General features: G+C 34.7%; 48 protein-coding genes and 1 tRNA gene (2 of these 49 only partly in view). 21 read left to right on the top strand and 28 right to left on the bottom strand.

The features are described 5' to 3' along the window. Together MR054_RS06835 and MR054_RS06830 are read right to left on the bottom strand one after the other, a co-directional pair. Positions 1 to 9, bottom strand: partial view of a SusC/RagA family TonB-linked outer membrane protein gene (locus tag MR054_RS06835; RefSeq protein WP_242157114.1) — the 5' end (the start) only. The gene continues 3,105 nt to the left of window position 1, outside the view; the window shows 9 of its 3,114 coding nt (coding positions 1-9); the start codon lies at positions 7 to 9; the stop codon falls past the left edge of the window. Between the two features lie 43 nt (positions 10 to 52). After that, positions 53 to 1,915 (bottom strand): right-handed parallel beta-helix repeat-containing protein, encoded by a 1,863-nt coding sequence (locus tag MR054_RS06830; RefSeq protein WP_242157113.1) that lies wholly within the window; start codon positions 1,913 to 1,915, stop codon positions 53 to 55. A gap of 726 nt (positions 1,916 to 2,641) precedes the next feature. On the opposite strand from MR054_RS06830, the gene MR054_RS06825 reads away from it, so the two are divergent. Together MR054_RS06825 and MR054_RS06820 are read left to right on the top strand one after the other, a co-directional pair. Further along, positions 2,642 to 4,216, top strand: coding sequence for a hypothetical protein (locus MR054_RS06825; protein WP_242157112.1), 1,575 nt, complete (start codon positions 2,642 to 2,644; stop codon positions 4,214 to 4,216). Between the two features lie 25 nt (positions 4,217 to 4,241). Next, positions 4,242 to 4,727: a hypothetical protein gene (locus tag MR054_RS06820; protein ID WP_242157111.1), complete on the top strand. Its 486-nt coding sequence runs from the start codon at positions 4,242 to 4,244 to the stop codon at positions 4,725 to 4,727. Positions 4,728 to 5,121: 394 nt separating this feature from the next. On the opposite strand, the gene MR054_RS06815 is transcribed toward MR054_RS06820, so the two are convergent. After that, positions 5,122 to 5,391 (bottom strand): hypothetical protein, encoded by a 270-nt coding sequence (locus tag MR054_RS06815; protein WP_242157110.1) that lies wholly within the window; start codon positions 5,389 to 5,391, stop codon positions 5,122 to 5,124. A gap of 536 nt (positions 5,392 to 5,927) precedes the next feature. On the opposite strand from MR054_RS06815, the gene MR054_RS06810 reads away from it, so the two are divergent. Together MR054_RS06810 and MR054_RS06805 are read left to right on the top strand one after the other, a co-directional pair. Then, the gene (locus MR054_RS06810) at positions 5,928 to 9,107 is read left to right on the top strand and encodes a GH92 family glycosyl hydrolase (protein WP_242157109.1); all 3,180 of its coding nucleotides are present in this window, start codon (positions 5,928 to 5,930) and stop codon (positions 9,105 to 9,107) included. Between the two features lie 16 nt (positions 9,108 to 9,123). Further along, positions 9,124 to 9,966 carry an endonuclease/exonuclease/phosphatase family protein gene (locus tag MR054_RS06805; RefSeq protein ID WP_242157108.1) on the top strand — a complete coding sequence of 281 codons (843 nt, stop codon included), beginning with the start codon at positions 9,124 to 9,126 and terminating at the stop codon, positions 9,964 to 9,966. 94 nt (positions 9,967 to 10,060) lie between these two features. Here the strand turns inward: MR054_RS06805 and MR054_RS06800 are convergent, their stop codons facing one another. The 12 genes from MR054_RS06800 to MR054_RS06745 all read right to left on the bottom strand — a co-directional run bounded on the left by MR054_RS06800 (position 10,061) and on the right by MR054_RS06745 (position 25,814). Further along, entirely contained in the window at positions 10,061 to 11,926 is a 1,866-nt protein-coding gene (locus tag MR054_RS06800; protein WP_242157105.1) for a heparinase II/III domain-containing protein, read from the bottom strand. Positions 11,927 to 12,550: 624 nt separating this feature from the next. Beyond that, positions 12,551 to 13,126, bottom strand: a complete 576-nt coding sequence (locus MR054_RS06795) for a YybH family protein (protein ID WP_242083247.1) — start codon at positions 13,124 to 13,126, stop codon at positions 12,551 to 12,553. Between the two features lie 204 nt (positions 13,127 to 13,330). Continuing rightward, on the bottom strand, positions 13,331 to 16,207 hold the full coding sequence (locus MR054_RS06790) for a tetratricopeptide repeat protein (protein WP_242157104.1): 2,877 nt from the start codon (positions 16,205 to 16,207) through the stop codon (positions 13,331 to 13,333). A gap of 595 nt (positions 16,208 to 16,802) precedes the next feature. Next, a complete protein-coding gene (locus tag MR054_RS06785; RefSeq protein ID WP_242157102.1) occupies positions 16,803 to 17,888 on the bottom strand; it encodes an energy transducer TonB in 1,086 nt (361 codons plus the stop codon). Between the two features lie 162 nt (positions 17,889 to 18,050). Further along, on the bottom strand, positions 18,051 to 18,371 hold the full coding sequence (locus tag MR054_RS06780; RefSeq protein ID WP_242083241.1) for a hypothetical protein: 321 nt from the start codon (positions 18,369 to 18,371) through the stop codon (positions 18,051 to 18,053). A gap of 182 nt (positions 18,372 to 18,553) precedes the next feature. Next, the gene (locus MR054_RS06775; protein ID WP_242157100.1) at positions 18,554 to 19,546 is read right to left on the bottom strand and encodes a 3-oxoacyl-[acyl-carrier-protein] synthase III C-terminal domain-containing protein; all 993 of its coding nucleotides are present in this window, start codon (positions 19,544 to 19,546) and stop codon (positions 18,554 to 18,556) included. Further along, a complete protein-coding gene (locus MR054_RS06770; RefSeq protein WP_242157098.1) occupies positions 19,527 to 20,810 on the bottom strand; it encodes a F390 synthetase-related protein in 1,284 nt (427 codons plus the stop codon). The genes MR054_RS06775 and MR054_RS06770 overlap by 20 nt, the downstream gene beginning before the upstream one ends. Beyond that, a complete protein-coding gene (locus MR054_RS06765; RefSeq protein ID WP_242157096.1) occupies positions 20,800 to 21,645 on the bottom strand; it encodes an MBL fold metallo-hydrolase in 846 nt (281 codons plus the stop codon). Before MR054_RS06765 ends, MR054_RS06770 begins: the two co-directional genes overlap by 11 nt. Beyond that, positions 21,635 to 22,621, bottom strand: coding sequence for an NAD-dependent epimerase/dehydratase family protein (locus MR054_RS06760; protein ID WP_242157095.1), 987 nt, complete (start codon positions 22,619 to 22,621; stop codon positions 21,635 to 21,637). The genes MR054_RS06765 and MR054_RS06760 overlap by 11 nt, the downstream gene beginning before the upstream one ends. Before the next feature lies 1 nt (position 22,622). Beyond that, positions 22,623 to 23,597 (bottom strand): Rieske 2Fe-2S domain-containing protein, encoded by a 975-nt coding sequence (locus MR054_RS06755; RefSeq protein ID WP_276520157.1) that lies wholly within the window; start codon positions 23,595 to 23,597, stop codon positions 22,623 to 22,625. A gap of 26 nt (positions 23,598 to 23,623) precedes the next feature. Next, entirely contained in the window at positions 23,624 to 24,736 is a 1,113-nt protein-coding gene (locus MR054_RS06750) for a hypothetical protein (RefSeq protein WP_242157093.1), read from the bottom strand. Beyond that, positions 24,726 to 25,814, bottom strand: a complete 1,089-nt coding sequence (locus tag MR054_RS06745; RefSeq protein WP_242157092.1) for an ATP-grasp domain-containing protein — start codon at positions 25,812 to 25,814, stop codon at positions 24,726 to 24,728. The genes MR054_RS06750 and MR054_RS06745 overlap by 11 nt, the downstream gene beginning before the upstream one ends. A gap of 289 nt (positions 25,815 to 26,103) precedes the next feature. On the opposite strand from MR054_RS06745, the gene MR054_RS06740 reads away from it, so the two are divergent. After that, complete coding sequence (locus tag MR054_RS06740) at positions 26,104 to 26,613, top strand: hypothetical protein (protein ID WP_242157091.1); 510 nt, start codon at positions 26,104 to 26,106, stop codon at positions 26,611 to 26,613. 92 nt (positions 26,614 to 26,705) lie between these two features. Here MR054_RS06740 and MR054_RS06735 read toward each other — a convergent pair whose 3' ends face one another. Next, complete coding sequence (locus tag MR054_RS06735; protein WP_242157090.1) at positions 26,706 to 27,869, bottom strand: alpha/beta hydrolase family protein; 1,164 nt, start codon at positions 27,867 to 27,869, stop codon at positions 26,706 to 26,708. Positions 27,870 to 28,090: 221 nt separating this feature from the next. On the opposite strand from MR054_RS06735, the gene MR054_RS06730 reads away from it, so the two are divergent. Beyond that, the gene (locus MR054_RS06730; RefSeq protein ID WP_242157089.1) at positions 28,091 to 28,867 is read left to right on the top strand and encodes a DUF1295 domain-containing protein; all 777 of its coding nucleotides are present in this window, start codon (positions 28,091 to 28,093) and stop codon (positions 28,865 to 28,867) included. A gap of 460 nt (positions 28,868 to 29,327) precedes the next feature. On the opposite strand, the gene MR054_RS06725 is transcribed toward MR054_RS06730, so the two are convergent. Beyond that, entirely contained in the window at positions 29,328 to 30,308 is a 981-nt protein-coding gene (locus MR054_RS06725; protein WP_242157088.1) for a family 43 glycosylhydrolase, read from the bottom strand. A 302-nt stretch (positions 30,309 to 30,610) separates the two neighbouring features. On the opposite strand from MR054_RS06725, the gene MR054_RS06720 reads away from it, so the two are divergent. After that, positions 30,611 to 30,871: a hypothetical protein gene (locus MR054_RS06720; RefSeq protein WP_242157086.1), complete on the top strand. Its 261-nt coding sequence runs from the start codon at positions 30,611 to 30,613 to the stop codon at positions 30,869 to 30,871. A gap of 59 nt (positions 30,872 to 30,930) precedes the next feature. Here MR054_RS06720 and MR054_RS06715 read toward each other — a convergent pair whose 3' ends face one another. The 8 genes from MR054_RS06715 to MR054_RS06680 form a co-directional block, all read right to left on the bottom strand. Next, positions 30,931 to 32,415, bottom strand: coding sequence for a right-handed parallel beta-helix repeat-containing protein (locus MR054_RS06715; RefSeq protein WP_242157085.1), 1,485 nt, complete (start codon positions 32,413 to 32,415; stop codon positions 30,931 to 30,933). A 776-nt stretch (positions 32,416 to 33,191) separates the two neighbouring features. Then, a complete protein-coding gene (locus MR054_RS06710; protein ID WP_242157084.1) occupies positions 33,192 to 34,043 on the bottom strand; it encodes a BspA family leucine-rich repeat surface protein in 852 nt (283 codons plus the stop codon). Positions 34,044 to 34,114: 71 nt separating this feature from the next. Further along, positions 34,115 to 34,492, bottom strand: a complete 378-nt coding sequence (locus tag MR054_RS06705) for a hypothetical protein (RefSeq protein WP_242083206.1) — start codon at positions 34,490 to 34,492, stop codon at positions 34,115 to 34,117. 266 nt (positions 34,493 to 34,758) lie between these two features. After that, positions 34,759 to 35,511 carry a DUF6090 family protein gene (locus MR054_RS06700; RefSeq protein WP_242157082.1) on the bottom strand — a complete coding sequence of 251 codons (753 nt, stop codon included), beginning with the start codon at positions 35,509 to 35,511 and terminating at the stop codon, positions 34,759 to 34,761. An 8-nt stretch (positions 35,512 to 35,519) separates the two neighbouring features. Beyond that, complete coding sequence (locus MR054_RS06695; protein WP_242157081.1) at positions 35,520 to 36,443, bottom strand: acetylxylan esterase; 924 nt, start codon at positions 36,441 to 36,443, stop codon at positions 35,520 to 35,522. 346 nt (positions 36,444 to 36,789) lie between these two features. Continuing rightward, positions 36,790 to 37,782 carry a hypothetical protein gene (locus MR054_RS06690; protein ID WP_242157080.1) on the bottom strand — a complete coding sequence of 331 codons (993 nt, stop codon included), beginning with the start codon at positions 37,780 to 37,782 and terminating at the stop codon, positions 36,790 to 36,792. Positions 37,783 to 38,109: 327 nt separating this feature from the next. Then, the gene (locus tag MR054_RS06685; RefSeq protein ID WP_242157079.1) at positions 38,110 to 38,856 is read right to left on the bottom strand and encodes a DUF6090 family protein; all 747 of its coding nucleotides are present in this window, start codon (positions 38,854 to 38,856) and stop codon (positions 38,110 to 38,112) included. A 457-nt stretch (positions 38,857 to 39,313) separates the two neighbouring features. Further along, positions 39,314 to 39,673 carry a hypothetical protein gene (locus tag MR054_RS06680; protein WP_242083192.1) on the bottom strand — a complete coding sequence of 120 codons (360 nt, stop codon included), beginning with the start codon at positions 39,671 to 39,673 and terminating at the stop codon, positions 39,314 to 39,316. Between the two features lie 547 nt (positions 39,674 to 40,220). On the opposite strand from MR054_RS06680, the gene MR054_RS06675 reads away from it, so the two are divergent. Further along, positions 40,221 to 40,721, top strand: coding sequence for a DUF6252 domain-containing protein (locus tag MR054_RS06675; RefSeq protein WP_242157078.1), 501 nt, complete (start codon positions 40,221 to 40,223; stop codon positions 40,719 to 40,721). Positions 40,722 to 40,966: 245 nt separating this feature from the next. Here MR054_RS06675 and MR054_RS06670 read toward each other — a convergent pair whose 3' ends face one another. Together MR054_RS06670 and MR054_RS06665 are read right to left on the bottom strand one after the other, a co-directional pair. Next, positions 40,967 to 41,698, bottom strand: a complete 732-nt coding sequence (locus tag MR054_RS06670) for a LytR/AlgR family response regulator transcription factor (protein WP_242083188.1) — start codon at positions 41,696 to 41,698, stop codon at positions 40,967 to 40,969. Positions 41,699 to 41,705: 7 nt separating this feature from the next. Further along, a complete protein-coding gene (locus tag MR054_RS06665; RefSeq protein ID WP_242083185.1) occupies positions 41,706 to 42,737 on the bottom strand; it encodes a sensor histidine kinase in 1,032 nt (343 codons plus the stop codon). Positions 42,738 to 42,961: 224 nt separating this feature from the next. Between MR054_RS06665 and MR054_RS06660 the strand changes: the two genes are divergently transcribed. Together MR054_RS06660 and MR054_RS06655 are read left to right on the top strand one after the other, a co-directional pair. Further along, the gene (locus MR054_RS06660; RefSeq protein WP_242157077.1) at positions 42,962 to 44,776 is read left to right on the top strand and encodes a serine hydrolase; all 1,815 of its coding nucleotides are present in this window, start codon (positions 42,962 to 42,964) and stop codon (positions 44,774 to 44,776) included. A gap of 183 nt (positions 44,777 to 44,959) precedes the next feature. After that, positions 44,960 to 45,490, top strand: a complete 531-nt coding sequence (locus tag MR054_RS06655; RefSeq protein ID WP_242157076.1) for a hypothetical protein — start codon at positions 44,960 to 44,962, stop codon at positions 45,488 to 45,490. 666 nt (positions 45,491 to 46,156) lie between these two features. On the opposite strand, the gene MR054_RS06650 is transcribed toward MR054_RS06655, so the two are convergent. Continuing rightward, positions 46,157 to 46,240 (bottom strand) — tRNA-Leu (locus tag MR054_RS06650). A 146-nt stretch (positions 46,241 to 46,386) separates the two neighbouring features. On the opposite strand from MR054_RS06650, the gene MR054_RS06645 reads away from it, so the two are divergent. The 11 genes from MR054_RS06645 to mgtE form a co-directional block, all read left to right on the top strand. Next, on the top strand, positions 46,387 to 47,328 hold the full coding sequence (locus MR054_RS06645) for a ribose-phosphate pyrophosphokinase (RefSeq protein ID WP_242083123.1): 942 nt from the start codon (positions 46,387 to 46,389) through the stop codon (positions 47,326 to 47,328). A gap of 75 nt (positions 47,329 to 47,403) precedes the next feature. Then, entirely contained in the window at positions 47,404 to 48,051 is a 648-nt protein-coding gene (locus MR054_RS06640) for a 50S ribosomal protein L25/general stress protein Ctc (protein WP_242157075.1), read from the top strand. A gap of 149 nt (positions 48,052 to 48,200) precedes the next feature. After that, positions 48,201 to 48,767 carry an aminoacyl-tRNA hydrolase gene (gene pth / locus MR054_RS06635; protein WP_242157073.1) on the top strand — a complete coding sequence of 189 codons (567 nt, stop codon included), beginning with the start codon at positions 48,201 to 48,203 and terminating at the stop codon, positions 48,765 to 48,767. Between the two features lie 74 nt (positions 48,768 to 48,841). Next, positions 48,842 to 50,815, top strand: a complete 1,974-nt coding sequence (locus tag MR054_RS06630; RefSeq protein ID WP_242157071.1) for a M43 family zinc metalloprotease — start codon at positions 48,842 to 48,844, stop codon at positions 50,813 to 50,815. A gap of 80 nt (positions 50,816 to 50,895) precedes the next feature. Continuing rightward, positions 50,896 to 51,825 (top strand): bifunctional riboflavin kinase/FAD synthetase, encoded by a 930-nt coding sequence (locus tag MR054_RS06625; protein WP_242083116.1) that lies wholly within the window; start codon positions 50,896 to 50,898, stop codon positions 51,823 to 51,825. A gap of 56 nt (positions 51,826 to 51,881) precedes the next feature. Further along, positions 51,882 to 53,150, top strand: a complete 1,269-nt coding sequence (gene serS, locus MR054_RS06620; protein WP_242157070.1) for a serine--tRNA ligase — start codon at positions 51,882 to 51,884, stop codon at positions 53,148 to 53,150. Positions 53,151 to 53,601: 451 nt separating this feature from the next. Then, positions 53,602 to 55,377, top strand: coding sequence for a tetratricopeptide repeat protein (locus tag MR054_RS06615; RefSeq protein ID WP_242157069.1), 1,776 nt, complete (start codon positions 53,602 to 53,604; stop codon positions 55,375 to 55,377). 3 nt (positions 55,378 to 55,380) lie between these two features. Continuing rightward, positions 55,381 to 55,893 carry a GNAT family N-acetyltransferase gene (locus MR054_RS06610; RefSeq protein ID WP_242157068.1) on the top strand — a complete coding sequence of 171 codons (513 nt, stop codon included), beginning with the start codon at positions 55,381 to 55,383 and terminating at the stop codon, positions 55,891 to 55,893. Positions 55,894 to 55,983: 90 nt separating this feature from the next. Further along, positions 55,984 to 56,307 carry a DUF4286 family protein gene (locus MR054_RS06605; RefSeq protein ID WP_242157389.1) on the top strand — a complete coding sequence of 108 codons (324 nt, stop codon included), beginning with the start codon at positions 55,984 to 55,986 and terminating at the stop codon, positions 56,305 to 56,307. A 57-nt stretch (positions 56,308 to 56,364) separates the two neighbouring features. Next, the gene (gene rsmA / locus MR054_RS06600) at positions 56,365 to 57,153 is read left to right on the top strand and encodes a 16S rRNA (adenine(1518)-N(6)/adenine(1519)-N(6))-dimethyltransferase RsmA (RefSeq protein WP_242157067.1); all 789 of its coding nucleotides are present in this window, start codon (positions 56,365 to 56,367) and stop codon (positions 57,151 to 57,153) included. Positions 57,154 to 57,225: 72 nt separating this feature from the next. Next, on the top strand, positions 57,226 to 57,671 hold the start of the coding sequence (gene mgtE, locus MR054_RS06595) for a magnesium transporter (protein WP_242157066.1). The gene runs 925 nt beyond the window's last position; the window shows 446 of its 1,371 coding nt (coding positions 1-446); the start codon lies at positions 57,226 to 57,228; its stop codon lies off the right edge, out of view.

The raw sequence follows: 57,671 nt of genomic DNA, 5'->3' as shown, positions 1-57,671 counted from the left end.
AATTCTCATAATTGTAGTTTAATTTAAGTTATTTAGTATAGTTATATTATTCCTAATCTGTATCAACCGAAAGATCGGTATACTCTCCCGTTAATAATTTATAGGTATTGTCTTTAATGGTCACGTTCTTACAATGGGTGATTTTAAGGTTGGGCTCATCCGGGAATATGGGTTCGTAGGCATCGGTTTGTATGACTCTGTTTGACTCGAAAACTAATCCATCAACAGAATGAGCCTTCAAAACAGGCGAATCGAAAGCGTAAAAATCATTGTTTCTAATTATGATATCCTTGTGATAATACCCCTTACTTTCGGATTCATGTAATTCCTGTTCCGGATCTATAAGCAGTATGGCCTGTTTATTCCCTCCATGCAAATTATTTACAAACTGATTGTTCTCGATAAGGAGGCTGTCGCATGGACCGGATTCATTCCACAACTCAAGATCTCCCGACATGCGCATGGCTGCCATCTGAGAGGAGATATAATTATTGCGTACCGTTACTTTTCGTGTCGTTGAAATGAGAAAGCCTCTCGCCCGGTTATTTCTTACCGTATTGTTTTCAATTTTTGCAGAAGCGTGCCAGGAGACATTATCGATGCCATCGAACTCCTGTGCAATGTCATTTATGGGCTTGTTAAGGCTTAGAATAGATACCTTTTCATTTATGCGTTTGACGTCCTCAATGATCAAAATTTCGGATTTAGGAAGCAAGGTATGCCGATCTACAATGCGTATGCTGTCACCTTTTGCCCCGAAGAAATAATCTTTTTGATGCGGATGATACGTTTCATAGGCCACTTGATGATTACTTATGATTTTTTTTACTCTGGCATAAGTACCATGTACATTGGTAGCATCGTCCAACATGTTTTCGAAGGTGCAATTTGTAATGGTTATGAGGCCTTTACAATTACAAAAATGTGTGGCATCTGCGATTGTGGTGATCAGGCGGTTACTTCCTTCCCGTAAAACAACATTGAAACCATCAAGCGTGATATCGGTAGATCGTTCCGCTATTAAGCCCATCGCTCCAGCATGATATACATTGATGTTTTGAAACAGGAGGTCTTTTGATTTGAATACTCGAATCCCCGGATTTTCTCTGTTGTTGAGATACTCTCCTTTTGAGATGAAAACAGAACCTATGGGAGGGACCTTCCTGTATTTGGAGGTAAGCCTGACTGTGCTGTCAGTCAAAGCTTTTGCTTCGAAAAAATAGCTGTTATCAAAACCACTGTATAGCCCATGTTTATAGATGGGCGCTTTGGTGGATCGGTCCCATATGATATTCTGACCCAGCCTTTGATGATACTTCTCCTGTTTGGCGTACCTATGGCCAAATTTTTGTTCGTATGGCGAATCTTCTCTCTCGATGGTTAAGTAAATCCGGTTATCCTCCACTATATAGGGGGTTTCCATCTGCACATCAAAAGTATTAGCGTTGGGATTGTTTCCAATAACGGTACCCTGAGCAAAAAAAGGAACTTCCCAGTCAATACTAAAATCCGAGACCTTAATGTTATTACTTTCTTCAATAATAAATGGGACCATTTTACCGTGAAATATGAACTCCGAACCACCGCCGTCAATATGAAAATCCTTGAAATTGAAAATGGGGAAAGGCGTTCGCTTAAGGCCATTATCGTTGTTTGTTATAGCCGCATAAAAGTCGGGGGCATAAGTGGGATAGAAGTGATAGGTTCCTTTGGGAAAACGGATACCTTCATAACCCTCTTCTTTGCATTTTTCCAGGGCTTCAACAACTATAGGTGTGACGTCGTCTGTCTCAGTTATACCGGAGTTGCTCAGATCGTAGTATGTCGTGGATCTATTTTGTTCCGTTTTCTTAGAAGTGGATTCACATCCTAGAAGAATGATACCAATTATAGCAATAAGAAATATTTGCTTCATAAATGAAATTTTTACATGGCATTTTCAATGCTTTTTCAATTTATGATTTTGATAGATTTCAATCTTAAACGGCTGTAACATTGCTCTACACATTTGTAACAATTTTGAAACCTTGAATCAAAATGTTACAAAATTGCCCTAATATGTTACGAAATGGATAATCCTATTCGGGGAGCCCATGAGTGCGACTATGGGGTTTTGACAAACCTTAAGACATGAGGGCATTTGGGAATTCAATAAAGAAAAGCGAGATAACGTGCTTTACAAAACGGATTTAGCTAATAGTAAACCTTGTCAGGATTTGCATATTAAGAGCCCCTTTTTTATTAAAATTATGGAGTGCTTTGATGTATTTGGTTTTAAGGCTTAAAATTTTTAACAGGTTTTTACAGAGGGTTTAAAAAGAACTAGAAGGTAATTTATAAACAGTTCCAAACTGATATCCATCATTTTCGCTTCAAGCAGATACCTCTATATTAGTTGGTAGTGGAAAATTGCTTTAAGAGGTATAAAAAAGGTCCGGATTTATTCTTCTGCAATTATTCTGGACATCAAACTAGTTCAACTGGTTTAATTTTAATTAAAATTTAAAAACGTACCGTTATGAAAAATATAATATACATGGTAACCCTATCCCTTTTAATCTTTAATAAGGCATAGGTTCCGGGTATAAGATTAATAAAAACCAAAAACAACTCTATGACAAGAGCTACTAAATATCTTATTTTGACAATAACAATTCTATTATTCATAGGATTTATTATTTACTCGTGCGGGAAATTGTATATCAAACAAGATTTCAGACAAGCCTATAGAGGCTTTAACGACTCCATTCACCAAAATTTGTATGATCAAGCGTTTTTTAAAGTTCATCTCAAGAATGGTGAGGTTAGCCTATTAAGGGATTGGAAGCTAAACGCGTCGAAAGATTCCATATTGGGTAATGGAAAATTGTTTGATTTTAACAGAACTGAAATAAGAGAGGGTTCAATGGCTCATAATATTGATGACATTGCCATCATAGAGACCAATCAGCTTGATGCCATAACATCTACAGACAAGGATAAAATTTCAACACTTGCTATTCTAACAGGAGCAAATCTTATCATTGATATCGCATGCATTACCAACCCCAAAGCTTGCTTTGGTTCATGTCCCACATTTTATACCGAAAGAAGCCATTCTGTTCATGATGCAAAAGCTGAAGGGTTTTCAAGTGCCATTTCTCCTGCTTTAGAAAAGTTGGATATGGATGCCCTAAATACACAAACCTCGAGGGAGGATTTTTATCTAACCATGAAAAATGAAGCCTTTGAAACCCATTTAATTAATGAAATATGTCTAACGGCAGTACCTAAAAAAAGATCCGAGTTTGTATTTCAGGATCGCATGAATACGTTTTACAAGGCGCGTCATATGGTAACACCAAAAAGAGCAACCATAAATGGGACAAGCATTTTAAGTCAAGTATCTAAAATAGATGATTTGGAATTCTTCTCATTTACAGATAAACAGGATCTCACAAAAAAAGAAGACATTTATTTAGATTTTGAAGGTGTTTACGGCAACAAACAAGGGCTGGTTATTAATTTTAGACAAACCTTACTAACAACATTTTTACTCTATAATGGGATTTCCTACATGGGTGATGAAGTAGGAGATTACTTTGCTAAAATTGAAACCAACTCTGCAGTCAAAAAGCGATTAGGTAATCCCTTTAAATTACTGGGTAAAATTAAATTATACGTTTGGAATAATGAAAATGAAAGTTGGGAGTTTTTTGATGAATTGTATGAAACAGGCCCAATTTCAAAAAACTTAATAATAGCACCCTTACCAAAAATGTTGTCTAACAAAGGGAAACTAAAAATTAAAATAGAATTAACCAAAGGGTTATGGCGTATAGACTATTTAGGCCTTTCTGCTATTACTGAGGCCCCTTTTGCAACTAAAATATACCCTTCAGAAGTAACCGCAATAAAAGGGGAGTCAGATGGATTGGCGAAGGTCATTAAAGATGATGATAAATACTTGGTTTCTTTTCCGGGAAATGAATTTAATTTCAAGTTTAATATTCCGAAATTAAAGAATCAGGATGAATATGAATTATTCCTATCCAGTAAAGGGTATTATTTAGAATGGATTCGGGCGAGTTGGCTCAGGGATAAGAATATTTCTAAATTAGAAAAAATGCTGTCCAATGATGATCATACCTGGAAGGAGTTGGCCATCGAATATAAAGCTGTGGAACAACAAATGGAACAAGTGTTTTGGAATTCTAAATACTCAGATATTCAATAATATGAAAGGGTCAATCAAAATATTAATGGTGTCAATAGTCTTCATCCAAGGATGTAGTTCACCTAAATATTTGTCTACTCCAAAGGATTTTCAGAATAATGTGAAGGGACTATATTTTAAATGCCAATATGAAAATAAGTATTCAAAAATCACAGGAGAAATCATAGAGGTCAGTGATAATCATATAAAATTATTACCTATTCAAAATGCCACGCATATGATTACAATTGATAAAAATGCTATAGATAAAGCTGAAATTATGGTTTCATTATCTGTCGACAATCCGGATAAGATAAACACCTGGGCGAGTTTAATGAACCTTACTTCAATAGGACATGGTTTTTGGGGGGTATTTACACTGCCTGTAAATGTTTCAGTAACAGCAGGGATCAACTCAAAGAATGTTTATTGGATGAAATACCCTGAGCATGTGACCTGGGACCAACTTCATAAGTTTGCACGATTCCCTCAGGGCATCCCTAAAACTATAGATGAAACCCGTATTAAATAACGGTTATAATTTATGATTATGTATAAAATTTCCACAAACTATTTAATGAGAACCCTTTTGTCTTTAAAGAGAGGAATCATTTTTTAAACCGTAATTAGTAACCCTGTAAGGAAACAAAATAGAATAGCAATTGGTATTGAAAAAAACGATTGAGAGCTTACATTAAAAGGCATGGGGAAGCTACAAATTGAACCCTTTTTGAATTCCCTTAGGATATCAATGCCAATACAATTAACCACGACGTATAGATTCAATTATTAATAGAATATCGAGCAATTCGAAGGGGTTGATTCAGGATCATAAAGCGTTCTCAAATAGCAATGGCGCTGTTGATTCGATTGGGCCTGTTTTAATGGTTGGATAACCACTTTTAATATTGGATAGCTCAAATTACTTAATTTCCCCATTCAATTGTAAACCAGTCATCAACCGTAGCTACTAATATACCAATATAAATAACTGGAATTCCAAGAAAGACTATCCATGACCATGTTTTGTCTTTCACCTGTATTTTTTTAATTTTTTCTCTGTTAATAAGGGTTTTTACAATTCTACCGTTCACTTTTTTGACACCATATAGGTCATCATCAATGATCTCTATTCTATTGAATCTAAGTGCAAATTGATCTGGATACTTTACTCGAACCCGGGCATTATGTTTCATAGCCTCTTCATATGGAGCAGATACGGATTTATATATTGAGCACCCCTGAATCAATATCAAAAAGGTTAAAAAACAAGCGACAGTTTTTAAATGTCTTTTCATTTTTGTCATCATTACAGTTATTTGTACAGTAATGTAATTAGAACATTTAAAGCGTGAAATGATGTGCATCAGGTTAAATAAATCTTAATAAAATCTAAAATCGTTTTTTGTATGCGTGTTTTCTTGGTTTCCGATTTTAAGTTAAACCGTTAATTATTTAATAACGCTACAGCTAAGTAGGTATTCAAAATTGCAATACGTATAACATTCTTATTTATTATGGCATAAAATTGCTTTAATTTGCTATAAAATGGATAATTGTATTCTGGGACAATATCAGAATTAATAAGGGTTTCCTTTTAAAATCAAGCTTGTGATGTCCGGCAGATGATCTCAAAAGAGAATGAGGTGTTGCTGACAATTGATGTATAGAGGAGTAATGTTTTAGAACATGATAATGATTTAATTTAATGAAAACTAAATTTCTTTCTTTCATGATTATCTTCTGGTCTCTTGTGGCCCGGACACAAAACCCCGTTGATTATGTAAATCCCTTTATTGGAACAGAAAATTCAATACGCCCATCAATTTGGGAAGCAAATGGAGGCACTTATCCCGGGGCGATTCTTCCCTTTGGAATGGTACAGGTGACCCCGGAGGATTACCATTATAACACAAATTTCATTAGGTCTTTCAGTCTCCTGAATCATATTAGTGGCTACCCTCATGGTTCTAAAGGTCATTTTCAGATTATGCCTATCACAGGTAATTTAAACCGCAAAGCATCTGTGGGATCGGCATTTGAACATGACAATGAAATAGCAACACCAGGGTACTATTCTGTGTTTTTAGAGGATTACGCAGTTAAGGCAGAAATGACGGCCACAGTATATGCAGCCTTTTTTAGATTCACTTTTGAAATAGGAAAATCAAATGCCATTTTAATTCATGATATTGAAGAAGCCCAACAAGATTCTCAGGGTAAAATTACGGGGAAAAGTCATGGTTACCATTTTGTTTTGATGTTTGATGAGAACATAGAAACCATTAATTGCAACTCGAACAACGTTCTCTTAAGGCTCAAGGAAAATGCGTCTGAAGTTTTAGTTAAAATTGGATTTTCATTATCATCAAAGGACAAAGCAGCAAAAAATCTTATTGCTGAAATTCCGAATTGGAATTTTAATGTAATAAAAGATGATGCGCGCCAAGTATGGCATGAACAGCTAAAACGTATCATGGTTGAAGGGAATAATGAAACGGACAAAGAATTGTTTTACACTGCCCTTTATCACACGTATCTGGCTCCTCAGATTATTTCAGATTTCAAAGAACCAAAACGGTACGCTAATCTATCGCCCTGGGATACCTATAAGTGCAAACAGCCGCTATTAACATTGCTCGATTCCGAGATTCAAAGGGATATGGTTCAATCCGTACTTGAACAATATGATAAGGCGGGCCTTATGGATCCTGGACCCATGACCGGAGTGCATAATGTTCCTATTCTGGTGGATAGTTATTTTAAGGGAATTGATTTTGATTTTGATAAAGCCTATGAGGCCATGCAGGCGAGCCTGATGATTCCACCGTATGGCAGAAGGGATATAGAAAGTTTTTACGCGCTTAATTATGTGCCTGCCGAAAAGAGTTACTCGGTGACTAAAACCATGGAATACACTTATAATTTTTGGGCAATGGCACAAATAGCCAAGGCACTGGGAAAAGAGTCAGATTATAAGCTACTTATTGAAAAGAGCAGGTATTATAAAAACATTTATAATCCTGAAACGAAGTTTATGACGGCAAAAACAGTGTCAGGTGACTGGGCAAAAGGAGGCTATAGTGAAGGCGATAAATGGTCTTACAATTGGTCAAGTATCCACGATATTCAGGGTTTAATAAATCTGGCTGGGGGTAATGAAGAATTTGTAAAGCAATTGGATACTTGTTTTCATACCGGGCAATATGTTCATGACAATGAACCACAATTACATAATGCCTATTTGTATTCCTATGCAGGGAAACCATGGAAAACGCAGGAAGTTGTAAGACATATTCTTGAATTAGACTACAGCAGTCATCCTGGTGGAATTTCCGGAAATGACGATTTGGGAGCACTTTCAGCATGGTATGTTTTTAGCGCGATGGGCTTTTATCCTGTTTGCCCGGGAACCCCGGAATATATTATGGGAGCGCCTATCTTTGAAAAAGTTACCATTTCACCTTCGGGAGGTAAACCCTTTGTTGTCTATGCTCAACAAGTTTCTAAGAAAAATAAATATATACAATCTGTAAGCCTGAATGCTAATGAATACCATAAGCTATGGCTGAGTCATCAGGATATTATATCAGGGGGTACCTTAACATTTGAAATGGGTGAACACCCAACAATGAGAACCATAAAACAAACGGCTTTACCGTTTTCAGAAACCAAAACAAAACCGGATTTTAAAATAAAAAAATGGGAACTTTCAAAAGATAAACGGGGAGCAGGAGAACCCGTGGAAATTTCTATTTCAATTCAGAATAAACGCGACTGTGCAGGCTCCGTGCCTATAGATATTTTTATCAACGACAGTTTGAAAGAGACCAAATGGTTTCTTATTGATGGTCTGGGGAGCACCTCAAAAACAACTTCTCTAAAATTCTATAAACCAGGCATATACAACATTAGGATTAACGAGGAGCCCACTCAAACTATTGAGATAAAAGCAGATAAAAAGGCTGAATTTAGCTATGAAAGTTTAATGCTGCCATTACCATCTATAGCAAAGTTGAATGCTGATGTTGACATAAAAACAAGGGTGAAAAATATCGGGAGTTTTCCCGGAACTGAACATGTTGAATTATTTATAAACGGAAAAATAAAAGACCATTTTACCCTTCATTTGGAACCAGGAGAGGTTAGAAATATAAAGTTCGTAACAAGTTTTACTAAGGAAGGGCACTATCAGATAAGCGTAGGAAAAACAAAGGCTAAAACCATGTTAGTATACGGGCCTGATTTTTCGGAAGAAGTGGTTTACAATAAATGTATTAAACCTATAATGGCTTTTGATTTTAATACCACTAGCGTAGCCTATATAGAAGATTTCTCGTATTTAAATAACCCTGCAATCGTTCATGGAGGGGTAGAATGGGTAGACGGTATTTTTGGAAAGGCAATTAAAACGAACGCTTTCAAGGAGGCGTTCGTTGAAATCCCCAATCATGCTAAATATGATAAAATCGCAAATGGAAAAGTCATGACGATCATGCTTTGGGTTTATCCGATGGATGAAAAAAATTTTTCTGACATTATTAGTAAAGGGGATTTGAACGTTATTCAGGTACGGGCAAGTAATACGGAAGTAAATTATTATTCTGGCGGATATCAACGGGGCGAAGCTTACACGCTGTTACCAACAGACTGGAATAGAAACTGGCATCATCTGGCCGGTGTTAGTGACGGCCAGTCCTTAAAGCTGTATATTGATGGACAACTCATGGTGACAAAGCCTTTGGAAGAGGGGATCAATTTTACCGGAACTACGGATCATTCATGGAATATTGGACGAAATGCAAGCCATCCTGACCGCGTATTTGATGGCTACATTGATCAGCTGATGATCTTTGAAAAGGCACTTTCGGCAAAGGAAATTAATGAATTTATGCTTTTTATGAAAGATTGAATATTTAAACACAATTATGAACTCAAAAAAATTTATGGAAATGAGACCAACACTTTTTTTACTACTGGCCGTCTTACTTTTCTCTTGCGGGAAAAAAACAGGCAGAAAAGCAGTAGAGTCAGAACATGCCAGCCGAATTAAATTAGCCGCATACAATGTAGAGTACAGCAAAAATGCCTCGGCAGCGGAAATTGGGAAGGCGCTCAAAGGCTACAATTTTGATGTGGTTTGTTTTTCTGAGGCTCCTGGTGGAGATTGGACAAAAGAGGTAGGTTCGGTGATGGGATTAAATCACATTGTGGTAGGGAAATACTCAACGGCAGGGCACGAAGATAAGTATAAAACTATTGCCAGCCGTACCTCCTTATTCAATCCGGAAGAGGTTTTAATGGCCGATACCCTACATACCGCTACCCGTGTAAAAACAAAAATTAACGATATCGAATTTACTATTTATGCTGTACATTTTCCATTTGGATGGCGAGACCAGGCCCATATTGATGAAACCACGAATAAAGTCCAAACTTTTGTTGATTATCTAAAGGAACGTCAAAATAAAGAATTGGCGGTGGTGGCTGGAGACTTTAATTTCATTCCAATAAATAAAGATAGCATAAACGCCTATCATAAAATGTTTATGGATATCAATTTGGATGTTCACTGGAAAGAATTGGGAATAGATTGTACAAAGCGCAATACCTACAATGCCCTCGCGCCGGAAGACGAAGGTAATGGAGAGGTAATCGATCACATTATGTATAATCCCTTAAAAATGAAAGTTTTAGATGGGGATATTATTGAAATGGAAAAACCATTATCGGATCACAAACCGGTTTGGGCACTATTGGAAGTGAAATAGAGGTCCAGTTGAAGGGGACGCTACTATTTCATGGATCGAGAGACAAATCCGAATCCTGTCATATTGACGTGAAAATCTTTTGGAAGCTTAAAAATTACCATTCTTGCAAGGGTTTTACCAGGGGAGTACTAACCTGGGTATCATCCATCCACACTGGAGCAAAAAGAACAGAAATGGTGGTCTCTGTATTAATTTCATCCCATGTTATTTCTAGCCTACTCACCCCTTCATTCCTTTTTTGAGGGGGAAACTGTACTGCAGATTGTTGGGTAAACCGAGCATGACCCGGTGATAAGAGCCTTACTTTCAGTTTCTTCCCTTTGATTTCGAGCATTGCCAATGTTCCGTTTTCAGAAATATTAATTTGAGCATCGGTAGTGATCCCCCATTTCAATCGAGTAGGATGCTTTGGCTTTATTTCATCCTGAATAAGAATCCCCCTGTGCCCTTTTAACATTAATACGCCACGCTTAACTTGCCACGCTTCTGTAGGATAAGCCGTGCTCAAATCAATAATTCCATATGGGGTTTCCGATGCTGTTGCAACTTTTATAAATTTGGCATTACCCAATACGTCCTGACTTTGATCTCCCAGCATGGGGACATTATGACTGTCTGAAAGCATTCTGAAGTATTGCCAGCGCTCACCCCGTTTTCTTTTATCAAAATATCCTGGTAAATTGTAATAATCACTACCTAAGTCACGAACCCAACGCTCACCCAAGGCGTCCAATTCAAAATTACCAAGATCCAAATGCCCATGATTTACAGCATTATATCCAGCTTTTATGGCAAGAAATAACGCATTCGGATTATCCCATTCGCTGCGAAACATCATCACTTCCACATCGCCATCAAAATATTTAACCAACTCCTTGGGCTTCCGTAACGCAGTAGGCGGATAATACCAAATGACATGTTCGGGTGTTGCTGGAATCGATTTCAAAACAGCATGTTCATGATTAGCGTAGGACTCATTACCATATCTATTTGCTAACCAAAGCATGCAGGGGGATGACCCCATACTATTCCTTTCTGCGCTATCAGCAAAGTTGAACATATAGCCGGTCGGACCTTCACAATACATCATAAAATCCCCTGTTTCTGCCATCCCCTCAATTTCAGAAAGACCAAAATCTGTACCCAATGCTGTTCGCATGGCTTCTAGCCCATAAGCAGTATACATTGTGGCATAATTCCAATACGCGGGCCCCTCCATCCAAGCGCCATCCGGGCCATAGTTAAGCAATGCATATGGAAGAGAAGCCACGGCCTTGGAGACAATAAAATCTGCATATTCAGGGTCAGACTCCCCAATGGCCAATGCTCCAATAATCAATCCCCCATTACACACTTGATTCCAATTATGTTCGTCTTTGGGCCATCCATTATAACCTAAATCTTCTCCGGAAAGCCCATTCTTACCAGGTTCCAAGGCGTGTTTTATTAAACCTTTTTTAATCGTTAGTCTTTCATCAGCTTTCAAATACGCATATAGCCAATCTAGACCTACGCCAACGGCATGAGCCATTTCAGCGACATCCAGAAAGTGAGAGATATTCCAATCCTGAAACGAAACTACCTGTAATAAATTTTGCTTTGCTGCTTCTGCATATCGGCTATCACCGGTCCATCTGTAAGCCAACCCAAGGGCATATATCCGAGCTCGACATACTCTGCTCACGTGCAACAAACGCGGACCAATGAGTTTGTGCTCTAAAGCGGGTGCTTCCAAATAACTGTTTGCTGTTGTTATTACATTATCTACATAGCGTTGTAATAAGGTATCGGATTTCGACAAAATTTTCAATGCGTTCAATCTATCATTTGTCAGTATTAAGCGTGGATGATCTGCTCTTAACTCCGAAAGTATGGCCTTAGGTGCTCTGCGAAGTAACGGGTGCTGGGCAAAAAGGAATAACGGAAAGGTTACCAATAAAAGAAGAAGTATATTTTTCATAAATACGGTCTAAATGGATTACAAATTACTAAAAATTATAATGTTCTCTTTGTAGACCTTTTAATATTTGGAGGGTCTTCTTGAAGTCAGAATCCGTATAGGATTTACATTAACCTAAGTATCTTGCCCCATGATTTAATGCTATAGGAAAACCATCTTAATAGGTATGAGACCGGGGCTATACTATATCAGCCAGCACAGGAGATATTCTAAAAGACTTTTAAAAAACAATTAAATGGTCTTCAATCGTACTTAATATTAAAATAAAAAATCCGTAACCAATTAATTTAGTCACGGATTTCTTGTTATACTTTTCAAAGTATATTCTTAGTAAAGTTTAAAAAGCGATAAAATCAATGGATTTCTAACGTTATTAATTTTGCACTTCCTAACGCGCTTAATTTAAAAGCACAAGTAAAATAGGTGCTTATTTTGCGTCCAAAACCATTTTGTGCATCTACGTATGAATTTGCCTAAAACTAACTAATAAAACGGTCATTATATGTTAGCTATTTTTTTTGATCAGCAATTCTCTTAATAAATGGTAAAAACAGGTTGAGTATTACTTTAAACCGGTATTACCCATACCTGTTGTTTTATCACTTTATAGGTTAACTTTTTTCTTTAATTTAAAGGGGAATGATGTTCGTGAACCAATTTCCATTCACCATTGGTTTTAACAAATAACAAAGTTATTTGATTTTTGGGAACTTCAACACGGGTCTCTCCGAACCACAGTATAAAATCTGAATGAAAGGTTACATTAGCTACATTCCCGTAATATACCGCAACTTTTAAATCATCAGCCGCAAATCTTTCGACTTCAGTTACAGCACCAAAAACTTCACGTTCATGAGCTTCATTTTCTGCACTTCCAACTCTGTGTGTTCCATTATTGAACTCTGTAAATTTTGGTCCATATGCGTGAAAAGAAATAAGTTTATCAATATCTCCATCAATGATACTTTGTGCAATGGCACCAAAAGTTTCTATAACCTCTTGCTGCGCTTGGAGATATTCATTGTCAATGGAATTGGATTTGTTATTCGAATTGGACTTCTCGGATTCAGAGGAGATCCCAGATAAGGTTGAACTTTGAGAACCCAATCCTGATTCTTCAGCATTTTTCTCATTATCTGAACATCCGTATAAAAATAAAAAGGAAGTTAGAATTACGGTTAATACTAGTTTTGTTTTCATAATAATAATAATTAAATGATTAATAGCTTCAGGTATTTTTATTATAAACGACTGGTTTATATTATATTACAATGATATTGAACTACTGAAGAATTGGCTTGGACTATTTCTTCAAAAACTAGGACTATTTGTGTATTATCATTTAAGATATATGCAAATAATATAATGAAAATGTGAATTTAGGATAGGAAGGTTTATGTTATTTTACTTGGAAATAGCACTAGGAGAAAGACCAAATTCATCCTTAAAAGCACGGCTAAAATATGAGGGGTCATTAAATCCTACATCGTAAGCAATTTCTGAGATTGTTTTGTCTGTGGTTTGAATTAATTCTCTTCCTTTTTGCAGTCGTATTGATCGAATAAATACGGCAGTAGATTTTCCGCTTGTGGCTTTTAATTTTCGATATAATTGGGCTTCGCTGAAATGTATTTTTTTTGCTAATTGAATAGGACCGAAATGAGTTTGATTAACATTTGCGTCGATAATAGTGACAACCTTATTTAGAAATTTAATCTCTGAATTCTTAATATTTTTAATAAGAAGTTTGTCTATTCCAGTTTTCTCAAATTTGCTCAACATTTTTTTACGCAATAGGATTAACTGCTCTATACGGGTTAATAACTCCGCTTTATCAAACGGTTTTGTTAAATATGCATCTGCACCATGATTAAGTCCGGTGAGTCTATCTTCGAAAGTAGCTTTAGCAGTGAGAATAATGATTGGAATGTGGTCTGTGAGTATATCAGTTTTTAAATGTTTGCATACTTCGAAGCCATCTTTTACTGGCATCATGACATCACTAATAATAATATCTGGGATCTTTTCAAGAGCTATTTCAATACCAATCGCGCCATTAATAGCATGTAAGATTTGGAAGTTTTCAATTAAACATGATTTTATATAGTTGGCAACATCCTGATTATCTTCAATAATAAGTACTAATGGAAGACTCTCATCATATATATTGATGGATTGATTATTTTCTGATACGTTTGTTGGAGTGGTAATTTTAATTATTGATGAATTTGTTACTAGTTCTGGGTCATTCATGAGATCTGCGCTATTAGTAATAGGAATTTTAATACTGAAAACACTGTGTTTTCCTAGTTTGCTTTCCACATCTATTGAGCCATTCATTAATTCTACAAAATCCTTAGCTAAAGCTAAACCAATGCCAGTGCCTTTTTGAAGTTTGGATGATGAGTTATCGACTTGATAGAATTTATCAAAAATATGCAATTGTTTTTCTTTAGAAATTCCCAAACCGTTATCCATAACTTTTATTTCGATATAATCAGTTTTATGAACTTCTATCTTTTTTATATGCACATTTACTTCACCATTCTCTGAAGTAAATTTTATGGCATTAGAAAATAAATTGGTGATAATTGTCGTAAATTTATTTACATCTATATCCATTTTAAGATGCTCAACATCACTGTGAACGGAAAAAGTAATTCCTTTTTCTTCAGCAAGTGCATGAAAACTTTGAGTCAGGTATTTTGTAATAGGGATAATATCAACCTGAACTAAATTTAAGCCCATATTACCACTTTCAATTTTAGCAAGATCTAGCATTTCATTAACCAAATGCATTAGACCATCACTATTACGATCAATGATCTCCAATGAATTTTCAAGATCGTCTTGGTGATTATTTTTTAAGTTTGATTTAATGTTGTCCGTCATACCTTTTATCACGGTAAGGGGTGTTCTAAATTCATGTGTAATGTTGGTGAATAATACATTTTTCAAGCTGTTAATCTCATTAAGTCTTTTTCTTTCTGATGCAGCCATTCTTCGAGAGATGACAAAATATGCTATCGCAGATAAAAGCGCTAACAACCCTATGGTTAAAAATAGATTCTTTTCTTGATTTTTTTTACGAAGGCCTTCTTCATATGTCAGATTTAATATTTCCTTTTCTTTGGCTTGAGCAATACTATCTGCAACTAATTGATTATTAAAAACAATGGATTGTATTTCCGTTCTAGCTTTATTTACTTTTTCGTTATCTACTGTTATTAGATATTTTTCAAAATAATCGAGAGCTATTGCGGGCTTATTTAGTTTTTTATTTACTTCATAAAGACTTTTAAAAAGACCTGATTCAAGATTCCATTTATTGACCTTATTGATTTTCAGACATTCTTCACATTTTTTTAATGCATTAGTGTAATTTTTAAATCCATAGGCTATTTGACATTCCCACAGTTTGATTTTCATCAAAAAATCTTTTTCATATTTTGGGATGGGAAATTTTTCAGTAACAGCTATGTATTCCTTTAAATATTTTGTTGCTACAGAAAATTGTTTCTCGATGATGTATATTTCAACAAGTTTACCTGTTCCAACATTTGCATATTGTTCAAGGTTTATTTCTTTTGATAATCTGATGGCTTTTTTCCAGTATTCAATTGATTTTGGTAGATCTCCCAATTTATGATATACCTCTCCTAAATTACCATAGGCTGCAGAAATACTTTTTTTTATTTTATGCTTTTCGCTTAATTCTAAATGTTTTTTATGGTATTTTTCAGCCTCTTTATAATCCCCTAAATCCCTGTATATAAAACCTTGATGTGCAATACTCCATCCTTCATTAAGAGCATCTCCTAATTCTCTATAAAACTTTTCTGATTTTTGTAATGTTTTAAAGGCATTAGTGTACTCTTCGTATTTAGAATACATATATCCTAAATCAAATAGTTTCTCGGCATAGAGAAAACTGTCCTTACTCTTTTTGGCTAGTTCCAATCCCTTGTTGTACATTTTTTCTCCAGCCGAAAAATTTTTAAGCTCAAAATAAACCTTACCAATTAAGGTGTTGGCTTCTATTTCGAATTTAATATTCTTTTTCTTTTCTGCTAAATCAAGCATTTGTTTACTTAAAACAAGCGCACTGTCCGTTTTTTTAAATAGATAATGGGATTGAATTAAATCGCTCAAGGCGTTAATTCTGACGGAATCTTGTAGTTTTAAATTATTCCAAGCAATAAACAAAGAATCCTTTTCTTTTTGAGCCAAGGCATTACCAAATAAAATCACTGTAAATATGAATGTCAAAACTATTTTCATCTATAGCTTAATTTGTAGTTATTCTTCCCTTTAACTATAAACTCCATTAGTTCATGGATGGAAATATATGTGCAAATCTCCCATCACAGCAAACGAAACAACTGTTGCTTCCAGGAACACCATTTGCGGCTCCTATCTTAAAACCTTCGAAATCGCAACGAAATAAAGAATGGGAAATATTTAAAGTAAATAATGATTTTTTCATAAGAAATTATAGTTTAAAGGGTAATAAAAAAACCATTCAAAAGACCATAATTTCTTTAAAGGAGTTAAAGAATATTATCTTGAATTTCAAGTGTAATTTAAGAATAATAATCGACTAACAGTATTTTTAATAAATGCAAGAGAAATAGACCTCTCCATTCCTTTGAAGAAAAGGTCTGATACACGAACGATAATATCTTAGATTGGGATTAAGCCCTCAGAAAATCCTAAAAACGCTCTAAAACCATGATATGTCATGCTTAAATGACCCTACACACTCAAGGCAACCAGAGTCAATTCATTGGTAAAACCATGCACACTAATTTTGTTGAAAAAGAAGAAGGTTGGGGTAATTTAGTTATTAGGATTCCTTGAATACCTTTTTGTTATTTTAAATTTTGAAACGCAATGGCAAGGAATACGGAACTGTTACAGGCCTTCCTCTTTGAAAGCCAGGTTCTAATTTTGGCAACATTTTTAGTACACGTATAGCTTCAATTTCCAGTTCGTTAGTTAAACCCCTTACACGCACATCGACTATTTCTCCCTTTTTATTAACTTTGAAAATAACAGAAGCCTCAAACATTGCTCCTTTTATCAGACCCAGCTTTTTTGTTGATGTCACATCAAAAAATGTTGTCATTAAAGCAGAAATATTATCGGAAAGGCATTTTCTGCTCCCATTGAATCCAAGGTTTTCACAGCCAGGATAAATCGGCGGAGATTCTATTGGACCATTAGGGACTAGGGTAGCGGCTAAACTTAAATGATTGCTGGAATTTTTTAGCTTACCATTATTAAAAATTAAGGTTTGAAGTACGCTTCCTTCTTTATCAAAATTTCTCCATTTTTTATGTAATACATCGTTCAAGTACGCTCCTTCCCACTCCAAATATCCGCTCTCACTAAACCTTTTTTCTGTGCCGTCTTTTTTATTTTTTGAATGAACGCCTTCTGTTTTTAATTGTTCGTTTTTATAATATTGTTTATAAAAGCCTTGCTTATAACCATTAAAATATTCAACTTCCCAATCTTTCTCTCCGGTTTCAAAATAGCTGGTCCAAATACCAAATAATTCCCTGTCTCTATAATTCGCTTTAATTTTTAATTTACCGCTTTCATAAAACTCCTTATAAAGCCCATTTTCGAGGAGTTGCACAGAAAGAACATTTCCGCTGTTATAATAATGGGTACTTATAAAAACATTGTTAACCCTTTTTATTTCAAATTTTAACACACCATTTTTAAAGAAAGTTTTCCTTTCCTTATTCACCTTCCCGTCGGTATAACTGTACACCTGAGATAATTGTCCATTATCAAAGTAATTCTTCCATTCTCCAGTACGTTTTCCATTTTCATAATGTCCGGAAACTTTAATATTTCCATTATCGTAATTCTCTTGATAAGGACCATTTTTTTGAGCTACACTTAAGTTCACAGAAAACAGGAAGATAAAAAAAAGGATGAAATTTCTCATATTGAATTTTTAGTTTGAAAGTCAGTAAACAATTCAAATGAATATAATTTCTATAGGGGAGTCCAGTAATAATAATATTGAATATCCCAAGAAAGATAATAAAAATATTTAAACGGCGGTCAAAAAAAGTAATGGGGATCCTGAAATTGGATTTAAATCATACTAAACACCACAAAGAATATTTACGTTTTTCAGGTATCCTTCTTTAGAGCTACTGCCATCTTTAGGGTTGACGGTTACAAAAACACAATCTACAGTCGAATTCTCCTTAATTTTAGTTAAACGTCCTTTTTCTTTTTCTGTTATCTCCATTTTAGTCGGAACTCCATCACAGCTATTGGCCAAATATATCGTTGCAAAACTCCCATTGCAACCGCCATAAACCCCATCTGCGACTCCTGACTTAAAATCTTTGAATATATTTATTAGATCGCAACTAAATAAAGATAGAGAAATACCTAAAGCAAATAATGATTTTTTCATAAGAAATTATAGTTAAAGCGTTAATACACAAACCACTCAAGCGACTATAATTTCTTTAGGGGAGTCAAAGAATAATATCTTGAATTTCAATGGGAATTTAATAAAAATATTTAAGAGGAGATCAATAAAAGTAATGGTCGTCCTAAATATAGGTTTCAAATAATACGAACCAATACAAGATTTTAATACTCAAATAGCAAAGCTCCAATTGAAAAACCAGCTGCAGTACCTATCAAAAAACAGGTCTGCCCTCTTTTTAATTTTTCATGTTGAATGGCATAGTGAAGTGACATCGGAATTGAAGCGGCAATACAATTACCATTTTCAGCAAGCGTTGTTATAACCTTTGCACCAATAGATGGTTGCATCTTGTTAAACATCTCCATACCTATGCGTGAAGCCTGATGCGGTATAATAATATGGATATCTTCTATGGTGTAGTCTAAGTTACTAAAAAAGGAATTTACAAAAAGATTTAGTTTTGTCTTCGCTAAACGAAGAAGTTTCTTGCCGTCCATTTTAAAAGAATGAAATTCTTTATTAAATGGCTTGTCATCATAATAGTTAACACTTCCTCCTCCTTCGATTATTGAGTGAAAGACACCCTCCGAATAGTTTACATGTTTAGCTTTAATGATCGATGAAGTACCAGTGGGCTCGCAGGACAGCACGGCGGCGGCGGCTCCATCTCCAAATAAGGTCAAGGTTTCCCAGTTCGAAGGGTTCAGTCCTTTAGAGGCTATTTCTGATGATACTAATAAAATCTTCTTGTAAGTTTCACCATCAAGCATTCGTGATGCCAGGTCTAATCCTGAAACAAAACTTAAACAAGTACAATCAATATCGATTACCGGGAAATCATGGTCACAACCATTTGTCAGGTGATGCTTAATTAGACTTGATTGATTAGGCAGTGGATAATCATACGTTCCACCTGCAGAGATGAGCATATCAATATCATCCAACTTAACGGACGACGCTTTCAATGCATCCTCTGCAGCCCTTGCTCCCATAAAGCCAATGCTTTCGTGGGTAACATGATGTCTGTTCTGCACACCGGAATATTTTTCGCTCCAGCCTTTGGGGAGTCCATATTTCAATTCTATTATTTCCGATGTGATAGCCTTTGGAAAGTATACCCCGGTCCCTTCTATTTTAATTTTCTTTTTGTTCATTTTGTACTCTTCTAAATTTATTTCCTTGTGTGTGGTTTTTTGACAAAGTTTGTTTAATTAAAATTTCATGAACACCCTGTGATTTCAAGAATGCTTGAAGCCTCTTTTCTGCTGAACGATAATATTCAAACGGTTCTATATATAACTCTAACATTGAACCCGTTTTTTGCACGATAGTAAAATCTTTAATTGATGAGTTAGCAAGGATTATTTCTCGTCTAAAGAAATCCGGATAAATCCTAATTTTCTCATTTTGATCCGATTTAAAAGAAAGAACATCATCAGACCTGCCCTCGATCTTATCTATTCCTGTATAACTGCTACCACATGGGCAATCTGTTTTTTCATGTATAATGTCATTTAATTCATATCGAATGACAGGTTGAGTTGTCCTCAATAAGTCTGTTATAATTGGGTGAAACCGTTTCTTTTCCGAATCAATGTATTTTTTTTCAATGATCAGAAAGTCATCATTGAAATGTAAGAAACCTTTAGAGCAAGTGACGGCTAATAGACCTTCTGTGCATTGGTAAACTTGATGGATAGTTTGTTGAAAAACACGTTTTAAGTATGTAGCGTCTTCCGGTGATAGTACTTCTGCAACAGATATCACTTTAGAGGGTGAAATAGATAAGAGTCCCTTTTTTACATAGGAAGCAAGCTCAATTAATATACTCGGTTGGCCCACTAAAATTGAAGGTTGTAAAGCGTTGAGCTTTGCTATATAGTTGTCCAATGGACCAAGTATGTCGAAGAACTCAAAACGCAATATCTTTGAAGTAACAGAGCTGTAAAGATTGCTGTTTGCCCTTAAAAAGAAGGCAACACTTCTTTTTTTTAAGGAAAATCCTATTATTCGATCGAGCACGCAAGCAACCCAATGGGCTCGTTCTTTTTGACTGACCATAAAAATACCTTTGTTACCGCTCGTACCGGAAGACAACCCAATGGTAATATCTTTGATGGTTGGTGAGAAATCTCGAAGTCTTTCGGCTTTTTCAGCGACTTTCATGGCTTCATATGACGTTATACCAACAGTATTTATCAGATCAAAATTGGACATAAATTCTGATTTATTTAAGATTGGGTATTGTTGCAATGGTGTTTTATTTAATACATTTTCTTTGTAGAATGGAGATTCTAATAGTTTATTTTGAAGTTTATTCCAACGTTTTGCCTGCAGTTTGTCAAGCCTATTTCTAAAGCACCATTTATTTATCCTCAACTCAATAAGGGCAATTAATATTTGAACTTTAAAGTACATCTAAGTCGATTTTAGACCTAATTAATGGGTCTGTGGTTTCTGCACAGTGAGTAGGTATTATTATTGTTTGGGGTTCATTTTTATGAAAGTTTATTACCTTTTTCAAACTTGATTTAAAATCAGACCATGAATCAAAAAACAATCTAACGATCGGGGAAGGCAATGTCCCTTTAACGTATGACTCTTTTAACCAACAGGCATCCGCTATTAAGAAATAGGATTGTCTGTTTGTAGATAGGAGCAAGCCCATTTGTCCTGCTGCATGCCCCGGAAGGGGCACTGCCTTTAAGGAACCATCTGCGAATAAATCATAGGCAATCCCTAAAAAAGGCAACTCCACTTTGAGCTTTTTATCAATCAATGATAATCGGTTCATGAAATCATCCGGAATCAAATCTTTAAGGATGCCCTTTGTGAAAGCAAAAGATTTGGAAATCTTTTGCATTTGATTCACAGCAATAGAAGATGCATGAAATATTGCATTTGGAAAATCTCTTAATCCCCCAATATGATCCGCATGGAAATGCGAAATAAAAATATGATTTATTGAATCAGCTGAAATACCGCTAGTTGCCAATTGAGCTTTTACCTCTTGTTCCGGTGAGATATGGACTTTAGTAATTTGATTATAGATTTTATTTGGATAATTATTTGTAGCGCTGTAAAATCGACCAGTGTACCCGGTATCAAATAAAATATACCCTTCTTTAGGATGTTCGATCAACCCCCATAGGGCATTGAAAATAATATCCTGATTCCTACCATTAGCAATGGCATAATTCTCCCTTGAATAACAGAATCCTGCATAACCTAGATAAAGTTTACTATATCCCATGAGCTTTGTGCCATTTTACAAATTCATCTAATGCTTCTCCAGTGGTAACTTTTGGCTGGTAGCCTAAGAGATTTTGTGCTTTTGATATATCCAAAGTCAAAGACATGGCTAATGTACCGACTCCGTATTTTGTTAATGTCGGTTCAGCCTTATTGGTCAACCTAGATTTAAGCTCAAGAAATTGGGCAAAACATTTAGCAATTCTAAAGGGGACTTTTTGAGTTGGGGCCTTTTTATCGAGTTGGTTTAAAACATTAGAAATAGCATCCCATAAAACAACAGGCTCTCCATTTGATATGTTGTAAATTTCATTAATGGCAGGTTTTTGAGCCCTTAATGAAAGTAAAATGGCATTCGCTATATTTTCTACCGAGGTAAGAGATGCAACGTTTCTTCCATCTCCAATTATTTTTAGTCGGCCTTCATCAAACGCTCTAATTAGTCGTGGCATTATTACAGTATCCCCACGACCAACAATTGCACGAGGTCTAAGTATAATATATGGCAAACCAGAATTCATCAATAAAACTTCAGCTTTTCTTTTGGTGACCGCATATTGATTGACTAACCTTTTGGGTAATGGATCTTCTTCTTTTACATTATACTTGTCTTTGTATTCGAAATACACACTGGGACTGGAAATAAAAACAAACTTCTTAATATTATGCTTTTTTGAGGCTTCGATTAAATTATTCTGAGTATTCACATTAGCGCTATTAAAAACATGCGCATCACCCCATGGTGAAGAAAGAGCAGCTGCATTAACAATGGCATTGGTATCTTTAAAGAGGCTTTTCACAAAAGTTTTATCCTGAAGATCTCCGGTAATGTAAGTCACCTTTTCATGATGAATTCTATGTGTGGGTCTTACTGTTCTTCCTGTAGCTAAAATTTGCTTTATATCAGGGTCTCTAACCAAAACCTCTAAAGTTCGCCATCCCAAAAAACCAGTTGCTCCTGTAACTAATACATTCATACTAAATATATAGTTCTAAATTTTTATTGTTGATTGTCAATTCTTTCCCTGCTATTATTAAATCAATATAAGGCCTCATAATATCAAGATAAGTGCTTTGAAGCTTGGGGTCTTTATAATAGTAGCCATTATCATAAATTGCTCTTATTGCTTTTTTATCCTGACGAAGTGCAAGAAGAAATAAAGGACCTAATACCGATATTTTGACCCAGGATGGAAGCCATCTGTTACTAGTCGTGATTTGAGAAAAGAAATAGTTCTCGCCAGTTTTGGTAGGAACTATTATAAATCTATTCGTCATTTCTATTCCCTTTTTGGAATGAAATTCAAGATCAATAATATTACCTTTAGTAAGTCTCCCATAGCTGTGGGTAATGAACCTTCCAAATACACTGCCTATAACACCCGACTGATGGGACTCTTCTGTGTACCTCACTTCTACACCGTTTTTTATGCCTCTAATTTCAGCAATAGTTTTTCTTGGTTTACTGGAATTTCGGATAAGTCCGTCATGCAGGAAAGAGGTATGCATTGGATCTAAGAAATTCTCTAGAATGTCGGCCGTATTTCCAATTATTGTGGTTCTATATGAAAATACTTTACTGTAGGGCAACGGTTTTAAGTGGTTATGAAAGGGTAACATTCCTGCGAGGCATACCCAAAGTAGTCCGTTGTGTTCGTAAGTGCCATAAGTGGAAAGCATGCATGTTTTACCCTTGTACTTTTTCTTTAGTCCAGGTAATTTAGTAACAAATCCTTTATTATTGAATTGCCATCCGTGATAGCCACAAACTAACTTACCGTTAATCACCTTGCCTTTCGATAAGGGGTAATTTCTGTGAGGACAGCTGTCTTTCTGCGCAACCCAGCCAAATTCCCCTTTATAAACTACGATTGCTTCCCCCAATAAAAAGAAGCGTTTAGGTCTTTTACTCAACTTATTTAGAAGGGAAATAGGATACCATTGATCACGCATATTATACAATCGAGTTTATAGTTATCTTACAATTTGTATTTCTTAATTAAAGGTACACCTATTTTATTAGAAATCCATTTAAGTGCTCTCCATCGAAGTTTCCTGTTTTTGGAAAGGTGATTTATAAAGAGGGCGGAATATTCAATGGATGGTTTACCGCCTCTCATCCTTTTAAATGCCGGCGCACCTGAACTTAAATTGAGTACTAAGCCCAATTTAAACTTAGTCAAAATAGCCAATTGTGCGGCGTGAATATAAAGCCCGTCTTTTCGTGGGGCACTTATGTCATAGCCTACAAGTGGTGATGTTATGGTTTTATCTAATGTAAATTGCCCAGAAAATGCTTTTAAATTGCCGGCGTGATCGGTATAGCCCTGAAAATCTATTATCCCGGCCTTATAGCATTCTTGAAAATATTTGAGGGTAAATTGTGGATTTAATTCTGAGTACTTTTCTAAGTAGAGTTTACGATATAATCGCAGCGCTTGAGGAAGTAGGGCTTGCATGTCTTTATGCGCAATATAGTTCAGCCCGGCCTTTCTAATTAATTTATTGTCATGTTTATTATTTCTGTGTTTTAGCCATTCTTCTTTAGTGAGGTCAAATATATAGACTTGTCTACTGCCTATGGTATCATATCGATTGGTTTCAAATATGTTCAATAAATGGCTATGCTGATAGTCATTCAGTGATCTAAAAACTATGGCATGATCAGGGAATTCAGTTTTAAGAAAGGCGGTTATTTGAGGAATCTCTTTACCATCCCATTCCGGATATGGGTTGGTTGACAAAAGAAAATTATTAACATGCACATTCTTATTAATCTCACCGCGTTTTAACCAACCAGAAATCCCCTTGATAATAAGAAAAAGAAAAAAGCGCAATGCAACATTTTTAATAGTCCATTTAATCTCTTCTTTGGAGTACCCAACATAAGCAGAGTAGGGCGAACAAACAAAAGAATTGTACCACTCCGTATCATTTATTGTTATAGGGAAGAACAATTCTTCATTTACATATAGGACACGGTATTGCGTGTTCACATTGTTGATTAGCAACTGAGATTGGGATTCAAACATTCTGCTAAAACCTTTTACCTTGCCTTTAATCTCTTCTTGTCGGGCCCATCTAATACTCATACCCATTCCACTCTATATCGTAAGTAGTAGCCTCTAATAGGCTTATTCCTTTCGATAATTTAATAAAAACCAATTCAAGAAGACTTATCATTTGAGCCAGGGCAGGCAGAGGATCGTTTAATCTAAATATGACATCATTTGCCTTTCTAATTCTCTTTAAGAAAAATTTAAGGGGTCGGGTTGATAGCATTAGGCTTGCTAACATGAAATCACCCATTTCAACCGTTGCCTTTTCATCTACATCAATAAAGCACTCTGCTAAGCTGTTATTTAGTAAATGTGCGCCGCTTGTTCCACGCGGATTACACTCAATAAACCATGGGGTATCATCAGATATAATAACATCGAAACTTAATTGTCCCGTATAGTTAAGGGTTTTACCAAAATTTTCGACTTGATTTTTAGCTTTTTGGTTTTCAACAGGACGGAAAAATATCGCAGATCCTTTTCCGGCTTTAAAAATCGGTTCATAGGAAGCATAACCTTTTAAATTTCCTGCATCCCAAATAGAATAAATACATATTTCCTTTCCCTCCACTTTCTTTTGGGCAATCCAATTTTTAGTTCCACTAAAAGAATCCATAGTTAAGGTTTGATCAATAAATACATTAGAGCCAAATCTGGAATATTTGGGTTTGAAAACATATTTATCGCTTTGTGACCAATTGGAAAACGCGTCTAAAGAAATGGTTTCAGGTATGGGCAATTTATTTCTGAATTCTTGCTCAAAAGTTTCCTTATTATGCAGTGAATCCATCAGTTTTATATCAGAGGTCCATACTTTACAACTCCAGTTATTCTTGTGTTGAGCTATATAAAATGTTTCTTCACATGTTGGCAAAAGATGACTAATAGAATATTTTGAAACTAAGCTGGATATTGCTTCAATGTACTCTAAGGTGTTTTGTCTGGCATTAGGCAGTCGTACATACTTTATAACACTATTCGACCACCTTCCTATAGGGAACTTTAAAGAATCCGCAAGAACTACGTTGCATCCTTGTTTGTGAAAACTTCGTGCAAGTTCAAGTGCTATTGGCGCTCTTGCACCTAATAAAAGTATAAACTTACTTTTCAAATTGCTTTCAATTGATTTTCACTAATAACTCCGATATAATTCCATGGCGAGAAAACGTTAAGGATTTTCGTAGTAGGAATCGTAACTGGTTAAATATAGCATTTTTTGGTTTAGCCTGTTTATTTTATTTGCATGGGTAAACCTAGTTCATGCCAAAATATAAAACTTATATCTATGGCATTAATCACATTCCAATTATTTATGTCCGGATTTATGCTTCATAAATTAATTGGGACAGACAACGATTAATAAAGGGGTAATTTTATGATAAACCTCAAAAAACAATGTCATGAAAGCCCTAAAATTAGTATTTCTTGGAATGAGCTTAGTTCTATTCTCCTGTGGTGGAGAATATTTTGATGGCGATGATATCGTAACTGAATCTTTGGAAGATTTTATCAGCGATATTGTCAACGATGTTGAAGACGCTTTAAACAGTGGTACTTATGATAACAAAACGTATTTTAATCCTCCGGAATGGATTATTGGAAACTGGTATTACGATCAGGACCGAATTTTAGGATTCGGTTTTACAGAATCGAATTTCTATGAATATTTCTTTACCATAACTTTTAGTAATAACAAATACTTGAATTATATTGAAAATGGAGAGAAGAAATATTCACTTGACGAGGAAACAGCAACGGATAGTACCTATTATTTCGAGATTATCAATAATTTTGATTTTGATGATTTTTGTACTTATTTATTTCAAAAAATATCCAATGATTCTTTAAATTACACCTATTCCCATAATGATGGGATTCATTCTAATCGGAAATATTATAGATTTAAATAGCTGATGATTACCATTTATTGCGCATAAGACTTACCGGATTAATGGCTTCAAAACTTTAGAGTCTGACAAATAGAGATACGTCAGTAAATTATTCATTTACTGTTAAATCCAAGATAGGCCATCACCGCATCATTTCCCTGCAATAGGTTCTGTGGTATTGGATTTTTGCCATTGAATATCAGTAATTCCTCTTGAGGTAACAGGGTAACAAAATCTTCTAAGAATTTATTTTCATATGGAATGTTTCCGTATTTTAATTTTAGGTGATGGCCAAAGAAATTGTATACAGCTGTTCTTTTGGAATAGCCATAATCATGCTGTTCCGTTGGAAAATGAACGTGCTCCAATTTATGTTCGGCCTGATAGAGGGCATATATGCTTTTGATGTATGGATATTCAATTTGTGGTGTGTTCCTTGTCCAATCAGCGCCATCGGAGATGAGCATAAGAGGTCTCGGTGCGCAGAGGGCTGCGATTTCAACATTATTAGTTTGGAGTCCCTCACTTCGGTGTATGGGCATTCCGCTTTCACAAACACATCCTCCAAAAAAGTGCGCGGATACTTGAACGACGGGTGCAGATACTTTAATCCTGTCGTCGATTGCAGTTAACATAAATGATTGTGTCCCTCCTCCCGAAGCACCGGTAATACCGATCATAGATGAATCAACATCCGCTCGGGAGATAAGGTATTCAAGAATTCTTTTACTGTTCCAGGTTTGTAGCAACAATGCTATGGGAATATCATGATTTACCTGTTTGGATTCTCCGTACCCAACCATATCATATGCAAAAACGATGGCTCCCATTCGTGCAAAAACCGCACAGCGTATTTGCATATCTTCACGCATACGACCATTGTCCCAATGTCCGTGGGGGCATAAAATGGCAGGATTTTTATCTTTTTGATCTGTGGGGCTATAGATATTACCCGTAATATAGAATCCGGGAAAGCTTTCAATGGCAATATTTTCAACTGTATAACCGTCCATTTCTTTCTTATCCCGAATAATGGCATTGAAGTTACCCGATAATTCAGGCATTTTAGCAAGTTGCATGCCCTCAATAATTCCTTGCTTAATTTGATTCGCTCTTTTTTCCCACGTGGACAGATCATTCCATTTGGATTTAAACGTTTTCATCATCACGTTGGCTTCATCCTCCGTCCAATACTGCCCCATGCATAGCATGGCATCCTGACCGAATAGGGTTATACTAAAACATACGGGTAATAAGATACTTATAACAAACTTCATCACATGTTATTAAGAAAATTTGCTAAGGGTATACTAACGGTATGTTGTGTATAATCCATCAGAAATTTAAGGTTCTGCAAACAAGATAGTAAAATTGTGAATATTTAAACGGGTTTCATTTACACAAAAGGCTTTATTTTATAAATTAGTTTTATACAGGATAAAGACATGTATTGCTAATATATAACGCGGTTTTGTTTAGTATAAGAAACCCCTGACCAATGATAGAACTATTTTCTCAAGCGGCCTTAATTATTTTCACTTTGGTAACCCTGCTATGGGGATGGAGTGTTGTTATAAAAAATGTAAGTATTGTGGATATTTTTTGGGGTTTTGGGTTTGTCGTTGTGAATGCGTTCTACGTATTTATGTCAGGAGAACTGCATGCCAGAAAAATAGTGATTCTAACTTTAGTTACTATTTGGGGACTTCGGCTTGCAATTTATCTTGCCTACAGAAACATGGGTAAAGAAGAGGATTTCAGATATCAGGAATTCCGAAAAAATTATGGTCCCAAACGCTATTGGTGGTTTAGTTATTTCCAAACTTTTTTATTACAAGGCGCCTTGATTATGATTATCTCCTTACCCCTTTTAGGAATCAGTTCAAGTAAAAGCAGCGGGGCCCTTAGTATATGGGATTATATAGGGATTTTAGTATGGCTTGTTGGATTTACGTTTGAAGCTGGCGGTGATTTTCAATTGGCACGTTTTAAAAGTAATTTAAAAAATAAAGGAAAGGTCTTAAAAACAGGGTTTTGGAAGTACACCAGACATCCAAATTATTTTGGAGACTCCGTCGTTTGGTGGGCCTATGCTATTTTTAGTATTGCCGCAGGGAGTTACTGGCAAATAATAGGTTCTATTGTCATGACTTTTTTGATTATTAAGATATCGGGTGTGAGCTTACTTGAAAAAACGTTAAAAGAAACAAAACCGGAATACAGAGATTACATTCAAAGAACAAATGCCTTTTTCCCATGGTTTCCAAAAAAATAAATAACAATGGATGTTATCACTAAACATATGTGGTTTATACTTTTTGTAGCTTGGGGATTACCATTAGGCTATTACCGAAGTAAATTCCGCAAAATCGTATATCAAACCAATAGTTGGTTAATAAACATTAAACCTCTTTTTTGGAAAGAAATTAAAGGCCTTTTTGGGAATATCTATCCTCAAAATCACGAATACAAAAAATTCAGAAACTTCTACCGGTTCTATCTTACTGTTTATTTCTTGCTATTTCTGGTTTATCTCATATTTTGATACAGATTTCTTAAACATAAGCAAAGCACCGCAAGGTGTATAATCAATTGCTTTTGAAATTCTGAATTCTCCAGAGTTCAGGGCCTTTTCTAATAAAAAAATCAAATCTTTTAGCCTTTCTTTGAGAAACGGGTTGCTTTGATATAAGACTATAAAATGTCCATTTAGTCTACTTTTGCTTGCATTGGAATCACTTCAAGGATAGCGTTATACCGGAAGGTTTAACTTTTTTAATCTTTCCATCATCATTAAAATTTAAACTATCAATAGCCAATTCCCTATAAAGCTCTGTAGTATTATCTTTTATACGATGGTATAAAATATAATTTTGGCCGTTTTCTTCAAATACGCTATGATGGCCCGGTCCTCGAGTAGTCTTATCCTTTGAAGTGGTTAAGATAGGACTATTATCACCCTCTACCCAAGGGCCATAAGGGCTTTTTCCATGGGCATACCTTACTTTATAAGTTTCGGTAGTACACTTTCCATCTGAATACATTAAATAATAGGTACCGTTTTTCTTTAACATAATGGGCGCCTCAAAATAATTAGGCGGTGTTATGTCCTTTATTTCTTCTTTGTTGAAGCTAATCATGTCTTCCTCTAATTTTACTACAAAACAATGACCATTAACCCAATTTAATCCGGATCCCCAATATAAATAAACCTGACCATCATCATCTATAAAAACTTCGGCATCAATCATATGATACTCAGGAAACATGTTTCCTTTAATTAAAGGCGTATTATCTGGTTTTGCATTCTTCCATGGCCCCAGCGGATGGTTACTAACCCCAACCCAGATCTCGCTTCCCACGGACACATACATATAAAATTTGTGATCTGTACCCTGAATGACCGACGGAGCCCAAACCCTACTGTCATTTGATGTTGGACTCACACATAATGTTTTTGTAGGCCATTCTATGTGCTTTTGTTCCCAATTCTTAAAATCAGAAGATTGCATGACCGCCAAATCTTCCCCTCCCCATGGGTCCTTCGTTGCGTAAATGTAAAATACGCCTTGATGCTTAACAATAGATGGATCTGCAAAGTGTCCGTCTACAATAGGATTATTTATGACCACCAGGGTTCTTTTTTTATTGCAACTAAACCATGTTACCACTATTATAATGGCCACTACAACATTGTAATTTGTTTTTCGATTCATTTTCTAATGTATTTAATGTAAGTATGCGTTAACACCCATATTTAAGCCCAGTCCATTACGGTATCTTCGAAGTGAATTACCAAAATAAGTAATTTAACATATACCACCACTATACCGCTATTGTTAAAACTAAAAAACTCTTTGAAGACTTACAATGTGCAATTATTTTTATTATAGACATCCGTAATGAATAATAGGACATTAAATGGCATTTATAAAATCTAAACATGTTACCAGGATAGAATATCCAACAAGAATAAATATTCTGTTAGTATTCGAAGTTCTTAATTCATGCGCAACCGATGGCAATAATTCAAATTTTGATAAAGCTTTTGTTGCAGATGACCCTAATTGTCGTTAGTTTAACCGATAGAGATATCAAACTAACATTAATGACCTCTTCAACTACACTTACAGAAGGAGGGTATAAAGGAAGCGGTGCAGTATGGACGTTTCATTTATACACATCTGATGATGAAATTGATTTATATAATGTTGAGTCAGAAGAGTTTGTTTCAACCATAAAAGGTAATTACACGGGAGATTATACTTTTGTTAGATAGGACCAAGATGTATGCTTTTAATAACCTTGATTAAAACGATTTGTTGTTTTAAAGATATCTTATTCTAAAATAGTTTTGGAGACACCAATAGATTTTTTATTAAGCGCACTATTTGTTTTAATCATAAAATTCTCTAATACTTCAAAACCACTTCCACGAATATTTGGGTTTATAAAATCCGGTTTTGTAAAAACTGCATTTACATCTTTTGGAAGATTATCGATGCTGTTATAATATACGTTATTGTTAAATATGGTGTTTTGGTCCTTTCCAAAAGAAAAGGAGCTATTGCCTTCAGAATAGAAAATATTATTTTTAAAAGTGGTATTTACAGGCCAAGGGCCACCCCAGTTATCCATTTTCACTATGGTATTGTCTAATGATTCTTTCGGAAGAATTATTACATTATTGTAAACAGCTGTGTTTTCAACAGGACCTGTAATATGAAATACTGGCGAAAAATCACCTTCACGTTCAGTTGGATATGGTCTAATACCATCGTTAATACTAAAATTATGTCTAATAATGGTATTTTTTGTGCCTATATTCCCAGATGTATTAAAGGTATTTCCATTGTTGCAGACTAATAAAAATCCACCATAATTGTCGTGACTATAATTATATTGAATAATGGTTCCTTTACAGTTATAATCAGAATCATAACCTTGTCCATCCCATTTAGCTTTATGTCCGCTTACTTCGTTATACTGTATTAATGTGTTGTCTGAACTCCAAGGCCAAATACCAGCAGCAGCTTCTTTGTGTGAAAGAATATCGGGAAAATCTCTAAGCACATTATTTTCTATAATAGCACCATCGCAACCTATAGGCACAATGCCATCACCTGGAATTTGTTCTAATAAATTATTACGAACAATAACACCAATACTGGGATACCATTTTTCTCTATTAATATTTCCCCTGGAATTAATACCATTTCTACCACAGTGATGTAAATAACAATTTTGAATAATTAAATCCACAAAACGTGTTTTTACTTTCTCTCCTGAGTTTTTCCATATAATAGCACTTCCGCCACCATCACTTTTTACTAAACTTCCATTAACATGATGTATTTCAAGACTATCTAGTACTATATGATGAACCTCTCCATAATCTTCAGCTTTAATAGTAACACCTCTTCTGTTAGCTTCTCTCTCTTTACCTGTATTGGTAATTTCTAAATTATAAACTTCCCAATATTCAACATTGTATAATAATAGGGTGTGTAATTTTTCTCCTTCACCATGAATTGCAGGTTTTTTGCCTTTGTCATAACGATTAATAATGATAGGTTTTCCTTCAACACCACTTCCTTTAGGCTCTAATTGGCCGACATAGCTTGTTCCTGATTTAAAAAGAATTTTATCTCCAGGTTGAAATGTAATACTATTAACTTTACTTAATGAAGCCCAGGCTTTTTTTGGTGAATTTCCAGAATTGGAATCATTACCATTATCGGCGTCAATATAATAAGTTGATGAGCAACTGGTTAGCATTAAAACAACAGTTACTAAAATTGATAAGATGACATTTTTATTCATATCACAATATTTTAAATTAATGTACTAAAAAGAATACTATTTATGATTAACCTCAATAGAACCAATATCAGGTACTCCGTTAATTTTAATGCCTAAAATCCCTCATTCTGCAGTTCTACTCCTACATGCAGCCTATATAGCCTGATCCTCCTGTTACTTATATTTTCATTTAGTTTTCTATGATTTTTTTTACTTGGAGGGTTGTTTTCTATTTGAATCAAAATTATGCTAATCATTTATTGCTCTGTACGGTCCCTATGGTCAATTTAGGGGTGCAATTAGTTCATGTGATTTATATACAACTTTTATTATCCAATAATATAATACATTCGAATTGAAAAGGGGCCGCTTTAAAAACAGCATAGAAAACTACATAAATTAAGCTAAATAAGGGAGTGAATATCGGCAAGTATTAAAAAGCCCCTTAATGGATTCTTTATTAAGATTCGCTTTGTAGCACATCTTTTAAAAAAGTATTGCACATTTTGTACTGTATTAATATAAATCCACTTTTTATGAGATGGAAAAGGTATGATATACAAGCAATAATATCTCAGATAGGGTAAACCATCAGAAAACCCTAAAACGCTTTAAAACCGCGATAGGTCATGCTTAAATGAGGCCCAGCAACTCCAAAACAACCAGAGTCATTTCAATGGTATAATCATGCACACTAATTTTTTTGAAATTTAGAATAAAGGGGTGGGTTTTTTGGGTTTTAATTTCATTTCAAGTCGTTTAATAGGTGTTTGACCAAGTAATCATATTTTCCCTACTTAATTATTTCCACAATCACAATTGGTGAAGTTTGGTTTTGGTTCTATCCATTGAGGAGTATTTTCACTGAATTTAGAACATTTAGTAACCTTACTAACAACCCAACTTGATAAATTTCTATTGAATTTTGATCTTCTAAACATCTCGTTCATATTAGTCACATTACTTATATTCCAACTACTTATGTCTCCATTAAATTCCGATGCTTTAAACATAAAACTCATATTGGTAACATTACTGACATCCCAGTTACTTATATCTCCTTTAAAGGGGTTATAAATAACACCAAAAAATCCAACTGCTCCACAAAACATAAAACTCATATTGGTAACATTACTGACATCCCATTTCGAAATATCTCCATTAAATACTGAATAGTGAAACATATGACTCATATTAGAAATCTTACTTACATTCCAATTCTCAATATTATTATTGAACTTAGAAATAAAAAACATACTACTCATATTAGTGACATTACCAACATCCCATTTTGAAATATCCCCATTGAATTTTGAACTTATAAACATATCACTCATATCAGTTACATTACTGACATCCCAGTTACCTATATCTCCCTTAAATTTAGATTTATAAAACAGACCTTTCATATTAGTAATTTTAGATGTGCAAATGGCAGTAATATCTTCCTTATTTGCAATCATTTTTCTCAATTGTTCTTCACTTACAACGGTATAAGTTTTACCATTAACTTTTTGAGTGTAACCAATTTCAACATCATCTCGACATTTAATAGTAACACCATTTGAACCAAGGTATAATGGGGTATTTTGACCTATCCCATACACGGAAACCAGAAATAGAATAGAAAATAATAGTAGTTTTTTCATTTTGGAAGAATTTAATGAATTAACAAATAAATTAGGATCACTATCTTTTAATAATGGATAGCGCAAATTGCTTAATTTCCAAATCCAATTGATATGGACATCCAGCGATCTGAAGTAGCAACTAATACACCTATTATAACAACAGGAATGGCAATACTTACAATAATTGATGCTGTTTTATCTTTAACCTTTATTTTTTCTACTTTTTCTCTGTTAATTAGGGTCTTTACAGTTTTTCCGCTTACCTTTTTAACACCATAGATGTCATCATCAATGATCTCTATTCTATTGAATTTAACTGGAAATTGATCCGGATATTCCACTTCTACTCTGGCATTGTGTATCATAGCCTCTTCATAAGGAGCAGATACGGTTTTATAGATTGAACAACCCTGAATCAATATCAACAAAGCTAAAAAACACGCAGCAGCTTTTAAATGTCTTTTCATTGTATTCACCTTTACATTTATGGATGCTTCAATTTAATTAGAACACATAAAAGGTGAAATGATGAGAATCAGTTAGTAGATTTAAAGTCTTGGAGAGCGGTAATTAAATTAGCCGTTTTTTTATTTCTGATATGTAGAAGATTCGTTTTTGGTTAATCCTAAATCGAAAAGTCTAATTTACCTAAAGGAGCTGATTTAGTAGATCTGATGTCATCTTAATTATTACTACAATGAATTATAAACGTTGTTGTGCTTTCGTTATTTTTTTACTTGTCTTTATTCAACATCTGCTCTATTAATAACAGAATTTCTGCTGACTTTTCGTTAACCTCTCTTTGGTCACCCAAGGTTTCTTCAAACGTGAATTTTTTATTTTCTAATAAGGCGACAAAATTCCCAATAAAATCTTTTTCATCAATATTATTCCATAATAAGTGTTCTACAAAATTATTTTTATAACTACTGTTGGATAAGGTGGGATAACGCGTTGAATAGTTGCTGTATAACAGGTCGTATTGATTAAGATTGTTTTTTGATCTATTTATTTCATCTAGTTGAATGTTTTGTAATTGCATTAGTTCATCGATTAATTTACGGTTAAATAATTCAATATTTCCTGATGAAATGATGGTGTTAAACGTATTATTATTATAATCCCTTTTCACATAATAATGCCAATCGAATTCAAATTGGGCAATTTTTTTAATGGTGTCTATTGTTATTGAAGATTGACCGTGTATACGATCTTTAAATTTCTGAAGTCTAAAAATTTCATTTCTTTGCCAATTAGCTACTTTATTGATTTCTAATGTATCTCTGGATAAATCTTCCATTAGAGATTTTAAATAATATTCTTTTAACCTATTATTTTTTAGGTTTTCGTTCCAATTATTAATACTCAATGCAATTAAAATACCGATCACAACAAGTATTATCTCGCCTATAGCATAAAGCAGATATTTGCTGAATTTGTTTTCAGTCAGCAGTTTTTGTCTAATTTTTCTAAAGAATTTTATCATTGGTTGGATTAAAGGTTTTTTAGAAACCAGTTAGCTACCATTTCGGCATATTCAATAGGCGGTTCATGTTTAACATTGTATTCTACAAATTCTTTTTTAACTAATGGGATTAAGTCGTAAAGCTGATGTGCATCTTCCATGCTATAAACAGGATCTTCATTGCCCATAAACATTAGGAATGAATTACTCTTGATATGGCTAGCGTAAGTATATGGCACCCAAGGTTGATATTCTGGGTTTCTCCATATAGGGGTTAGTCCTGCAACAGCAGTTTTAATTCGTGAATCGGTACTTGTTAGTTCAAATGTAATTAGCCCCCCCAAGCTCAGACCCAAAAAACCAATTCTGGAAGCATCAATGTCGTTTCGGTTAGAAATGTAGTCCATGGCTCTTCTGTATTCAACAGCGGTTTGCATAAACATCTGTCTGGCTTTGTATGGGAAGGTACGAGGCCATGGTGGGGGATTGAAGTCATTCTCATAAGATCGCTCACCATGATAAACAGCATCCAGTGTCATTACTGCAAAGCCTTTAGCAAGTAAGACCTTTGTTACCAATCCGCCTTTAGGCCAACTGTCATCTTGTAGCCACCGCTCTTTGGAACCATATATGCCATCTACCAAGAATACGATGGGGTACTTATCTTCTCCATTGTTAGGAATAATAAGGTAAGCAGGTACTTTACTATTATTGATTCCAGTAAAAATGATCTTCTCTTTATCACAACCTTCAAATTTGTCCTTAAAAACTATTTTAGCGTCAAGTGGAATATTTCTATCATACTCAAAAAATTGTACAAGGGCTTGATAGACTTCTTCACTAACTATGGGTAGTTTAGTTTCAGCAGAAGCCTTTTTTGCATTAGCTAGAGTCTGTGAATTAGTAACAAAATAAATCGTAATAGTTAGAAGGAGGAATACGTTTTTTATCATAACGATATTGTTTGATTTTATTCTATTGAGTATAACATATTTATTGCTTGTTTAATGATTTAATCATATCAAAAATAAAATCATGCGGTAGGGCATGTCCGGATTCATAGAATTTCAATGCTTTATCTGTAATGGCTATTTTTTCAAAAAAATTTAATCATTGGTTTGTTGGTTTGTCATAATGTCCGTTAAGGCACATAGTTTACAAAGTTAAAGTCACATCCTTTACACTAGATTTTGACTTAGCCAAATTGATACTTGTTTGTCTCAGATTTTGATTTGATACTCTTATAAAGAGGAATAAAGCCAACTAACGTTTTATGTATACAATACATTCAAAAACCACTTATTTCACCTCTTGAATTAAATAACTGTTATTATTTAAGTCTAATTTTACAAAGTATTTCCCTCGTGGGATATTTAAAAGTTCACCACCAAGAGAAACTACTCGCCCAGAACCGGTTTTCCCCGACATTGGTATTTCTGCTGCCCAATAAAGATTAAATGATGTCCCTTTTCGAAATAAATAGCTACCCGCTTCAAGGTCAACAATAGTGCTCCAAATATTAGGTTGATTAACGTTTTGTTTTAAAAATATATCATTAGTACCTAAACCATCCACAATTTTTAGCAAGGATATTTTATTTGCCGTGATATCATATTCAATATAATCGCTTTTAATGTGGTGTTCAATATCTAGTTTTTGTAAAATTTCAGTGATGAAATATTTGTGTTGATTAAGTACGGTCGCATAATAATTGTGAGCATAATAGAGTTCCATAATATAGTTATGCAGAATTTGTAATTCGTTATTATTGAAATCTTCTTGGGTGTACCTAACACCATCCTTAGGGGTTTTTTTTACCAAGTCAAAGGTTTCTCTGATGTCCTGACTAATCTCTTTATTCAATTCATTGATTCTATCAATGCTTATTTGGTAACTGGTCACCAAATCAGATTGTTCTTCAGATATAAAATCCCAGGCTCCTGTACTTTTTATTTGATCTATGGTGATATTGTTTGGAAAATAAATGCATCGTTCCCAAATATTTGCGTTTCGAATTGCCCCATAAATGTTTAAGTATTCTTCGATAGCTTTGGGAGGGTATTGTCTTAAGCTATCTATTTTAATCAAACGCTTATTTTTGTTTTCTATATCTTGAATCGTTTGTTTTATTTTAGGTAAATCAGAATTAAGGTCTCTATATAACCTGCTTAAATACTCTTTGCCTTGTTTTTTTTCCTGAGAATGTTCTCGGTAATTATCTGCCAGCGTTCCAAGAAATACCGCAAAAAAGACGATCAGAAACTCTGCTCCATACTTTTTTAATGTGTTCATTTTTTTATGTCTAGTCATGAAATATGGCTGCAGGTTAAAATTGAATTTACGCTGTTAATTTATATACCATATTAGGTGTTTTAAAATTTAAAGATAACGAAATAACTTACGTAAATATTTGGTGGAATATAAAAACCCTAAAAACAACCTGTCAAAGTTAACGTCAAGAAGTCAACATTTTTTATCAAAATTGAAGAGGTCTAAAAATTAAAAAATTCTTTTAGAGGTATTTCCAAGGCAATAGCAAGTGATGAGATTTGGAGATTAAGGGGGAGTGGTTAGCTCCTCTTTGATTTTTTATTGAATTATACCGTTGTTGTACTTTCGCTATTTTTTTAATAGGGTTTTAATGATTTCAATTATATCATTGGATTGGTCGATTTTTTGTTTTAGATCTTTAGCATAATTTCTATATACATTTCTTTTCCAAAAAAAATAAGCCTCTAAAGCTATATATATATCTGGGTATCTTTTTTCAATTGTCAACATTTGTTTTAATTGTGATTGATTGCGGTATTCTTTCTGACGTAATACAACTGCACTACCTTTAATGGCTGCTTCTTTCAATAATTCGATAGCATCATCCATATTGGCTGAATATGTGTTTTTGGCCTCTATTATGCTTTTGTTATATTGGGTCAATAAACCACGAAGTTTCGGATTGAAAATATTTATATCTCCTGTACTTATGAGCGTTTCAATTGTACTTGATTTATATTCTATACCATAGGGAAAAAAATTATTTTTAAACATGTTATCGAAAATTTCAGCAATGCTTAAATCGGGTTTTGCATAAAATTTTCTGCTATCTTCTATTTTTTTAAATTCTCTCTCAAATATTAATATCGTTTCTTTGAAGTTGTTCTTGTCGAATTCCAAATCAGATAAAAGTTGTTGATAGTAACTTACCCTAATTTTTTCTTCTTTATTGGACTCGTTCCAATTATTTATTTGTAACGCAATCAAAATTCCAATTACCACAAGCATAATCTCGCCTATGGCATAAAGCAGATATTTGCTGAATTTGTTTTCAGTCAGCAGTTTTTGTCTAATTTTTCTAAAGAATTTTATCATTGGTTATAGGTTGGTTAAAATGAAATAAAACTTGTTATAAGTAATCTAATATACTCGTTTTATCGATTGAAAAAGATTAATTAAACGAGTCTTCCAGAATACTTATCCAGACAAGCGGTAATTAAATTAGCCGCTTTTTTATGCTCCCAACCTGATAAAAATAAAATAGCCCTCAGAACCTGCCTTTTTTTTACAGACCCTTGGGCTAACTTCCCATGATTAATAGCTTATCTAAAGTAGTAAATTTTTCAATTCATTGATTCATTCGCCTGCGAATTATTTTTCAAACTGGGGCTTCCTGTCCTATGTAGAAGATTCATTTTGAGTTAATCCTAGATCTGCAAGTTTTGAAACGTGGTCATCTTTTGTTACTGCGTTTTCATTCCACCCTTTTATGTTCTTTGCCCTGACCTTTGAAGATTCCTAACTAATCAAGGTTTGGGTTTTATTATACATATTACTCTCCCCATGCATCTTCAATATTAAAAGCAGTATAACCAATAAACATAGCAGGAATTCCAACACTGACCATCCATGACCAAGTTTTGTCTTTGACCTGTATTCTTGTTGCCTTTTGTGTGTTAATAAGGGTTTTTACAGTTTTTCCGCTTACCTTTTTAATACCATAGATGTTATCCTCAGTAATTTCGATTCTATTGTATTTAACGGCTTGGTGATGTGGGTATTTTACTCTTACTCTGGCATTATGCACCAGAGCCTCTTCATAAGGAGCAGATACGGTTTTATAGATTGAACAGCCCTGAATCAATATCAACAAAGCTAAAAAATTCGCAGCAGCTTTTAAATGTCTTTTCATTGTATTCACCTTTAAAATTTATGGATGCTTCAATTTAATTAGAACACATAAAAGGTGAAATGATGAGAATCAGTTCTGTCATTTTTAAACGGATATCCCTCATTGTAAATTTTTAGTATTACAGTTACATTGATTGCTTATAAAATAAGTCCTGATTTATACTTCATACATTAATTGAGACAGAATATTCAGAAGGGATAGACCTCGTCATCCCTTTCAGTAATAAGGTCTGATACACGGGCGATAATACTTGAGATAGGGTAAACCATTAATAAATCCTAAAACGCTCTAATACCTTGATATGTCATGCTTAAATGAGACCTTATACCCCGAAACAGCCAAAGACACTAGAGAAGTGTAATGGTACATAAATTTCTTTTTACAAACTTCTAATTATATTAAGACTCTTGCACCTGATAAATATCATTGTGTCTTAATAATCACTTAACTACATTTATTTTTCCCAATTTATCCATGGAATATTATCTCGGACATAAACCCAAAATGGTTTGAATATCTTGGGAACTACATCGAAAATCCAGCGATTATGAAAACAAATCTATTTTTAAAAATCACCTTAATCGGATGTCTTTTGATCTGTTTTGGGTGTAGTAAGGATTCAACAGAAGAAGACAATGAAATAAACTATGGCACAGTACAATTAAAAATTAATGGCTCTGCAACCGTGTTAAAACCAATTACTCCTGTTCTTGAATTTTATAATGATGGAACATACTCTATTGGTGGTATTAATTGTGATGATTCTAAACAAATAATATTACATTTTCCGTCTACAATGGGTACTTACTCTTGCGGAAAATTAGAGGACTCGTATGCAAGTTTATGGATAGGTGATTTCTTTCCTTGTACTGACCTGTTTGGTGACGGTCCTGGGGCTGTGATTTATCATGCGATTGAAGGATCTGTCACAATTAGTGAAATATCAGAACAAAGAGTTAGGGGAACCTATCATTTTATTGCAGAATCTCATGTAGGAGGAGAAATAATCTCAGTTTCAGATGGTGTGTTTAATGTTTTGCGAGAGTAAAATTTATCCCTGCGGCAAAGTCTAAAACACCAACAATAATTTCCATCTAACTAAATACCATCACAAAACTCTAAAACCTTCTAATTGGTCGAAGTGTTAGGCTTGAAAGGAGGAACAAAACTTCATGTTATCCCGATTATAGAATGGAATAATAACTAAATTTTAAGCCTAACTGGTAAACACTCTTTGACGACTTACACGGTAAGCATAAACACCCCATCTGATAGATTTAGTTGTCTTTAAGTTTAATTATCTCTCTTCTTACTAATACCTTCTATAATAGTTAAAAATCCTTCTCTATAATTACTACTTATAGGAATCTCCTTAGCGTCAATAACTACAGCGTGTTTTTTGACCGTTTTTATATGTTTTATTGCAACAATGAAGGAACGATGTATTCTTATAAAGAACTGCTGAGGCAATAACTCTTTTACTTCTGATATTTTGTAACGTGCAAGAATAGAACGCTTGGTAGTATGGAACGTCACATAATTACCATCACTTTCTATGTATTTGATATTTTGAATAGAGACTTGATGAAATTCCGAACCGCTTTTAATAAAAACGGTTTGTTCAGGTATCTCTTGAGAAGTTTCAGGGCTTGCTTTTACTCCTGTTTTATTATGATTCAATACTTCTTTTGCTTTCATTACTGCTTGTAGCAATCGATCAAATTCAATAGGTTTTAATAGATAATCCACCGCTTTAATTTCGTAACTCTCCAATGCGTATTCTGAATAGGCTGTTGTAAAAATAATAAGTGGTGGTTTTTCTAAAAACTTAGGAAAGCTAACTCCAGATAATTTAGGCATATTGATATCTAAGAAAAGGAGATCAACGGTATGCTTTTGAAGGTATTCAAGAGCGTCCAAAGGATCTCTAAATGCTGCTTTTAATTCCATAAAAGGAATATTATTTAGATGAAACTTAAGAACATCAATAGCATCTGGTTCATCGTCAATTATTATATAATCCATAAAAAAGTTAATCAATTTGGAGTTTAAGTAAAGATATAAAATATCCCTTTTCCACTTTTATTTCCATTGTATGTGCATTGGGATAAAGAATAGCTAGTCTTTTTTTTAAATTATCAAGACCGAATCCTGAAGCACTATCCTTCAAACCACAAACGGCTTGATGCATTGTATTGGTCACTTTATATAATAAACTATTTTTAGTGACCTCCAAAGATATATCTATGACTGATTTAGTCTTTGTGTCTATTCCATGTTTAATAGCATTTTCAACAAATGGAATAAGCAACATAGGGCTAATTTGTACGTTTTCAACAACTCCTTTAATAGTGAAATTAATAAACACATCATCGTCTTCAGAAATGCGTAACTGATATACTTGAATGAATTTTTTGAGATGATGAATTTCTTTTTCCAAGGCCACGTTATCTTCATTAGTTTCATATACCATATAGCGCATCAGTTCAGCTAATTTAGCTATGCCATCTGCCAATTCAGGTACATCATTTTTTAATGCCTTGGCATAAAAACTATTGAGCACATTAAACAAAAAATGAGGATTTATTTGAGCCTTCAGAAAAACCATTTCTGTAGTTAGTTTCTCTTCATATAAAACCCTCTTCAATTTTTCACTTTGAAACCAATACTTAATTAAGGCATATGATAAACCAAGTAAGAGTATAAAAAAACTACTTATTGAATTATAGTTCAAATAGCTCAGATAAGACTCACTTTCACTGGAAAAAAAGCCAACCAACCAATAATAGTCAATAAAGCTCTCGAATAAATTAATGAGAACAAAAGCACTTATTAAGGTAATGATTAAAAGCAGTATTTTTTTTAGACGTAAAAATCTTGGAACAATAAAAAAGGCAGTAGAATAAAATAGAACTTGGTTCATACACATTCCAAACAATATTGCAAGCCAAAATGGGCCTTGATCTTTCCTAAAATCAGCGATCGTGTTTACATAATTTAAAATCAAAAAATAGGCAACTCCCCATATCAAAACATGTATTATCGCTTCTAAATACTTTTTCATTCTAACTGTTTAAGTCTCAAAAATAGGGTTTTAATCGCTTTCTAAAACAGTGTTGGGATAAAGATGATACTTAAAGTGACCAAACTCAATATTCTTGTGAAGTTTATACTGTTTCACATCGTTTAGAGTATCTACCACATTAGAAGACTTAACAATCACATTTTTTTTATTCTACGATTATTACGTATTACTATTGCTTCATATTAATCTTAAATCATAAACAAATGAAAACAACAATTGCAATTATAATGGGATTATTCTTAGGATTTAACTCATTTAGTCAGACAAGTTCTAATATGAAATTAGAAGAAAGCATCAACGAAGTATTTGAAAGCTATGCACATTATAATCGTTTTATAGGTAATGTATTAATAAGTCAAAATGATAAAATTATTTATAAAAACAGCTTTGGTGATGCCGATGCGGAAAATTTCAAAAAGAATACTGAAAATTCCATATTTAGTATTGCTTCTGTTACTAAACCATTGACTGCTGTAGGGATAATGAAATTAGTAGACCAGGGTAAACTTTCATTAGAAACACCAATTAGCACTTATTTTCCAAATTTCATACCTGATTTTTCTAAGAAAATAACAATTCGTCATTTGTTAAACCATAGTTCTGGTATGCAAGCTAATGTAGGTAGAATAGACGACCAAGGAAACGGCCTAATGCCTGGAGAAAATCCGATTACTTTAAATGAACTTTTTGAAAAATTTAAAGATTCTAAACTAAAATATGAACCAGGAACAGGCTATGAATATAATAATTTTGGATACTCGCTTCTTGCGTATATTATTGAAAATGTAAGCGGACTGAATTATGCTGACTATATGGAACAAGCTGTTTTTATACCTGCTAATATGAAGAATACCTCTGTTAACATATATAAGGTCTCAACACAAAGGGCTTTTCCGCATATAGGTTTAGGTATGAATGAGTTTAAAAAATTGAATTTCCCTATCCACTCTTCTTGGATAATTGGTGCTGGAAACATTAATTCTACTACAGGAGATTTATATAACTTTATGAAGGCTTTAGAAGAAGGAACATTATTAAAACCAGTATCTGTAGATAAACTTTACAGCTTAACACAATCTATAGGCATTAATAATTCGGAATATGGATTAGGTTGGAGAATTGAAAATAAAGAGGGCGAAAAATGGGTTAATCATACCGGTTTACTTCCAGGTGTTACTTCTATAATAGGTTCATTACCACAAAAAAATATGAAGATTATCATCTTATCAAATGCAACTTCTACAGATCTAATTACTGAAAGTACTTTTCAAGGAAAAGGTCAGTTTGTAGACGGGGAAATAATTGATAACGTTATTGCTGTTTTACAAGGTAAAAATCCTGAATTGCTCCCTATAGCAATTAAGATGATTAACCAAAATACTGCAGACTTTAGTAAAACATATATGCTTGATAGCGACCATTCATTGCTCCTAAGAAAACAAGGTGATGGGTATTCACTTGAAACATTAGGAAAAGAATCTTGGTCCGTTTTTACATATAAATTTTCAAGAGACGCTAAAGAAGATAATAAAACAAGTGAAACTGCTTTATTTTTTGCCAACGCAATGAGCAGCCAAAATTTCGAAGGTCTTGCCGATTATGCCAATGATGATATGAAAGGTTTTTTAGGTTCAGAAGAGGGTATAAATCAGTTAAAAGGAATGTGGGCTTATTTCATAAAACAAGCTGGAGAATTCAAATCTTACAATATTTATAAAACTGAAGGAGAGGAAGGTAGTAAGACGGTAAATATTAGATTTCATTTTGAAAAAGAAGATGTTGGTTTTGTTATAGGAATTAACTCTAAGAATCAAATTCAAGGGATGTTTAATGATGATAACATTAGAACAAGCTCTAATCAAAAAGTAAAATTAACACAGGTTAGTGAAAATGAATTTTTCATCAATGGTCACCAAAATGGAGGCATGCAGGATTTGAAAATAAAAGTTTCTGAAAAAGGATTAATTTTAATAGACGATAACATAAATTATAAAGCAGCAATTAAACCTTCCTTTTAAACCAGAAAATAGCCAAGCGCTAACAACGTATAAAATTAATTGCTAGTTAAAGCCTACTTACAAAAATCATTGAGGGTTTTTTATCCGGTTTGTATTTGCTAAATTAGGTGCATAAATCACGCAACTAATCTTATACCAATCGTTGCAGCCAATTTACACTTACCATAACATTAAATAATTAAAATGATAGTTTTTACAATTATAGGAATAATCATACTAGGAATATTAGTAATCTCATTTTTAATGGGTATGGCAGGGAAGCCTGCAACACCAATATTAAATGCAATAGATAAAGCCGCTGGAATAGAAAACCCTAACACAACAAAGGAAATATTTAATGAATTACAAAATAAGATTCAATTTACTATCCATAATATTGAAAACACTAGAGATTATCAAGGCTCAAGTATTACTGACAACTCTTTAAAATTAGCTAAACTTTTAATTGATGCGCAGAAATATCAGATAAAAATTTATGCTGAAGAAAAAGGTAAAATGCATTTATCAAAAGTGTTTAGTCAGTTTTTTGACCATCCGGAAATGAAAACTAACCACGAAAACAAGGCAAAAAATTTATGCCGATTTATTGAAGGAAATTTTAGAGATGGAATAAAAATGGAATTTATAATTAAAAATGCCAAAGAAATGTGCGAATCATATATAAGACAATACGCGCAGAAAGCGTATAAAATGCAATCCGTTGACGAAATTTGAATTTATTTTAAAAAAACTAGCTATTTATGCACCAAAGATGACTTTTATTGCATCTGTAAAAGTATTGTAAAGTGTAATGATAAAGACCACTGCGCAAATAAAGAACGAAATAATAATAAACATAATAATTTTACAACCTGTTAATGACGCTTTGTCTGTTTTAGACTCTTTATAATTTGTATCTGTAGAATCTTCCATTAATTATAGTTAAGGATTAATAAATATATCATCCAAAAGACTATAATTTAAAGGGGAGATTAAGAATAATTTCTTGAATATGAATTGCAACATAGGAAATATAACTGATTATGTTAAAAAAATAAGTTTTTGTTGAGGTAGTCTATGATGCCAAAAATAATGTCATAACAGAAGTAAGGAGTTTCGAATATGGGCATAGTCTTGATAAGTATACCCCTAAAATTAAGTAAATAGTACAGTGCCGCTACTATACCGCTATTGATAAAAATATAAAACCCTGATAATAAATAGATTAACAGGGTTTTTCAATACTCAAGGTGGGATTCGCCTTTGACAGTTCCCACCGGCCCATGGTGAAAAAAGCCAGCTAGCGCTGAGCCTTTTTTATTTTATTCCATTCACATAGGTAAACCTGACTCATGCCATAAAATAAAAAAGCCGAAATGTTTCATTCTGGCTTTTTATATGTACTCAAGGTGGGAATCGAACCCACACTCTGTTGCCAGAACTGGATTTTGAATCCAGCGCGTCTACCAATTCCGCCACTTGAGCTTTTCGGACCCCAAAAATATGTATTTTTTCGGTAATTCGTCATAAAAATACCATTCAATATACTTTTTAGGTAAAAATAAATGCATAAATTTGCACCTCGTTTAAAAAGAAGGTGTCTTTGTACGCTAAAAAACAAGAAGTTACCCATGCCAATTGTAATTACTGAAGCTAAAATTTTTGCATGTAACCAAAGCAAAGTCCTAGGTGAAAAAATCGCCCAGGCTTTTGGAACTGAGCTTGGTAAGGTTATTACTTCTACTTACAGCGATGGGGAGTTTCAACCCTCTTACGAAGAGTCTATTCGTGGAACGCGTATTTTCATTATTGGTTCTACAAATCCGGGGCCGGAAAATTTAATGGAAATGTTGTTAATGATAGATGCCGCAAAACGTGCGTCAGCAAGACACGTTACAGCCGTATTGCCGTATTTCGGCTGGGCAAGACAGGATAGAAAAGATAAGCCCAGAGTGCCTATAGCGGCCAAGTTAGTCGCGAAAATGCTCGAAGTGGCCGGTGCAACCCGTATTATTACCATGGATTTGCATGCCGATCAAATACAAGGGTTTTTTGAAAAACCGGTAGACCATTTATTTGCATCCACCATATTTCTGCCCTACCTGAGAAATTTAAATCTCGAAAATTTAACCATAGCATCCCCTGATATGGGGGGTTCTAAAAGGGCTTATGCTTATTCAAAGGCCTTGGAAAGCGATGTTGTAATTTGTTATAAACAACGCGCAAAAGCTAATGTGATCTCACATATGGAATTAATAGGAGATGTCACGGGAAAAAATGTGGTATTGGTCGACGATATGGTTGATACAGCGGGGACTTTAACCAAAGCGGCAGATTTAATGATGGAGCGCGGTGCTCTAAGCGTTAGAGCGATTTGTACCCACCCAATTCTATCAGGAAAGGCCTATGACAATATAAAGCATTCAAAATTGCAGGAGCTTATAGTAACCGATTCTATACCATTATCTCAAACTAATGATAAAATCAAGGTGTTGAGTTGCGCCGATTTATTTGCCGATGTGATGCATCGCGTTCATGAAAACAGCTCCATTAGCTCTAAATTTATAATGTAGATTGCGCGTTCCCCGGCTAATAAATAGAGCTGGATTTAAAAATGAATATTAATTAAAAACTATAAATATTAAAACATGAAATCAATTACAATTAATGGATCTCAAAGAGAAAGCGTGGGCAAGAAAGCAACAAAAGCCTTACGTAATGCTGGTCAGATTCCTTGCGTATTATACGGGGGAGACAAGCCAGTGCACTTCTCGGCACCAGAAATTGCCTTTTCGAAGCTTGTATACACGCCTAATGCGCATACCGTTGTTATTGAGCTTTCTAATGGCGAAACCTATAATGCCGTAATTCAAGACATTCAGTTTCATCCCGTAACAGATGCAATCTTACATATAGATTTCTATCAGTTATTTGAAGACAGACCGATTACGTTAAATATACCGGTAAATCTTGTCGGTAACTCAAGAGGGGTTAAAAATGGAGGTGTCCTGAGAAGAAATAACAGAAAATTACGGATTAAAGCGCTTCCGGCTAACTTACCGGATTTTATTGAAATCGATATTACACCATTAAAGATTGGCGATAAAGTATATGTTCGGGACTTAGAGACGGAAAAATATGCTTTTCTTCATACCGATAACACTGTTGTTTGTCAAATCAAAACGGCTAGAACGGCTATCATTGATGAAGAAGAAGAGGAAGAAGAAGATGCTGAAGCAACTGCAGAAGCAACTACTGATGCTGAAGCACCTGCAACAGAAGCGACACAAGAATAGTTATCTGTTTCAAGTAAATATAAAAAGCATCCTGAATTATTCGGGATGCTTTTTTATTTTTACAGAAATTGTGAATGGCAATGTTTAAGTTTGTTAAGCATATCATTAAAAAATATACAAGGACTTTCAAAGTTGAAGAAGAATATCCTATGAAAAAGTTTTTAATAGTTGGATTGGGAAATATTGGCAAACAATATGAAAACACACGTCATAACATAGGGTTTAAGATTCTTGACCATTTTGCGAAGGAGGAACACCTGACTTTTCAGACACAAAAACTGGGGGACATCACAACCTACAAACTTAAAGGGCGAACCTTTATTTTACTCAAGCCCAATACCTACATGAATTTAAGTGGCAAGGCCGTATGGTATTGGTTAACCAAGGAAAAGGTTCCACTGGAAAACCTGTTGGTCATTGCGGACGATTTAAATTTACCATTTGGGAGTATACGTGTAAAAACAAAAGGAAGTGATGGGGGACACAACGGTTTAAGCGATATTCAAAGATCATTGAATACCACCAATTACAATCGTTTTAGATTTGGTATCAGTGATGCCTTCAGTAAAGGCAAACAGGTCGATTATGTTTTAGGGGAATGGACTCCGGAAGAAAATGAAAAACTTGATGATCGCCTGCAAAAATCAGTGGAATTGATCAAATCCTTCGGGCTGTCGGGGATAACCGAGACTATGAATGCCTTTAATGGAAAGTGAGGATACCTCTCAATTTTTTAAAAGATTTAGCAATAAATATCTTATTTTTAGAAAAAATTCCTCGAATTATAGCCATGAGAAAAATAAACGTGCTTTTTATTTTGATTTCTGTAGTAGGTAATACCTTAGTGTTTGCACAAGAGGATGTAAAAAAACCACATCTTATTCGCTGTGGCTCTACAGAATATAATAATGCGTTATTAAATCAATTCCCTAACATGATGGGGAGTGATATATTTGAGAACCGACTCAAACAATATGTTGACGCTTACAAGTTACAGCGCTCGGCGACTTCAAGTAAACTTGCAGTAATTACCATCCCGGTAGTTGTACATGTTTTACACAATGGTGAACCTATTGGGGTTGGACCTAATTTATCCGAAGCCCAGGTATTATCCCAAATCACGGTTTTAAATCAGGATTTCAGGAAAATGGCAAGCACCAGAGGAGATGGAGGAGGTGTAGATGTTGAAGTTGATTTTCAATTGGCAAAGCAGGATCCCGATGGTTGTCCCACCAATGGGATAGACAGAGTCAATATAGGACAAGATGGCATTAATGAAAGTGATCAAACTAATGCCCAAAATCAAATGAACCTGCTAAAACCCGCTTCAATTTGGGATGCCACGGCATATATGAATATTTGGACGGTAAAGTTTAGAGGGGGTTCCGGTTTGCTGGGTTATGCCCAATTACCTGGAGGTGGAACCGAAACTGACGGGGTGGTATTGGATTATAAATATTTTGGTAGTGACGATGACCCTAATGTCTCGTTAGCGGGGAATTATAATTTAGGAAGAACCACGACTCATGAAGTGGGGCATTATTTAGGATTAGTACATACCTGGGGGGATAATTGGTCTGAAGGGGATCCCGATGATAATAGTTGCGGGGTTGATGATAATATTGCCGATACCCCAAATAGTGGACGCCCCAATTATGGTTGCCCCTCGACGATTCCGGATACTTGTCCGGGGGGTGATGACGATATGATTGAAAATTATATGGATTACTCGGATGATATTTGTTTTGATACCTTTACTAATGGACAAAAAACAAGAGTGCAGAGTATATTAGCATCCAATAGATCTGATGTTGCGGGTTCCGCAAAATACAATTTTGCAACTGGTGTAAATAATGATGCTGGAACACATATTGTACATTTGGAGACGGAAGGGTGTAGCCTCAATATGACACCGCGGATCAAAATTACAAATTGGGGAGATGTTCCAATGACATCTGCTTCCCTTTCTTATAATGTTGATGGAGGTTCAAATATGGTTCATAATTGGTCCGGAAGTTTGGCTAAAGGCAGTGAAGCAGAAATTGTACTTCCCATACTATCGGCCGCTTCGGGTAACCACGTATTCAATGTATCAGTCACAAGTGTCAATGGGACTTCAGACCAAAGAAATTGTAACGATAACGCTAGTAGTAACTTTATTATAGACAGTGCTTATGATTCTACAACTACTGTAAAATTAACTCTGGATCTCGATGATTATGCCTCCGAAACCACATGGGAATTTAGAGATGGAAGCAATACTTTACTGTATAGTGGAAGCTATACCAGTCCTGCGGATAACAATAAAACCATTAATGAGGTTTTTGATGTCAATCCAAATGAATGTTATTCATTCACCATATTTGACACTGCAAATGATGGGATATGTTGCGGCTACGGTATAGGTTCCTATGTGTTAAGAACAGACGACGATACCATCATTGCAACCGGAGGTGATTTTACCGATTCTGAAACCGTAAGTATATCAACACAAACCTTAAGGATAAAGTCCTATTTTACCGATAACAAGGTGGTTTTGTATCCGAATCCGGCAGGAGACCTTATGACCATTAAACTTTCTTCCAACAATACCTTGCCGGAAGGCTATAAAATTTACAACGTGTTGGGGCAGCTAATCAAAGAACGCCGTATCAGTGACGCGAATCAATTGGTGGTCCATACAACAGTACTGACCCCGGGGATGTATTTTATCAAAATTTATAAAGAAAATCAATTCATAAGCAAGCCTTTTATTAAAAAATAAAAACCTTTAAAAAAATAAATATATTCAGGGAGGATTTGTAATATAGTCCTCTTTTTTATTTTTGTTCTAATTATAAAAATTTGAAAATACGAAATAAAATAAAAATTGAACACAGTTCTGTAGTGACCATCGGTACTTTTGATGGCGTACACATTGGTCATCAAAAAATTATAGCACGTTTAATCAATACCGCTAAACAGGAGGGTTTAAAATCCGTTATACTTACCTTTTTTCCACATCCCAGGATGGTGTTGCAAAAGGATTCCCATATTAAATTGATTAATACAATCGAGGAACGCTATGCCATTTTGGAATCCTTGGGGATCGATTATCTCTTTGTTAAAAAATTTACGGCAGATTTTTCTCGTATGGGGGCCGAGGATTTTGTAAAGGACATTTTAGTAGATAAGTTACGCGTTAAAAAAGTGATTATTGGATACGACCACCGATTTGGAAGAAATAGAAATGCCGATATTGAGGATTTAAGACAGTTTGGCTTAAAGTATGATTTTGAAGTTGAAGAGATTTCTGCACAGGAGATCAATGAGGTTTCAGTCAGTTCAACCAAAATTAGGAAGGCCTTGGCGGAAGGGGATATCAGAAAAGCAAATGCTTATTTGGGGTACGATTTTATGCTTACTGGTACGGTTACAAAGGGGAAGGGTTTAGGGAAGCAACTGGGATTTCCTACTGCAAATATTTACATTAAGGAGGATTATAAATTAATTCCAAAACAAGGGGCGTATATCGTAAAATCTACGATTGATGGTGTTCTGGTTTACGGAATGATGAACATTGGTGTAAATCCAACGGTTAACGGCGAGAACCTGTCTCTGGAAGTGCATTTTTTCAATTTTAATAAGGATCTCTATAACAACCGGATTAGGATAGAACTAATTGGACGCCTCAGAGACGAACAAAAATTTGATTCCCTAGAAATACTAAAGACCCAGTTGGAAAAAGATAAATTAGCTGCAAAATCATATATTTCAAATTTAAATGTTAAGTAAAGAAATGTTTCTTTACTCTCGCTAATTCGTTAAATTTGTCCCTTAAATTTTAGAACATGTTACAAGTTCCGTTTATCAGAGACCACAAAGACGCGGTTGTTAAAGGATTGGCTAAGCGAAATATGGATGCAACCGGTATGATTAACCAGGTCATTTCTTTGGATGAAGCGAGAAGAAATATCCAAGCGGAACTGGACAATACACTGGCCGAATCCAATAGTTTATCCAAGGAGATAGGACTATTATATAAATCTGGTCAAACCGAAAAGGCTAACCTTCTAAAAGAAAAAACAGGGCAGTTAAAAGAATTGTCGAAAGCCTTAAGTGATGACCTGAATAAAAAAATAGCCGAATTAAACGAGTGTCTTTATAAAATACCCAATGTTCCTAACGATTTGGTGCCGTCAGGACATACCGATGAGGACAACGAAGAAGTGTTTAGGGAAGGGGAGATCCCGCAATTATTTGAAGGAGCTTTACCGCATTGGGAATTGGCAAAAAAATATGACATCATTGATTTCGAACTTGGAAATAAAATTACCGGGGCCGGATTTCCTGTTTATAAAGGGAAAGGAGCTCGTTTACAACGGGCCTTAATAGCCTATTTTTTAGATAAGAATACAGAAGCGGGCTATACCGAATACCAATTACCGCATTTGGTCAATGAAGCTTCGGGATTTGGTACGGGGCAATTACCGGATAAAGAGGGACAAATGTATCACGTCACAGCTGATAACTTATATTTAATACCTACCGCTGAAGTACCAGGCACCAATATTTTTAGAGACGTATTGTTAAATGAAAGCGATTTGCCGATTGGGATTACAGGGTATACACCCTGTTTTCGTCGAGAGGCTGGAAGTTATGGTGCTCATGTAAGAGGATTAAATAGGTTGCATCAATTTGACAAGGTTGAAATTTTAAGAATTGAGCACCCCAGTAAATCGTATGAAGCCCTTGATAATATGGTAAATCATGTAAAGGGCATTTTACAGGACCTGCAATTGCCCTATCGTATTTTAAGATTGTGTGGCGGTGATTTAGGCTTTACATCAGCCTTGACTTACGATTTTGAGGTGTTCTCTACAGCACAAAACAAATGGCTGGAAATCTCGTCCGTGTCTAATTTTGAAACTTTTCAGGCCAACCGCTTAAAGCTGCGTTTTAAAAATAGCAAGGGTAAAAATGAATTGGCCCATACCTTGAATGGCAGTGCATTGGCACTACCAAGGGTGTTAGCCGGTATTTTGGAAAATTACCAAACAAAAGAAGGCATTATTATCCCGAAAGTGCTTCAACCGTACACGGGTTTCAGTATCATTTAAAGTAGTCTTTTTCTTTCTAAAAGGTATAAAAACTATTCATTTAGTCGTTGAAATGCATTTTTATACAGCTGTTCAACGATTTTATTGATTTTTCCTTTGTGTTTCATGGGATTTTTCTGAAGTTCGTCCTACCAAATCAACAAAATTAACCTACCATGAAAAACGTTAAGCGTATTATATTGCTCATTACACTAGTTTTTTTAGTAAGTAAGGTTTTATTTTCAGATTTTGAACTTGTGAAATCTGAAAATAAAATTGTAGCAATTGTTGGTAAATAATAGGGATTATTTATTTGTAGACTATTGTCCCCAATCGAGTAATTACATCGTTTTTTAACTAACGGTAGTTAATAGGCAAGTTTATTTTGGTTGGTTAAGGCCCGAATTCCGTTCGGGCCTTTTTTATTATACCATTAAGTAAAATGGCCATTCACATTTGCTATATTTACAATATGAAATATCTTTCTCTCTTACTTTTTCTTGTTTCAATAACCATTGCAGGGCAAAATGATGCCATTGCAAAGGACTACTATAATAAGGGGGAGTTTGAAAAAGCCTTACATGAATATAAAAAACTGTATGCCCAATCCTCATCGAACATCAATTATATAAATCAAATTGTAAGTACGTACCAGCAATTAGAACAATACGATGAAGCCGAGACTTTTTTGCTAAAAATTTTGGAGCGCATTAATTATCCTGCATTTTTTGTAGAGTTAGGCTATAATTTTCAGTTAAAAAATGAACCGGAAAAAGCAAATACATACTATAATAAGGCCCTGGCCAGTATAGATGTAAACCCTAATCATGTTTTTGGTATTGCGCGTTTGTTTCAGTCGCACTCCTTATTGGAGGAGGCCATTACCGCCTACAATAAAGCCAAAGCTTTAAAACCAGACTTCAATTTTAATCTCCAAATGGCGCAAATTTATGGAGAGCAGGGGGATCTCGAAAAAATGTTTACCAGTTATATAGAATTTGCGGTATCTAGCCCTATTGCCTTAAATAATGTGAAACGGGCCATAAATGATTTTATCACTGAAGATAGTACAAACGATAATAATATTATACTGCGGAAAATTTTGTTAAAAAAATTACAAGAAGATCCAAATTTGTTGTGGAATAAGTTATTAAGTTGGCTTTTTATACAACAAAAGGACTTTAAGAAGGCATTTGCTCAAGAAAAGGCCATTTTTAACAGAGAATCAGAAAGTTTATCCGGTTTAGAAGAATTAGCTCTTATTGCCCTTAACGATGGCCAGGAAGATATTGCTTTAGAGATATTTACATATCTCATTAACACGGCTCAGGATATAGACACACAATTGAGTGCTCACCATAACATTTTACTCCTGAGAACCAAGTTAAGCAATAAGGAAGATTTCCCGAATATAAAGGCACAATACAATAAGATTTTTGAGCAATATGGAAAACTTCCCCAAACCTTGGATTTACAGATTTCATATGCTCATTTTTTAGCATTTTATGATGATAAACCGGAAGCCGCAGCCCAGGTTTTAGATTATGCTTTGGACTTGCCATTGAATGCATTACAAGAGGCTAAAGTAAAACTGGAATTGGGAGACATTTTATTGCTTCAGGAAAAGTTTAATAAGGCCCTTATCTATTTTTCACAAATTCAGCGAAATTTAAAAAACAGTACCATTTCACAGGAGGCGCGTTTCAAAGTAGCCAAAGCCAGCTATTATAAAGGCGATTTTAAATGGGCAGAATCACAACTTAATATTTTAAAATCCTCGACCTCTCAACTTATAGCCAATGATGCCTTGGAGTTAAAGCTGTTAATTTCGGACAACAAATATGAAGACTCTACACAAACTGCTCTTAAATTGTATGCTAAAGCCGATTTATTGGCATTTCAAAACAAAAAGGAGGAATCCATAATTTGGCTTGATAAAATTTTAAAAGACCATAAAACCGAGCCCATTGTTGCACAGGCATTGTATAAACAAGGACAATTATTTGAAGAACAGTCACATTATGAAGGCGCCATAACCAATTATGAGTTAATCATAACCAACTATCGCGATGGAATACTGGTGGATGATGCCCTCTTCCATTTGGCCAATATTTATATCAAGCAGTTTAATGAACCCGAAAAAGCAAAGGCCCTATTGGAACAAATTATTTTCAATCATGCCGATAGCATTTATTTTGTAGATGCTAGAAAGCAATATAGAGCTTTGCGAGGCGACGCCATAAAATAGAGTATGATTATTGTTAAAACCAAGAGGCTTCACATTTCAAAAATAGTGCTGAAAGATGCTGCCTTTTTTTTGCAATTAATGAATACTCCGGGATTTTTAAAATACATTGGGGACCGAAACATTAAAACCATTGCAGACGCCAAGGCCTATTTAAAAAGTGGACTATTGAAAAGTTATAAGGTTCATGGTTTTGGGTATTATAAATTAACATTAAAGGAAGAGCCCGATAGACCCATTGGAATAGTAGGGATTTTAAAAAGGGATGTTCTTGAACATCCCGATGTAGGTTTCGCTCTCCTTCCGGAATACGAAAGGCTGGGATACAGTTACGAAGCATCAATTGAAATATTAAAATTGGCTAAAGACCGGTTTAGCTTAAAAAAAATAACAGCCATTACCAATCCGGATAATGATAAATCCATCAAATTATTGGAAAAATTGGGACTAAAATTGGAACAAAGAACCGATCCTTTCAATGAGGGGAAAGACCTTTTATTATTTGGAAAGGTCTTATAACTGAATGGTATGCAAAAGCGATGGATCGATTATCCTAAAAAATGAGGAGAGCGTATTAAAATTAGAATGTATGTATAAATTAGTTGAATGATGATCATTTATAACGTAACCGTAAATATTGACGAAAGTATCCACGATGATTGGCTGGTTTGGATAAAAGAACATATTCCACAAGTATTGGCCACGGGAAAATTTGAAAAGGCAACCTTGACTAGGGTTTTGGTTGAGGAAGAGATGGGAGGACGGACCTATTCCATCCAATACCGCTCCTATTCCCGAGAGGCGCTTGAGGCCTACTACAGGGAAGATGCTGAAAAACTTAGATCCGATGGTTATAAAAGGTTTGCAGATAAGGTGTTGGCGTTTAGGACAGAACTTGAAGTATTAGACGAATACACCGTTAACTTTACATAGTGCCGGAACGGGTTGATTTTCAATCCAAAAAGGGCTAACAATGATTACAGATGAAACATGGCTGAACAGAATCGAGTTAAAGCAAAAAAGCATTTAGGGCAACATTTTTTAAAAGATGAAAACATAGCCCGTAAAATAGCGGATAGCTTAACCTTAAAAGGGTACAAAAATGTATTGGAAATCGGGCCGGGGATGGGTGTCCTTACAAAGTATCTGTTGGAAAAGAAGCTTGAGACTTTTGTCATCGAGATCGATACGGAATCGGTGGAATATCTGAAAACCAATTACCTCCATTTGGCCCCCCGAATTATCGAACAGGATTTTTTAAAGTTCGACTTGAATCTTATTTTTAAAGAGGAATCCTTTGCCATTATCGGGAATTTCCCATACAATATTTCTACTCAAATTGTTTTTAAAGTATTGGATATGCGTGATCAAATCCCGGAATTTTCCGGGATGTTTCAAAAGGAGGTGGCACAGCGGATTTGCTCGAAAGAAGGGAATAAAGTATACGGCATTCTCTCCGTGTTGACCCAGGCATTTTACCATGCAGAATATTTGTTTACTGTACCCCCAGGCGTATTCAATCCACCGCCTAAAGTAGATTCAGGCGTATTAAGACTTGTCAGAAAAAAGGATTTTACCTTGGCATGTAATGAAGTACTGTTCTTTAAAGTAGTAAAAACGGCCTTTGGGCAACGCCGGAAAACGCTTCGTAACAGTTTAAAAACATTCAATTTAACCGATAATTTAAAAGCAAATAGTATATTTGGCATGCGTCCGGAACAATTAAGCGTGCAGCGGTTTATTGAATTAACACGATTAATTGAAAATGATAAAAGTTAAAGAGATGTGCTCCAAACACCTATTTTCTGGTTACGTGCATGGGGTTGGTCAGGAATAGAGAAGTTTAAACTTATGTCTGAAGAAAAAGAAAACATACAATTTGAATTGACCGATGAACTTCTAGACGACGTTAAGGGACTTATTGAATCGAGAGAAGACAGGGAACTTAAAAAGCGTTTAGATGAATTTCATTACGCGGACATTGCTGAAATTCTAGATGAACTCGATCTGGAAGAAGCCATCTATATTATTAAATTATTGGATTCTGAGACCACCTCCGATGTGATAATGGAACTCGATGAAGACAATCGGGAAAAGGTTTTAAGAAATTTATCAGATAAGGAGATTGCAGAAGAAATTGAGGAACTTGACACGGATGATGCCGCCGATATAATAGCCGAATTACCGGAAGATCGTCAGCAATATGTGATCTCCCAAATTGAAGACGAAGAACATAAAGCAGAGATTAAAGAGCTCCTGGCGTACGATGAGGATACAGCAGGAGGCCTTATGGCTAA

This window comes from Aestuariivivens sediminis, assembly GCF_022662105.1.
Lineage (GTDB): Bacteria > Bacteroidota > Bacteroidia > Flavobacteriales > Flavobacteriaceae > Aestuariivivens > Aestuariivivens sediminis.
The sequence above is the reverse complement of the archived record's forward strand: the minus strand, read 5'-3'. Positions and strand labels throughout refer to the sequence as shown.

What these genes read in the sequence shown, in the direction of transcription:
- serS (WP_242157070.1), top strand. Translation starts at nt 51,882, where the DNA reads ATGTTACAAGTTCCGTTTATCAGAGACCACAAAGACGCGGTTGTTAAA.
- MR054_RS06645 (WP_242083123.1), top strand. Translation starts at nt 46,387, where the DNA reads ATGCCAATTGTAATTACTGAAGCTAAAATTTTTGCATGTAACCAAAGC.
- MR054_RS06735 (WP_242157090.1), bottom strand. Translation starts at nt 27,869, where the DNA reads ATGAAGTTTGTTATAAGTATCTTATTACCCGTATGTTTTAGTATAACC.
- MR054_RS06785 (WP_242157102.1), bottom strand. Translation starts at nt 17,888, where the DNA reads ATGAGAAATTTCATCCTTTTTTTTATCTTCCTGTTTTCTGTGAACTTA.
- MR054_RS06615 (WP_242157069.1), top strand. Translation starts at nt 53,602, where the DNA reads ATGAAATATCTTTCTCTCTTACTTTTTCTTGTTTCAATAACCATTGCA.
- MR054_RS06830 (WP_242157113.1), bottom strand. Translation starts at nt 1,915, where the DNA reads ATGAAGCAAATATTTCTTATTGCTATAATTGGTATCATTCTTCTAGGA.
- MR054_RS06710 (WP_242157084.1), bottom strand. Translation starts at nt 34,043, where the DNA reads ATGAAAAAACTACTATTATTTTCTATTCTATTTCTGGTTTCCGTGTAT.
- MR054_RS06730 (WP_242157089.1), top strand. Translation starts at nt 28,091, where the DNA reads ATGATAGAACTATTTTCTCAAGCGGCCTTAATTATTTTCACTTTGGTA.
- MR054_RS06805 (WP_242157108.1), top strand. Translation starts at nt 9,124, where the DNA reads ATGAACTCAAAAAAATTTATGGAAATGAGACCAACACTTTTTTTACTA.
- MR054_RS06610 (WP_242157068.1), top strand. Translation starts at nt 55,381, where the DNA reads ATGATTATTGTTAAAACCAAGAGGCTTCACATTTCAAAAATAGTGCTG.
- MR054_RS06680 (WP_242083192.1), bottom strand. Translation starts at nt 39,673, where the DNA reads ATGAAAAGACATTTAAAAGCTGCTGCGAATTTTTTAGCTTTGTTGATA.
- MR054_RS06655 (WP_242157076.1), top strand. Translation starts at nt 44,960, where the DNA reads ATGATAGTTTTTACAATTATAGGAATAATCATACTAGGAATATTAGTA.
- MR054_RS06765 (WP_242157096.1), bottom strand. Translation starts at nt 21,645, where the DNA reads ATGGGATATAGTAAACTTTATCTAGGTTATGCAGGATTCTGTTATTCA.
- MR054_RS06660 (WP_242157077.1), top strand. Translation starts at nt 42,962, where the DNA reads ATGAAAACAACAATTGCAATTATAATGGGATTATTCTTAGGATTTAAC.
- MR054_RS06675 (WP_242157078.1), top strand. Translation starts at nt 40,221, where the DNA reads ATGAAAACAAATCTATTTTTAAAAATCACCTTAATCGGATGTCTTTTG.
- MR054_RS06790 (WP_242157104.1), bottom strand. Translation starts at nt 16,207, where the DNA reads ATGAAAATAGTTTTGACATTCATATTTACAGTGATTTTATTTGGTAAT.
- MR054_RS06700 (WP_242157082.1), bottom strand. Translation starts at nt 35,511, where the DNA reads ATGATAAAATTCTTTAGAAAAATTAGACAAAAACTGCTGACTGAAAAC.
- MR054_RS06810 (WP_242157109.1), top strand. Translation starts at nt 5,928, where the DNA reads ATGATTATCTTCTGGTCTCTTGTGGCCCGGACACAAAACCCCGTTGAT.
- MR054_RS06665 (WP_242083185.1), bottom strand. Translation starts at nt 42,737, where the DNA reads ATGAAAAAGTATTTAGAAGCGATAATACATGTTTTGATATGGGGAGTT.
- MR054_RS06750 (WP_242157093.1), bottom strand. Translation starts at nt 24,736, where the DNA reads ATGAGTATTAGATGGGCCCGACAAGAAGAGATTAAAGGCAAGGTAAAA.
- MR054_RS06695 (WP_242157081.1), bottom strand. Translation starts at nt 36,443, where the DNA reads ATGATAAAAAACGTATTCCTCCTTCTAACTATTACGATTTATTTTGTT.
- MR054_RS06740 (WP_242157091.1), top strand. Translation starts at nt 26,104, where the DNA reads ATGAAAGCCCTAAAATTAGTATTTCTTGGAATGAGCTTAGTTCTATTC.
- rsmA (WP_242157067.1), top strand. Translation starts at nt 56,365, where the DNA reads ATGGCTGAACAGAATCGAGTTAAAGCAAAAAAGCATTTAGGGCAACAT.
- MR054_RS06800 (WP_242157105.1), bottom strand. Translation starts at nt 11,926, where the DNA reads ATGAAAAATATACTTCTTCTTTTATTGGTAACCTTTCCGTTATTCCTT.
- MR054_RS06820 (WP_242157111.1), top strand. Translation starts at nt 4,242, where the DNA reads ATGGTGTCAATAGTCTTCATCCAAGGATGTAGTTCACCTAAATATTTG.
- MR054_RS06775 (WP_242157100.1), bottom strand. Translation starts at nt 19,546, where the DNA reads ATGAACAAAAAGAAAATTAAAATAGAAGGGACCGGGGTATACTTTCCA.
- MR054_RS06605 (WP_242157389.1), top strand. Translation starts at nt 55,984, where the DNA reads ATGATCATTTATAACGTAACCGTAAATATTGACGAAAGTATCCACGAT.
- pth (WP_242157073.1), top strand. Translation starts at nt 48,201, where the DNA reads ATGAAAAAGTTTTTAATAGTTGGATTGGGAAATATTGGCAAACAATAT.
- MR054_RS06760 (WP_242157095.1), bottom strand. Translation starts at nt 22,621, where the DNA reads ATGAATGTATTAGTTACAGGAGCAACTGGTTTTTTGGGATGGCGAACT.
- MR054_RS06780 (WP_242083241.1), bottom strand. Translation starts at nt 18,371, where the DNA reads ATGAAAAAATCATTATTTGCTTTAGGTATTTCTCTATCTTTATTTAGT.
- MR054_RS06720 (WP_242157086.1), top strand. Translation starts at nt 30,611, where the DNA reads ATGGCAATAATTCAAATTTTGATAAAGCTTTTGTTGCAGATGACCCTA.
- MR054_RS06630 (WP_242157071.1), top strand. Translation starts at nt 48,842, where the DNA reads ATGAGAAAAATAAACGTGCTTTTTATTTTGATTTCTGTAGTAGGTAAT.
- MR054_RS06795 (WP_242083247.1), bottom strand. Translation starts at nt 13,126, where the DNA reads ATGAAAACAAAACTAGTATTAACCGTAATTCTAACTTCCTTTTTATTT.
- MR054_RS06705 (WP_242083206.1), bottom strand. Translation starts at nt 34,492, where the DNA reads ATGAAAAGACATTTAAAAGCTGCTGCGTGTTTTTTAGCTTTGTTGATA.
- MR054_RS06770 (WP_242157098.1), bottom strand. Translation starts at nt 20,810, where the DNA reads ATGTACTTTAAAGTTCAAATATTAATTGCCCTTATTGAGTTGAGGATA.
- MR054_RS06815 (WP_242157110.1), bottom strand. Translation starts at nt 5,391, where the DNA reads ATGAAACATAATGCCCGGGTTCGAGTAAAGTATCCAGATCAATTTGCA.
- MR054_RS06685 (WP_242157079.1), bottom strand. Translation starts at nt 38,856, where the DNA reads ATGATAAAATTCTTTAGAAAAATTAGACAAAAACTGCTGACTGAAAAC.
- MR054_RS06670 (WP_242083188.1), bottom strand. Translation starts at nt 41,698, where the DNA reads ATGGATTATATAATAATTGACGATGAACCAGATGCTATTGATGTTCTT.
- MR054_RS06640 (WP_242157075.1), top strand. Translation starts at nt 47,404, where the DNA reads ATGAAATCAATTACAATTAATGGATCTCAAAGAGAAAGCGTGGGCAAG.
- MR054_RS06715 (WP_242157085.1), bottom strand. Translation starts at nt 32,415, where the DNA reads ATGAATAAAAATGTCATCTTATCAATTTTAGTAACTGTTGTTTTAATG.
- MR054_RS06725 (WP_242157088.1), bottom strand. Translation starts at nt 30,308, where the DNA reads ATGAATCGAAAAACAAATTACAATGTTGTAGTGGCCATTATAATAGTG.
- MR054_RS06690 (WP_242157080.1), bottom strand. Translation starts at nt 37,782, where the DNA reads ATGAACACATTAAAAAAGTATGGAGCAGAGTTTCTGATCGTCTTTTTT.
- MR054_RS06755 (WP_276520157.1), bottom strand. Translation starts at nt 23,597, where the DNA reads ATGCGTGATCAATGGTATCCTATTTCCCTTCTAAATAAGTTGAGTAAA.